We start from the raw sequence: 57,671 nt of genomic DNA on the forward strand, positions 1-57,671 counted from the left end.
CAGGCTTGCCGGTGTCAACGACATCCATGCCCCGCATCATGCCTTCGGTGCTTCCCAAGGCGATTGCACGCACGCGTCCACCACCGAGGTGTTGTTGGACTTCGCCGGTCAGATTGATCGTCACACCTTTGTGCTGCGAGTTGATCGTGACAGCGTTATAGATCGGCGGCAGTTTGCCTTCGGGGAATTCGATGTCGAACGTCGACCCAATGACCTGGGTAACGCGGCCGATAGCAGTTTCAGTTGCGGTGGACATGGGGATTAGGTTTTAAAGGGTTAGATATTGGGTGTAAGGTTGATCCGGCAGTTCGCTGGGATCGGCTCGGGAAAGCCGCTTTGGTGACTGGTTTGTGACCAGTCGGCGGCTCGCTTGCGATTAGCCTTCCAGGGCTTCCACGCCACCGATGATCTCCATGATCTCGCCGGTGATTTGGCTTTGACGGGCACGGTTGTAAGTCATCGACAGTTGTTTGATCATGTCGCCGGCACTTTCGGTGGCTCCCTTCATCGCGATCATTCGAGCCACTTGCTCGCTGACCGCTGAATCCAGGAAGCACTTGAACAGCTTGGCTTTGAAACTGGTCGGAACGACCTCTTCCAAAATGCTTTCAGCCGAGGGCAAGAATTCGTATTCCTTCGACGGGCCGCCGGTCAACGATTCGGCATCGGTGTCGTCGGATAGCGAACCGAGCGGCAACAGGGTTTGGACCGTTGCGATCTGCTTGCTGGTGCTAACAAATCGAGTGTAGACGACATCCAAGCGGTCCATTTCACCAGCGATGTACTTTTCCAAGTACATGTTGGCGATCTTTTCGACTTCGGCGTAGGCCGGTTGATCTTCGAACTGTTGGTAGGTGTTTTCAGGTTCGATGCCGCGGAACTTCAGGCCGTTGATTCCTCGCTTGCCGCTAACGTCGACACCAATGTTACCGATCGAACCTTGCAGTTCGCGGATCAAAGGCATCGAAGTCCGCAACACGCTGGCGTTGTAGCCACCGCACAGACCGCGGTTGCTGGCCAAGACCAGCACGCGAGCCGCTTTGGGGTTGTCACGTTTTTCCAACAGCGGGTGTTGGACCTCGGTACCGGCCGCAGCCAGGCTGGCCACGATTTGCGACAATCGATCGGTGTACGCCGTGACGGCGGCAGCCCGATCCATCGCTTTTTTGTAACGAGCCGTCGCGATCAGTTCCATCGTCCGCGTAATCTTGCGGATGTTCTTGATGGATTTGCGGCGTTTATCGAGGGCGCGAGCGTTGGCCATGAATCTTCAGAAGTTCGTTGTTGTTCTCGTGAGCCGGATCGTTCATACGATTCGATTCCGGCTAATGGGAGGAAGCACCTTTGGGGGCGCTGTGTCGTCGACTACTAAATCGCCGCTTCAACCGGCTTGTAGCCACTCTTGAAGTCCTTGATGCAGGCTTCGATCTTCTCGGTGATTTCGTCCGTCAGGTCCATCTTGTCTTCCAACAATGCGACGGTCGCGGAGTGCTTATCGCGAGCGAACTGCAGGAAGTCGACTTCCCATTGCGGCACAGCCTTGACTGGCACATCGTCCAAGAAACCGCGGGTACCGGCGTACAAGCTAAGCACTTGATCGGCGACGCCCATCGGGCGGTACTGTGGCTGTTTCAGCAATTCGACCATGCGGTAACCGCGATCGAGTTGCGATTGGGTGGCCGCATCCAGGTCAGTACCCAGTTGTGCGAAGGCTTCCAAAGCACGGAAGGCTGCCAAGTCCAAACGCAAACCACCCGCGACTTTCTTCATCGCTTTGACCTGAGCCGCACCACCGACGCGAGATACCGAAATACCAGCGTTCATGGCTGGACGAATCCCAGCGAAGAACAAGTCGGGTTGCAGATAGATTTGTCCGTCGGTGATCGAAATCACGTTGGTTGGAATGTAAGCCGAAACTTCGCCTTCCAGCGTTTCGATGATCGGCAAACTGGTCAACGATCCACCGCCCAACGCGTCGGATAGTTTGGCCGATCGTTCTAGCAGCCGACTGTGACAGTAGAACACGTCTCCAGGGTACGCTTCGCGGCCCGGTGGACGACGCATCAACAGGCTCATCTGACGATACGCGGTGGCTTGCTTGGACAAGTCATCATAAACGATCAACCCGTGCCCACCGTTGAACATGAACTGTTCGGCCATGGCGGTACCGGCATACGGTGCAACGTATTGCAGCGGAGCAGGAGCTGACGCACCAGCGACGATGACGGTCGTGTATTCCATCGCACCGTTGCGTTCTAGGACGTCAACGATCGAAGCGACCGCAGAATCCTTTTGGCCGATGGCGACGTAGAAACACTTCACGTCTTTGCCCTTCTGGTTCAGAATGGCATCGATCGCGATCGCGGTTTTACCGGTCTTACGGTCACCGATGATCAGTTCGCGTTGGCCGCGTCCGATCGGGGTCATCGCGTCGATCGCTTTGACACCGGTTTGCATCGGTTCGGTCACCGGTTGGCGTTCAGCAACGCCAGTTGCGATGATTTCGACGGGGCGAGTGATGTCGGTTTGGACAGGGCCTTTGCCGTCAAGCGGATTGCCCAGCGGGTCCAGCACGCGGCCGACGACTGCATCGCCGGCAGGAACCGACAACAGGGTCCCCAGTGCTTTGACTTCGTCGCCTTCTTTGATCGTTAGGTAGTCACCCAGGATGATGACACCGACCGAGTTTTCTTCCAAGTTAAACGCCAAGCCGATGGCGCCATTGGGGAACTCGACCATTTCGCCAGCCATCACGCCGGAGAGACCGTAGACGCGAGCGATCCCGTCACCGACTTCCAACACGGTGCCGACTTCGCGGACGTCAATCTTGCTATCGAATTGTTCGATTTCTTGCTGCAAGACCGAAGCAATTTCGTCGCTGCTAAATTTCATGATTGTTCAGGTGCGCTGAAAGGGAACGCTTGGATGTTGTGAAATAGTGTGAGGCCGAGATCACCCGCGGGGCACGATCATTCGGACGTAAACTGACTGAATCGGTCAAGCAATTTGCTTGAAAAACCATGGCGTGCTTTGACGGCCAACTTGCTGAGCCGGTTTTGAACACTGCTATCGAAAACTTTGTCGCCGATACGAATCACCATCCCGCCGATCAATTCAGGGTCGACCGATTCGTTGAGTTTGATTTGGGCGTTCATGACCGACCCAAGTCGGTCGACGATTTGCCCACGCGTTGCGTCATCCAGCGGCACTGCCGTGCGAACCGATGCCACGACACGGCCCATCATGTCATCAAAGATGTTGTCCGCTGCGGTGCGTACCGCATGGACGTATCCAAGCCGATCTCGCGAAACCATCACCTTCAAAAACTTGAGCAGCGTGGGGTGAAGTTCGTCACCAAAGACTCGGTCCAGCACGCGGATCTTTTCCGCCTGACTGACTTGAGGTGATTGGAACGCCGCACGCAGCTGTGGGCTTTGGGCTAGATAGTCGTCCACGACCATGGCGAGCTGATTGACGATGGTATCGGCAACCCCGTCACCCTGGTTCTTGGCGGCACCGATCAACGCCCGAGCGTAGGTTTTCCCTAGCTGTTCGGCGCCGGTGTCGAGCACCGTGTCGTGTTTGACGGATTGAGTCATTGGAAACGATTGATGTGTGGAGACCGGGGATTTAGTTGTTGCTAGGCATCCGCTCGAGCGATTGGCGGATCAATTCCGCGTGGTCGCCCGGGTTGAGTTCGCGTCCGACGATGGATTTGGCAACGTTGATCGCCATATCCGACGTTTGACCGGCCAATTCTGCGATCGCAACCTTCTTGGCGGTTTCGATATCGCTAACGGCCCGTTGACGTTGACGTTCGGCTTCCGCTTTGGCTTCGTCGACGATCCGTTGACCGGCCGCTTCGGAATCCTTGCGTGCTTCTGCCAACATGGTTTGAACCTTGGTCGAAGCTTCATCAATCTTGGACTGATAATTGTCCAACAGTGCTTTGGCTTCGGCATTGGCTTTGGCTGCTTGTTCCAGTTCGCCGTGGATCTTGTCTTCGCGAGCCTGGAGGCCCCCGAGAATCACGGGCCAAACGAACTTGGACAAGATCGCCAAGACGCCTAGGAAAATTGCCAAGTTGCAGACTGCCGAACCCATGTCGAATGTCAACAAAGGTGGCGTTCCGTCTGCTTCGGCATGTTCCCCATGTCCGCCATGGCCGCTTTCGCCATGACCGACGCCTTCAGCGTGTCCGTCATGTTCGGCAGCGGGATGGTCGTCATGCTGGTGATCAGCATCCGTCACATCGCCGGATTCAACTTCGGCCACGTCGGCTTTTTTGCCCGACGCTTCTTCATCGGCGCGAACCAACGAAGTGTCACCGGTGACGAACAACAGTAACGACAGCGCGACAAGCGGGCGTCCGATCGTGGACAACATCGAGTGGCCTCTCAGGATCATCGGGGTACTTTCAAAGCAGATCAACGCGGCAGATCGACCCGGTCGCAGATGCGAACCGGAGCCAGTGAACCGCGTGACAAAGCTGACTTAATTAGCGGATCAACAGTAGGATCAACGCGATAACGGTTGCACCTTCGATCAGTGCGGCCGAGATCAACATTTGGGTTGCGATCGTGCCACCAGCTTCTGGTTGACGCGAAATCGCTTCCACGGCCGAGCTACCGATGCGACCAATGCCCAGGCCAGCACCGATGATTGCCAAGCCCATGCCGATACCAACACCCAAGGTGCCAAAACCGGTATCAGCGACTTCTTGTGCCAGCAACATTGCCATTTCAAACATCTTCTAATTGCTCCTGAGAAAAAATCTCGTTCGATTCTCACCAGACACGGAAACAGGTTTGGTTTGGTGAGGGATTACTAAAGGGAAAGGGTCAACTGGTTTGATCTAAAACGACCGACTAACCGGCCGGATTGTGCATTGGTGTGATCCGTTCAGGCGACATGATCTTGTCCATGTCCATTTGATTTTCGTCACTGAAAGGATGTTCGTCTTCGTGGTGATCGTCGTGGCCATGATGGGTGGCGACTTGCGAAATGAACAGCACGGTCAAGAAGGTGAAAATGAACGCCTGCAAGAAACAGATGAACAATTCCAACAACGTCAAGACAATGCCGCCGCCGATCACAGCCAATTGGACGCCATAGCCGAGGCCGAGTGATACCTTCACCGCCATGAAAATCAAGCCGATAAATGCTGCGATCACCAAGTGACCGGCCATCATGGTTCCAAACAACCGCATGGCAAGCACGACGCACTTGATGAACAGGCCGACCCATTCCAAAACGTACAATGGAATGCCGATCGCCAGCATCTTTGGGTCGTCCCAACCAATCGGGTTGAAGTGCGAAAAGAATGCCTTGGCACCGGTTTCTTTGATGCCGATGTAGATGATCGCGATGAAACTGCCGACCGCCAAAATCACATTCAGCGACAGGTTGCCGGTGGCTGTACCGCCATAATGCAAATCGTGTGCGTTCCCGGTGATCAAATACATGATCGATCCGATCGGGATCAGCCCCAGCACATTTGCGAACAGGACGAAGAAGAAAATCGTCCAGATGTAGTAGATATATTTGTCAGTTTTTTCATGCAGGTTCGGCCGGACGACTTCGTCGCGGATGAAGGTGCACATTGTTTCGAACAATTGAGCCACTCGGCCGCGTGTCTGATACGCGGACAGGCCTTCGCCTTTGACGCGAACTCGGCGCGACACCAACCAGAACACCACGACCACACAGATGGCTGACACGGCGGTCATCATCAAGTGGTTCGTGATGAAGAAGCTGTAAGCCCCATCGTAAATATTCAATGCCGGAATATCACCGCCGCCAGTGGCAACGGAGAAAATCGGTTCCTCGTGCAGTGCGTGGGGCACTACGTGAGTTACGGGATTGTCGGCAGCGGCGATCAACAAATTCATCCGAGCGTGGAATCCGTCAAAGGTGTTTGCGAGAGGCCAAGGTTAGGTTCGTCCGAAACGCTTTCCAGACCGGACCGTTGCCGCGATGATTGATCGATGATCGAGTCAATCGTCGAAGCGTTGCGAGCGAGGAAAAAGATCTCGACCGATGTCAGCAGCATGTACCAGCTGCAAACTAAAATCGCGACCGTTTCCGTCGTTACGCCAAATTGATAGCGGCAGGCAACGAACAGTGCAACGGTGCCAGCGAAACGAATTGCCATCGCGGCGCTGGCGCCGACGAGGAATAGGTTGGCTGTCAGGCCGGTTCGTCGTCCCGATTCGAGCGATCCGTTGCCGCGTTGTTGTGTGTTGGGTTGTTGTGTGTTGGGTTGTTGTGTGTTGGGTTGTTGTGTGTTGGGTTGTTGCAGGAAACATCCGGGGATCAACGCCAACACGGAAATCAATCCACTGCCGATCGCGATCGCAATTCCTACCGAAACCGACTCCGGCGCAAACGCAGCCAAGCCGACCGTCGTCATTCCCATCACGGCACACCAAGCGACCACAACACCACGAAGCGTCGTGACGAACAGGTCACTGGCGGTCGCTAGGCGACGACGGTCATGGGTGTCAGTAGGAATCACAGGCAACGAAAAGGATGGATGCGTCGAATGGGGGCGTTGGGCGTCGGAATAAGGTCTGTCGTCAATCGGCACGCGGTTGGTTGAGCGGTTTCGCTCATTCGCTCGCTCGATTGATGGTTTTTAAAATCGTTCTCTGCGAAAGCGAATTGCGATTGCAGATCAAAGTTGGTATTTCGGACGGTTGATCGACAGTCCGGTCAGTGGTGTTTCGTGCTGTCCGTCGGGTTCCCGCCGGAGGCAATTTTGATGAAACGGAACATTGCGAAGCTGAATCCTATCAGGACCCCAGCCGCCGTGCCGAGCGGTCGCTGTGAGCCGAGTGCCCAGTCGACGGCATAGCCGATGGCTGCGAACCCGAGCGTTGTCCCCGCCAGTTCGATTCCCAGTCCCGCAAACTTCATCCACGCTTTGGATCCGTCTCGGTCGTTCGTCCCGTTGCTGCCACCTGCCTGCGAGGGTTGCTCGTTAGGGGGCGACTGGGATGTGCCGTCGTCGTCGGTCAAAGTCATGGGGATTTGCCGGTGCCCGGATTCTCCTGCGGTGGTGCCCGCTCGCATCATTTTTGACTTGTGTAGGCAAGAGTCTGACCGCAGATTCGCCGGCCACCAGTGGCAGCGACGGATCGCCGCACCCTAAATGCAAGAATTTGCACAACTGGTCCTGGCGAGGGAGCCTTGGAAACCCGCAGGTGATTCGCATGACGGACGGCTTTTCACGTTGTTTGCGGGATTCCCCCAAGCGTCGTGAGCGGGCGAAACAATGTCTGCAAAAAATTGCGGAAGATTCTACACCCGCGATGTAGTGGGCGCTTGGCCACTGGCTTGCCGGGTAGTCACCGATATCCAACGTGTAGGGCGTCACTTACGCGCCGCGAGACCAGCGAGGATGTCGACGGCCAGGGTGGATGGGTGGTTTGGGAGGTGTTGCAGTGGTGAATTTCCCGCCAATATCGTGTATTTCAGCGGACGACATCTAGAAGTTTGATTGGACCCTTGTCATAATGATTCAGGTGACGATTGTCCCATTAGTGGTGTTTGGGAGGGTGCCGGAACCGCCCTGTAGAGACGCTTTGATTGGCGTTTTGCAGGCGAAAGCAGGGATCGCCGGCAGGTCCGATCAACACCGGGATTGCGACTCTGGAAGGCCGTTAGCGGCTGGGTCAGTGTCGTCTTTCGGAGCCGAATGCTGGGACGCCGAATTGCAACGGGGACACGGCTGGCAGACAGGATGTTGCTGCAAGTCGCTTCATACATCATTGATCGATTCGGCCACTGGTCGAGTCTTTGAAATCCTGGGAGGTGCAGGTGATTACTACCGCAGATTTGAAGGCACAGACACGCCGCGAGCTTGCTGATTTGGCTCGAGATTATGGCGTGCCCGGGTGGCACGGAATGAAAAAAGACGAATTGGTCGATGAAATCAAGAAGGTCCAACGAAAGCTGCGTCGCAAGTCGTCCTCGCAGGCTGCTCCGGCGGTGAAGGGAGCTTCTGCAAAGAAAGCGTCCGCACCCGCGGCGGTGAAGACCGGCGCGTCGGCCACTGGGTCGTCCAAGCGTCGGACAGCGAAGACCGAGGTGACGGCCAGCGATCGTGATTCCGTGCGAGCGTCGTCTAGCAAGTCCTCTGCATCCTTGGGAGGCTCCGCGACGAAGTCGTCTCGTGGATCCGCCAGCAGTGCAAAGGCCGGCAGCGGCAAAGCCAGCAGTTCCAAGGTCAGTGCGCCGACGTCAGCCGCGCGTGTCGCTGCTCGCCCGCCCAAGTCGGGCTCGCACAAAACCGACCAAATGCGTTTGAACAAGCCTGTGCCGAAGTTGCCAGAGCCTCGTGTCGACGCCAAAACAGCTCGTATTCGTGCTCAGATGCGAAAGCGTCGCGAGACGATGATGAAGAACAAGGACCTGTCGACGGGGACCCTGGTGGGCGGTTCGGCCGTCAACAATGGGGCCCAACGCACACGTGGTGCTGGACCGCATTCGGACCGCGTTGTCCTGCTGGTTCGTGATTCGTTCTGGCTGCAAGCGACTTGGGAAATCACTCGTGCTAGCGTCCAGCGGGCTCAGTCCTCGCTGGCCGAACGTTGGCATACCGCGATGCCCGTGCTGCGTTTGTTGGCCGTCGGTGACGTGGATTCCAACGGTGCCGAGCGTACCGAACGTGACATCCCGATCCATGGTGGCGTCAACAACTGGTATATCGACGTCGACGAGCCGCCATCGCGTTTCCGCGTGCTGGTGGGTTACGTGACTTCGTCAGGCGACTTTTACACTCTATGCCGCAGCAACGTGGTCGAAACACCGCGCCCGAATGAATGCGAACGGCTGGACGAACACTGGCATGACATCGCCGAAGATTACGAGCGGATTTATTCGCTAAGCGGTGGTTACGACACGGACGCAGGCGACCTGAAGGAAGTCTTCGAGGAACGTTTGCGTCGGCCAATGCCACTGCGTGGCGACAAGGGGCAAACGGTCGGTGACCCTTCGCTGCTGCGTCAGTCGAAGCTGCCGTTCGAAGTCGATGCCGAGCTGATCATCTTCGGAAAGACGCTGTCGTCGGCGTCGGTTCTAGTGGCCGGTCGTCCCGTCAAACTTCAGGCGGATGGATCGTTTACGGTTCGAATGCAGTTGCCCGACAAACGTCAGGTGTTGCCCGTGACGGCGGAAAGCCGCGATGGGCTGCGTCAGCGAACAACCGTGGTGGCTGTCGAACGCAACACGAAGGTGATGGAACCTGTCGAATTAGAAGACCGATTCTAGATCGCCCGATCCTGACGCACCGGCCGGTCGTGGTCGGTGCCGTTTCAGGATGATCTGTTCAAGGCAAGGAGAGGACTCAGTGGTCAAGAATCACTGGATTGGCTCCTTGCCTTTTTTTCTTTCAAAGCTCTGTTTCGCGTCGCCTGATTCTGTTTCGACGCAGTCAGATTTTCTCGTTTTTCGGAATGCCTAAGCCCATGTTTCGCGTATTGATTGCTTCGTTTGTTCTTTGTCTCGGTCAGTGTGCTGCGTCGGCGCAGTCAGCGGAAGCGGATTCCACCAAGGCCAAGTCGCTGAAGATATTGCTGGTCACCGGTGGCTGTTGTCACGACTATGACTTTCAAACCAAAGCTTTGCAGCTTGCGTTTCAAAAACAAAATGTCGATGCGGTATGGACGGTGGTCAACGACGGTGGGAGCGGCACCGACGCGCAGATCGACCTCTATGACAAAGCGGATTGGGCGGCGGGTTTCGATGTGGTGATCCACAACGAGTGCTTTGCGGCCACCAAGGATCCTGAATACATTCGCCGCATCACCAAGGCGCACCATGATGGCGCAAACGCCGTGGTGATCCACTGTGCAATGCATACCTATCGAGATGCTGAAATCGACGACTGGCGAGAATTTCTAGGCGTCACAAGTCGCCGCCATGATCATCAAAGCAACTATAAAATCGACGTCGTGGCGAAAGGACATCCGATCATGAAGGGCTATCCGGCCGACCACGTTAGCGCGATGGACGAGCTGTACATCATTGAAAAGCTGTGGCCGAGGGCGAAGGCTCTGGCGACTTCGGTCAGCGAGCGTGACGGCAAAGCCTATCCAGTGCTATGGATCAATCGCTACGGCAAGGCTCGCGTGTTTGGGACCACCTACGGGCATTCCAACGAAACGTTCGAAGACGATGTCTTCTTGGGGTCAGTCGTTCGCGGCACCCAATGGGCAGCCGGGCATCTGAAACCAGCCGGCAAGAAGAAAGCTGCCGCAAAGTAACTGCATCAGCAACCGCGGTTACGGGATTCGACTGAATTCGCGTTACCGCACTGCCGTCCCTCTGTCTTCGGCTCGCTCGCAATGAATTCGCCAAAATTCATTGCGGGTGCGGGGCCTACTGCGAAGGGGGGGGCTACTTCTTGACCAGGGACCAGTCGCGTCTTTGGCGGCTGCTGGGGATTCCCATCTTCTTGCGATACTTGGTGACGGTTCTTCGGGCGACGGTCATGCCGGCCTTCTTGAGTTCGTCGACCAGTTTTTCATCGCTGTGTGGATCGCTTTTGTCTTCCTTGTCGATCAGTTCCTGAAGTTTCAGGCGGATCGTATCCCAGGCGACGTCTTCCCCGTCTTCAGTTTGCGTGCCGCCAACGAAGAATCGTTTCAGTGGCAGGATGCCGCGTGGGGTTTGGATCCATTTATCGTCGACCGCGCGGCTAACCGTCGTGACGTGCACGCCAACCTTGTCCGCGATCTGCTGCATCTTCAGCGGTTCAATCGCTTCGGGGCCTTCGTCCAAAAACCGCTTTTGGTGAGCGACGATCGCTTGCGCGACCTTCGTCAACGTGCTTCGTCGTTGTTCGATCGAATCGATCAGCCACTGAGCGCTGTTGATCTTGTTCTTGATGAACTCGCGTTCCTCCGCTGTGCTGGTCGGGTCCTGCAGCCGGCGTCGGTAGTATTCGCTGATGAATAGCGTCGGTACTCGGTCGTCGTCCAGGCGTACCACGTATTCGCCGGAATCGTCCTGTTCCAGGATGATGTCTGGCGTGACGTTGGGAACGTAGGTTTCCATGAACGCAGCGCCGGGCTTGGGGTTCAGCCCATGCAATTCATCGCGAACGGTTTGGATCAGATCGATCGAGTAATTGGTCTTCTTGGCGATTTGCGGCAGGCGATTTTCGGCCAAGTCAGCCAAGTGGTCCTTGATCAACGTTCGCATCTCTTCGAAATGCGGGAACGTCGACTTGATCTGCATCAGCAGACATTCGCTCAGGTCGCGTGCAGCGATCCCTGTCGGTTCCAGTGACTGGACAATGGCCAGTGATTTTTCAGCGACAGCCAGGTCTTCGGGCGTGTGCCCGGCTGGCAGCAGGTCCGCAAGCGGTGATCGCAGGTAGCCGCCATCGCGGGCGTCCAGGGTGCTGATGATCCGTTCGGCGACTTGTTCGACGTCATCGTCGATGTCCAGTTCAGCCAGTTGGTGCAACAGGAAATCATTCAATGATTCAGGCCGCGACACCGCGTTGGCCATCAGGTCGTGGCGGCGATCGGCGTCCTCGGACATCCGGTTGGCGGATCGCTTGAACGATTCGTCAAACGTGTTGGGAAGCTCCGACACCATGTTTTGAAGGCGTTCGAAATCTTCTTGGTTGGAATGGTCGTTGTCGACGACCAGTTCCTTTTCGTTCTCGCTGCGAGCGTCCTTGGACGGTGGATAGTCATCATCCATTTCGTCCGGCGCCAGCGGATCGTTTTCCTGTTGTTCCAGCAACGGATTCTCGTTCATCTCCTGTTCGACGCGTTCTTGTAACGCCATCGTGGGGAGCTGCAGAATCTCCATCGACTGGATCATCCGAGGAGCCAGTTTTTGGGTTTGCAATTGTCGGGCCTGAAGGCCCATCGACATCCGCATCAGAAATTCTCTTCGAGGAAAGCTTGCTGGATGGCCAGTCGCCTAGACAGTCAGACTCAACCGACCGGGAACAGGTCCCCGTCGTCTTTGGCGTGAGGCGTTTCCGCCGCCATGCCGAGTCTGGTGTCGTCAGCGTCACCGACAAAATGGCGACGTCACAAGCATGATACCGCACCATGAGGCCAGGCAGAGCGAATTTCGTTCCACCTTGGAGCAATTTTACCCGTCCGACCACCGGAGTCTACGGTTTATAGCTTTTGGCGGCCCGTCAACGCGTCCGCAATCATCTCGCGATTGGCGTACTCCAAAACGCTTCCGGCGGTGATTCCACGCGCCAAACGTGTGATTTCGACCGGAAACTCGCTCAATAAGTTGCTGATGTACAGTGACGTCCCGTCCCCTTCTACGGTCGGGTTGGTGGCCATGATAATTTCAACAAAATTTCCGACCCGGACTCTTTCAACAAGGTCATCGATCGTTAATTGATCAGGTCCGATACCATCCAGGGGGGCGATTCTGCCAAGCAGGACGTGGTAAACGCCTTTGAAGATGCCCGCCTGTTCCAGGCTCATCAGGTCGCGCGGCTGTTCCACGATGCAGAGCCGCGTCGCGTCGCGGTCGGGCAATGCGCAGATAGCGCAGGTTTCCGATTCGGCCAGGTTGAAGCAGGTGGCGCAGTAGCGGACATCTTGCCGGACGCGGCGAATCGATTCGGCCAGCGCCAACGCTTCGGTTTCGCTGACCCGCAATAGGTGAAACGCCAACCGTTCGGCGCTTTTGCGTCCCACGCCGGGCAATCGTCCCAGTTGTTCGACCAATTCGGCCACCGCGCCGGCGTGCTTGTTCATCGTCGCCTAATTCCCGCCGGTGAGGGTCGAAATCACGCTGTCCAAGCCAGGCAATTTCAGGTCCATGTCGTCGACCATGTTGGTGATCGATTCGGCGTACAGCTTTTTGGCTGCTGCGCCGGCGGCATTGGTGGCTTCTACGATGGCGGATTCCAGTTCGCTGCCCGCTAGTGATTCGTCCGAAATTCGGACGGACTGGACTTCACCGGTTCCATTCATCACCACTTCGACCGACCCGCCGGCCGACGACGCCGAAACCGATTCGTCCTTCATCCGGTCGTTCAGCTCTCGCATTCGATCAGGCAACTGTTGCAGCGACCCCATCATCGAAGCGATGTTGCCGAGATTCCCAAGTCCTTTGAACATATCGAATGGTTCCTTCATGACGTGGCCGTCATCGCTCGATCGCCGATCCACGTGCGCCGTTGATCGGCGCCATGAAAGCGGGGCATCGAAATGCGATGATGCCACGTGTCGGTAGTTGTGATTGAATTCGAGCCCGGATTGTATCCAGATATCGGACCTGCGGTATGACGTGGCTTATACCGCAGCCATCTCCTCGATCGACCACTGGGTATAGTCGTTCGGATCGCGTCGAACACGGTTGTACACGGTGTCGCGTTCGATGGGATCGCGTCCGGCTTCAACAATCAATTGCTTGATGTCATCCACCGACAAGCATTCCGGCGTTGTGGCGCCGGCATCGTGGTAGATCAATTCGTGTCGGACGGTCCCGTCGATATCGTCGGCGCCGTAGGCGAGCGCCGCCTGCGCCGTCTCGATGCCCAGCATGATCCAGTACGCTTTGATGTGTTGGATATTGTCCAGCATCAGTCGGCTGACCGCCATCGTGCGCAGGTCCATCAGCGCCGACGGTTTCTTCAGATCCGACAGCTTTGTATTCTCGGGGTGGAACGCTAGCGGGATGAAGACCTGGAATCCGCCCGTTTGGTCCTGCAGTTCACGCAGTCGTAGCAGGTGGTCGATGCGGTGATACGCGTTTTCCACGTGCCCGTACAACATGGTGCAGTTGGTGCGCAACCCAATTTCGTGGGCGTTTCGGTGGATGTCCAACCAAGCATGGGTGTTGGCTTTGTGTTCGCAAAGTTGGTCGCGAACTTCGGGGTGGAAAATTTCGGCACCGCCGCCCGGCATGCTGCCCAGACCTGCCGAACGCAGATCCTCCAGCACCCAGCGAACGGATTTTTTGGTTTGGAATTCAAACCAATTGATCTCTACCGCCGTCCAACCCTTCAGGTGGATTTGGGGGAAGTTCTCGTGCAGCAATTCGATCAGGTGCCGGTACCACTGGTACGGTTTCTGGTGATGAAGTCCACCCACGATGTGCATTTCGGTGCACCCGTTGTCGGTCGCTTCCTGCCCGCGGGCGATCACCTGTTCATCGCTCATCGTGTACCCCTTGGGGTCACGCAGATCGCTCCGGAACGCACAAAACCGACATCGGTAAACGCAGACGTTGGTCGGGTTCAGGTGGGTGTTGATGTTGAAATAGCCCGCATTGCCGTTTTTGCGTTCGCGAACCAGGTTGGCCAGTTCGCCGACGGCCTGCAGGGGGACCTGGGGATCGTACAGAAAAATCCCGTCGTCCAGCGACAGTCGCTGGTCGGCTTCGACCTTGTCGCGAATTTCTCGGAACCGGGCGGATCGTTCGGTGGCGTTCATCGCGCGTGCATCAGTGGAAGGAGCGTGGAAAATACGATTGACTGCGAGTTTAACAACCGCAAGCCTCGGTGATCAGGCAACATCTGTCAAAGCCAGATGCAGTCGATCGAACCGGCGGCCAGCAGTGCCAGGCTAATCGCCGCATTGGTGTCGAAAAATGCTTGGTTGACCCGGTCCAACTCGCCCGGGCGTACCAGAGAGTGTTGCCGGATCACCAGCAGAGCGACCAAGACCCAGACTCCGGCAAAGATCGGCCCCAAGCCGCTGGCCCGCCCCGCCCAGATCAGGGCAAGCAGCAATCCCAGCATCACCATATGGCTTATCCGGGCGATCCGAAGCGCCCCGGCTACTCCGAATCGTGCCGGAATGCTGTGCAGCCCGCTTTCAGCATCAAAATCGGCGTCTTGGCAGGCATAGATAATGTCGAAACCAGTGACCCAGGCGGCAACCACGGCAGCCAGAACCAACGGTGCGATCAAATCCGCCGGATTCGCAATCGATTGCGGGCCGCGAATCGCTAACCAGACGCAGATCGGTGACAGGCTAAGGGCTACCCCCAGCCACAAATGGGCGGCCGACGTGAACCGCTTCGCCAAGCTGTACCCGCATAGGAACATCAGAACGGGGACGGAAGCGATCAACGGAATCCGATTTGGCAAAAACAACAGTGTCGATGCGATGAATCCAACGCTGCACATCGCTGTGAACATCACGACTTCACCCCGACCCAAAATCCCCGCCGGCAGATGTCGCCCGGCGGTTCGCGGGTTCTTTGCATCGATCCGCTGGTCAACCAACCGGTTGAACGCCATCGCGGCGCTACGAGCGAAAATCATGCACAGCAGTATCCCTGCAAGATCGCGGAAACGCAGAGTCGGTGTTTCCCCCGATGGCAACCGAGCGGTGAATGCCATCACCGTCGCCAGCGCCGCAAAGGGTAAGGCGAAGATCGTATGACTGAATCGGATCAGCCCTAGCCAGTCCCCTAATCGACTGCCTGTGGTCTTCGTCGTTTGATTCATCGGTGGACGGTGCAGGCGCGGGGGAGAGAGAATAGGCGTGATGCGGTGGCGTCCCGGCGAGACGGCTGGTGCAATAACCGCAACCCGATCCGCGGTATCACTGGTCGGTTGCTTTGCCGCGACCAGGTTGCTGAGGCCTGATTTTGCCGTAATCCAGCGGATTGGTAAATCGCTGGGGCAGACGAAGACGCTGTTTGCACCATTTCAGATGGATTCGCCCTTCCAAGAGCCAACTTTCGTCAGCCGTTTCGGCCAACTGAGCAAAGCATTTCGTAGCGCAAATCGCCAAGACTTTCGATGGTCGCGTGATCCGCCGGGGGCCCCCCAAATGCCAGTGGCCTCACCATCGCCATTCAGGGTTCGACCAAATCGACAAACCGTAGACGGCATGTCGCTTCATGAGCCGCTAGGCGCTAGCCTCGGCTGCGTCACGCAAGAACCGGAGCTATCGCCCAAGCGGCTTATATTCCGATTCGAAAGACAACCCGTTGCCGAGTCCCTCTACCCAAAACTGCCCACGCTACCGAACGACTGCCTGCAGTACCTGCTTACTGTTGTTCCAGTTCCGCAAACGACGCATCGCCTGACATGTCTCGCAACTTGTCCATCGCACGGCGTTCCAATTGCCGCACTCGTTCTTTCGATATGCCGAGTCGATCAGCAAGCGATTGAAGCGTGTGGACCTTGCGATGCGAACCGAGCGAAAATCGAGCTCGGATGATTAGTTTTTCGCGGCGGTCTAGGGCGTCCAGCATGACGGCCAGACGGCTGCGCAGTTCATGCCAGCGTTTTTCGCTGATCGCGGACACGCGTGTTTCGTCGTCGAATTCGATGTCCATGTCCTGCAACCCGCCGATCACCTTTTGGCGATCCTGCTGATTGGTGACCACGGTTTGATACGAACCACGTCGAACCACTTGGGTGGCGTAGGTGCTAAATCGAAACCCGCGGTCGAAGTCGAACTTCTCTACCGCCCGAATCAAGCCCACGATTCCATCGCTGAGCAAGTCGTCAAACGTGTTGTTTGGATTGACGAACTTCTTGACGATCGAAAAGACCAGACGCAAGTTCGCTTCGACAATCCGGTCGCGGTGCCATTCAGCCAAGGCAACAAACCGTTCGACGAGTGCTAGCCGAGCGCGCGAAGGTCGGTCGACGTTCAACAGGCTGCGATGCACGCTGGCTTGATGCATCAGGAAGTTGAAACGCTGGAACAGGATCACTTCTTGTTCTGGGGTCAACAAAGATGCTTCGCACAACCGACACAGGTGAATGGGAAGGTCGACACCGCTCTTTCGAACCGCCGCGATGCCCTGTTCGCTCTTTCGCGGTTGCAGGTCAAGCGACGTCGCAAAGATGGTCTTTCCGGCGGTCGCTTTGGTAAAGCCAGGATTGGAAATGAAGGCGAGTTCGCGTTTCAGCCAGGTTTGCGTCAGTCGCCGCAGTTGTTCAGAGTCCAAGCCGGCCAAGTCTTTCAGCGTTTCAGCGACGTCCGAATTTGCACTTGCCAATTCCGACGACTTCAACCAGCCCGGCGTTCGCGCCGGAACGGCCGTCGCGGTCAACTGGATCCCCGCCTGACCATCGACGTCCTGTGATTCTGGACTTTGCAATTCAGTGTGGTCGGATTGCGAATCGACAGCTGATGAGGTCCCTGCGGACGATTCCGAAGTCCGATCGGTTCGCGACTTCTTGGCGCTGGTTCTCGCCTTAGTGGCTGCGGGCTGAGACATCTCGAAACTCCGTAGGGATCGTTGTGGGTCTTCGCTGCGCGGATGATGTGAACGTTTTGGGTTTGCAAAACGTTCACTTAGGTATATCCTGATGATTCACCTGCGGCAATGGCTGTGGTGATTGAAACCCCCAGAAAGGCAAAGGTTGCTCTAAAAATCAGCAATGTCGCTGATTTGTCATCAGGTTTGGGGGCAGAACCACCGGGTTGGATGTTATGATGCCAGCCTGATCAAAAAACGTTCAAAACGTCCAGGTTTAGCATTCTCTATGGTCGCTCGACAGCCGCAATATTCGCCCAAGCAGGTCGCCGAAGCATTGGGGGCCAGTGAATCGTCCGTCAAACGATGGTGTGATTCGGGGGCGATCCCGATCATCCGAACGTTGGGCGGTCATCGGCGGATCACTTTGGACGGGCTTCAGCAATACCTACGCACATCCGGCCGCGTGTTGGTGGACGCGGATGTTTTGGGGCTGCCGGATTTGCCGCTATCCAGGCCGGCGGTAATCCCCGGCCAGGATTGTGAGATTCGTCGCGCGTTTCGGCAGTCGTTGGCTGCATGCGACGAAGACGGTTGCCGCGCCCTGCTGCGGCGATACATCGAATCGGGGCGCAGTCGCAGCGAGGCCGCCGATGATCTGATCACCGACGCGATGCATGGCATCGGGCACGCTTGGCAATGCAACGATCTGGATCCGTATCAAGAACGGCGTGCCTGCGACGCGTGCATTCGGATGATCAACGAGTTGCGTGCCGAATTGCCAACCTGTCCGGTGGACGCTCCCATGGCGATCGGCGGTTCGCTTTCCGGCGATCCTTACCAGTTGCCCACGTCGCTGGTTGAGCTTTCCCTACGCGAAGCCGGTTGGAATGCGATCAGCTTGGGAAGCAACCTGCCGGTGGAAAGTTTTCGCCAGGCGGTCTTTGATATGAAACCCAAGATGGTTTGGCTAAGCGTTTCTGTTGTCGGCCAACCCAGCGAGTTTGTTTCCAACCAGAACCGATTGGCCGACCAATTGGGCGACGACGTGGCATTATTGGTTGGCGGCCGCGGCGTGACCGATGGCCTGCGTCCCAAGCTGCGATACACCGCGTACTGTGACGGACTGCGGCATCTGGTCGAACTGGCGTCGGTGTTGATCGACGCCTAATTCGATCTTCCCATACCGGTCACACCAATTGATCTAGCACGCCGCTGCTGTCACCGAATTGGTCGGCCTTGGCGCCCATTTGCTGCATCATCCAAACGTAAAGATTGCACAGCGGTGTGCCGTTTTTGTATTTCAGGTGTCGGCCCGTTTTGATCCGATTGCCGGCCGCACCGGCCATCAGGATCGGCAAGTCGTCATGGTTGTGGCGATCCCCATCACTGATCCCGCTGCCGTAGACCAACATGCAATTGTCGAGCAGCGAACCGTTACCTTCGGGAGTGCGTTTCATGCGATCCAGTAGGTAGGCGAACCGTTCAATGTGGTAGCGGTTGATCTTCGCGATGTGTTCCTGTTTGTGTTCGCTTTTGCCGTGGTGAGACAATTCGTGGTGTCCTTCGCTGACACCGATTTCGGGATAACTTCGGTTGCTGCCGGCGTTGGTGAACATGAACGACAAGATGCGGGTGCTGTCGGTCTGATAGGCCAGCGTCACCATGTCCATCATCAATTCCGCATGCTTGCTCAGTTCCTTGGGCACGCCACTGGGCCGCGGGTAATCGGGAACACCGTCTTCGTTCAAACGAAGTTTTTCGGCACCGCCCACGCGTTTTTCGACGTCGCGGACTGAATACAGATATTCGTCTAGTTTGCGTTGGTCGACCGCCGGCAGAGTCTTGTGCAGCTGGTTGGCGTCTTCCAGCACGAAGTCCAGAATGCTCTTGCGATACTTTTCACGAACGCTGCGGGCTTGCCGAGTTTCTTTCACGGCCTGGCCAGCGAACAACCGGTCAAACAGGGATCCCGGATCGACTTCTTTGGACATCGGATTCGTCGGGCCGCGCCACGACATGTTCGACGCATAGGCACAGCTATAACCGCTGTCGCAATTGCCTGCTTGGGCGCTGGCTTCCAGCCCCAGTTCAAGCGAGGCAAAGCGGGTTCGATCGCCCACGTATTTCGCCGTCATCTGGTCGATCGAAATGCCGTTTTGGATGTCGGCACCGTTGGTTTTCCGTGGGTGCGATCCGGTCAAAAAGGCAGCGACGCTCCGCGCATGATCGCCTCCGCCATCGCCGTGAGCCCGCGCGCCATCCAACGTCAGACCGGACAGAATGTTGATCGAATCCTGGTGGTCGGCCAGTTTGGCCAACGTCGGCGGTAGGTCGAATTTGAAACCATCTTTCTTGGGCGTCCAGTCAGGCATGTGCATGCCATTGGGAACGTAAAAGAATCCCATCCGCAGCGGTGCACTCTGGTTGGGGCTGGCTGCCGAAAGCAAACGCGATGGTGACATCACATCTAGCAGCGGCAGGGCAACGGCGGTTCCTAAACCTCGCAGGACCGTGCGACGAGAGAGCGAATGAGGCATGCGATCACTTCTGAAATGTTGGATGGGCGACGTGTCCATTGTACCTTCCGGCGCAATCGTATGACCGGCCGGCGCTAAGATGTTGGTCCATTTGACTTTGCCCCCCCCACGAAGTGGCGGTCACTGCCCGCGGAATCCCTGTAGCCGGCACCCCCCAACGCATACCGTGCCCGCCCAAGTGCCGCGCGTCGCAGTCTTTTCTAAGCGTCCTGGGATTGGCAAGAATTCCCTGAGCACGACGGATCGTAACGGCGTCCAGACATCTCCGGCGCCGTGAACACTTTCTCTTGAAACCTGGCCGGCGCACTAGAAGGCGGGGTCTGACCGATGGGTAAATGGGAAGCTTTGGACGATCGTCATGACGAGTGCCGAGAACTGGTCGTTATTCTTGGACATCGCATCCATCGCGTCGGCGATCACGCACGGATCGATTTCACGCGGGCCACGACCGAGCGCGTAAATCAAAAGCTGCTCGGCCAGCGTCTGTTTCAAATCATCCTTGCGAGCGATCAGCATATCTTTCAGGCCTTCCGGTCCAGCGATCATCCCGTACTGTTCCAGGTCGCTGGATGCGTCGATGGTTTGCCCGGCATCTTCGGTCCGCCAGCGCCCGATTGCGTCGTAGTTTTCTAGCGTGAATCCGATCGGATCCATCTTGGCATGGCAAGCGGCGCACTGCGGATCGGCCCGATGCTTTTCAAGCATCTGTCGCAGCGTCATCGTGTGCGTCGCATCCTTGGACGCGATCAGTTCAGGGACATCCGGCGGTGGAGGCGGTGGCGGGTCGCCTAGAAAGGTACCGGCGATGTAGTTGCCACGACGGGGAACATTGGTTCGACCCGGATCCGATTGCAGCGTCAGTAGGGCGGCCGAAACGACAACGCCCCCGCGGCGACGGTCCGGCAACTGGACTCGATGGAACCCCTTCTTTTCAATCGCGGGTAGTCCGTAGTGCTTGGCCAATGCTGTGTCGACAAACGTGTAATCCGCATCCACTAGGTCCGTCACCGGGCGATCGCTGCGAATGATTTCGTAAAGCACCCGTTCCACCTCGCGGCGCATCGATCGATTCAACGCGGGCGTCATTTCAGGAAAACGCTTGGCATCCACTGGGTGGCTGATCAGCGAACTGTACTGCAACCACTGGGCAAAGAAACCGCGGACCAATCCGTCGGCGACTTTGCGATGGCGAAGCATTCGGTGGACCTGACGTTGCAGTTCGTCGCCGCGCAGCAGGTCACCACTTTCGGCGGACTCGCGAAGCAATTGGTCCGGAGGTGCCGCCCATAAAAAGAAACTCAGCCGCGATGCCAAATCATACGCATCGACTTGATACGGTTCGTCGCTCGGTTCACCCTGCGGCGGCGATTCGATTCGCATGAAAAATCGAGGTGACATCAACACCGCGGACATCGCGTTTCGCATCGACGTCCGGTGATCCGCCCCTTGCTGGATCGAAATGGCATAGATTTGGTTCAGTCCAGCCAGGAAGTCCGGGGCGGCCGGCCGGCGAAAGGCGCGGTCCGCAAACTCGTTCAGCAGCTGGTGGGCTGTTTCCGGGGCCGGGTTTGGGTCGCTTCCGAAGAAGTGTTCAGCCAGCGCATGGTTCGTTTCTGCCGCGACCACCAATGCATCGCAAACGGTTTCGGCGGCGGCACGGTAATGACTGACCTCGACCGACGTCAGTCCCGACGCCCCGCCGATTCCAACAAAACCAAAGCTTGTCGGTTCGGGCGGAAAGTCGTTGGCAGGCCGGATGGGTAACCCGGTAAGGTCTTCGATCGCAAGGTTGTATTCGTGCCGGGTTAGCCGGCGGGCGGGTGGCGTGCCGGGGAGATGGACCGAATCGCAATCGATGTGCCCGAGGTGCGAATCCAGGTAGGTGATGATCTTGCTGCGATCGTCGTCCGACAGCTTTCGAGCATCGTCGGGAGGCATCTGTTCGGACCGAAGCACGTCCAGCACCGTTTCCCATTTGTTTCGGTTTCGCAGCACCAATCGTGGGTTTTCGTCCTGACGCAAGTTCACATTGCCAGCGGCATCATCATCGCGGTGACAGCGATAGCAGTGGCGTTGTAGCAGCGGTTCGATTTCACGATCCCAGGATACCGGCGGTTCATCGGCGCCCGCCGGCGTCGACAGCAACGAAAGGATCGCCGCTTGCATCATTGCAAACGCCCACGCGCCGCGCCGGATCGACAGTCGATGGTTCGCTTGCATATCAGGTCAGCCGCGAAAACCCATCGTTGCTGTCGCCGAATGATTCGCGATCGATCCCCGCCGCGCGAAGCATTTCCAAATAGACGTTGCAGATGGGAGTTGGTTTGGCCATCGCGATGTGTCTGCCGCCACGCAGTACGCCACCGCCACCGCCGGCTATCAGTACTGGCAGATCGTCGTGGTTGTGTCGGTTGCCATCGCTGATGCCGCTGCCGTACAGCAACGCGACATTGTCCAGCAACGTCGAATCGCCTTCTTGAATCTGCGACATTCGCTCCAGCATGCGAGCGAACAATTCCATGTGATGGGTATTGATGCGAGTCAGTTCCATCTGCATATCGACATTGCCTTGGTGATGCGATGTCGAATGGTGGGATCCTGGGGCCATGATTTCGGCGTACGAACGACCCGACTTTTCGTATGAAAACATGAACGACGAGACACGCGTCGTGTCGGTTTGGAACGCCAGTGTCAGGATGTCTAGCATCAGGTTGACGTGATCGGCGTATCGCGTGGGAATGCCGCGGCCGTCCGGGATAATCAATTCGGGAATCCAGTCTGCGGATTCGCCGTCGTGCAGTGCCCGCTGCGATGGATCTTCGTTGAAAGAATTCTGATGGTGCGATTGAGGGTCGATCGCGTGCTGGGCGATCCGCTGTTCCAGACTTCGCAACCCGTGCAGGTATTCTTCCAGTCGGCGTTGGTCGGCGAAACCGAGTTGGCGTTGAAGCGATCGAGTGTCCTCGCGAACCAAATCTAAAATGCTGCCTTGGATAGGATCGATCCGAGACAGGTCGGCAGTCGGCTTGGGCGCGTTCCAATCCGGGCGTCGGGGCCGCGAATCGTGGAACAGCCTTTCGAACAATTCACGCGGGTTCAGTTCCAACGTGGCTGGCATCGTCTTGCTTCGCCAAGAAATGTGCGATAGGTAGGTGCCGCTGAACCCGTGGTCGCCACGGTGCCCGGGATCGATGCCAAGGGCAAGAGAATCCACCGGAGTGCGAATGCCAATGTGCCGGGCTGCCAACTGATCGACGGAGATTCCGCCGACCTCCGGTTCTTCGGAATGTTTGCAGTGGGCGCCCACCAGGAATCCGCCGCCGGCCGGTTCGTGACCGGCACCTTTGGCAAAGCAATGCTTGGCCTCCAGATTACTGATGACGCAAACGCGATCGATGACGTTGGGGTTCTGCAGCGACTGCAAAATCGACGGCAGATCCGTCAGTCGGTGTTCGCTGTCACTGGTGACCGATGACGGCTTGTTGGTGTTGGGCTGCGTCTCTGTTGCCGGCCCGCCAGCCGGCGGTTGCGGACGCCACTGGGGCATGTGAACCCCGTTGGGAACATAGAAATATCCCAGCCGCACCGGAGGTTTGCCGGGCGTGGACGCCACCGCGGTGGTCCGGGTCATCGCTTCGAGCCAGGGCAAAGCAATGGCGGTACCCAGGCCGCGCAGGACGGTGCGTCGAGATAGAACCGATGACTTTGGACTGTTCACGGCAATCGATGGGTTGAGGAGAGCGGCGTGATCGACAAACCCGTGCAGCGCCGGTTCCCATAGGAACGAGGCAGCAGTTTTGGATCTTTTTCCTGTCGTGCGAAAATCAGGCAACGCTGGTGGCATTATAAGCCAAGCGCCAAGCACAACTCAAATCCACTCCGGATTTCGTCGCTCCGCGGAATCGGACGCCGCAAACTCAGCTGCCGGCGGCAAGCTTTAGCATTTGCCAGATCGAACGTGCGGCTTCCTTGGGCGTCAACTTGCTCTGCCCTCGCAGTCGGTCCGTGAAGGTGATCGGAACCTCTGCCATGGGCGACCCGTTCCGGTGCAGACGCACCAAAATCTCTTCCAAAACCGAATAGCCGTTGCTGCGCATCGTGCCGAGGCTAATCTTTTCGATCGCCGAAACCCGATAGCAACGCATCGATCCGCTGCAATCTTGGACGGGCAGCCTTAGACAGAGGGTGGCAAATCGGTTGACCATCCGGCTCATGATTCGGCGGTGCATCGGCCAACCCACGATCTTTCCTTGGTCGACGTAACGCGATCCGATGACGACGTCGACGGCCGGCAACGCCAAGGATCGTTCCAAAAGCTGCGGCAGCTGCTGCGGGTTGTGGCTAAGGTCGCCGTCAAGGTTGATGAAGAAATCGTAGCCGCGGTCGACCGCCGCTTGCATGGCATGCCGGATCGCACCGCCCAATCCACGCTCGTCACGAACATCCAAATGGATCTTGGGATCTTGCTTGGCGGCCGCCTCCACCAACTGGATGGTTCCGTCCGTCGAACGGTCGTCGATCACCAGGATGTCGGCATCGGGAACCGACCGACGAAGCAGCGGCAGCATCGTCACGATGTTGTCGGCTTCGTTCAGCGTGCAGACACCAATCAGGACTCGCGGCTTCGGTGCCAGGGGGGGCGGGGCCATCGGTGTCGGCTCCACTGCGTTGGGGGGCGCCTCAGTCGCCGTGATCGGATGCGCGTCCGTTGGATGGGTGGCCAGCGGTGGCGCCTCGTGGAGACTCGGGTCGTCGTCGTGATTCACAGCGAAGCGTCAAAAAAAGATGCGAATGACCGGTCTGGTCATGAAGGGGCAGAAAATGGTGCCACAGCGTCGGGGCGTGGACAGCAAAGATGGTTCGACCTGGTTCGGCGATTTCGTTGCCGAAGTCGCCATTCGTTGGACGCGGAACTTGGATCTTGGCGAAGTCTTCGGCAGGATCGGCTGCCCCGAAATGGAATAGCGATTACCAGCGGTCGATGGGACGATCCAGGATCTCTTTCAACAAGATCGCCTGCTGCACTCCACCGGGACTTTGCATGGCCGCGATCAGGTCTTGGACGGGGTTTCCCGTAAAGGTTGCCTTCGTCAGTTTTTGGCGAGACAGCATGCCGCGAGACTTTCTCATTTCGGCATCGTCATCTTGTTTCGAGTCGGCCGCCGCTCGTTTTGCGTCCTCGCGCCGGATCATCCGTGCGGCAATGGACGAACCATCGTCATCGGTGAATTCAACGATTTCCGCGGTCGGAATTTCGTCGCTTTCGTTGTAGTCGTAAGTCACCCGTTCGGATCGCGAATCCGAGTACTGGGGTGGCGGCCGACGCGATGGTGGCGGATTGGATTGCTCGGCCGCCGCTTTGGCTTGTCGCCGCTGGGCAGCGCGTCGCAGGAAGTCTTCGAGGTCACCGGACATCGGATCAGACTCTTTCGATGGGAGTGGTTGGTCGATCGGGCGAAAACACTAGCTGCCTTGAGGCTCGCGAGCTTCGGCGGCTTCGGTAGCGCTGATCGCAAGCGATCGACGCATCTCGGTGTCGGCGTTCACGTTTTGTAGCTTGTAATAATCCAAGATGGTCAGGTTGCCAGAGCGAAAGGCTTCGGCCATGGCGCGTGGCACAGCGGCTTGAGCTAGCACCACTTGAGCTTTGCTCTCTTGGATCTTGGCTTGGTTTTCTTGTTCGACGGCGACCGCTTTGGCGCGTTTGCCTTCGGCACGTGCGCGAGCGACTTGCGTGTCGGCTTCGGCTTGATCGGCCTGCAGGCGGGCGCCGATGTTGGCACCGACGTCGATGTCCGCGATGTCGATCGATACGATTTCGAATGCAGTTTGCGAATCCAGTCGTTTGGCCAGCACGGCTTTACTGATCACATCGGGATTTTCGAGCACCGCTTTGTGGCTGGCGGCACTACCGATCGCACTGACGATCCCTTCGCCGACGCGAGCGATGATGGTTTCCTCGGTCGCACCACCGATCAATTGTTGCAGGTTGGCGCGAACGGTGACTCGTGCCTTTACTTTCAACTGGATTCCGTCTTTGGCAACCGCGTCCAGCGACGGTTTCGCGGATCCTCGTGGCGGGCAGTCGATGACCTTCGGATAGACACTGGTTTTGACGGCTTCTAGGACGTCGCGGCCGGCCAAGTCGATCGCGGATGCCTCGCGGAACGTCAGCGAGATCGTCTTGGCTTTCTTGGCAGCGATCAGAGCGCGAATGACCTGTTGGACGTTGCCGCCCGCCAAGTAGTGAGCCTCCAACGCTTCGCTGGTCATCTCTGGATCCGAAAGACCAGCCTGCGTCGCCATGATCTTGCTGCGCACAATGGCTCGCGTGTTGACCTTTCGAAAGGTCATCCCCAGCAAATTAAAGAACGAGATGTCTGCCCGTGTCAGTTGGGATTGAATCCACAAACCGAAATAGCGGGCGAACACGAAAAAGAAGATCAGTAGCAACCCGAATGCTAAGGCGGCCAAGACCAAACCCAGCATCGCTGAGGTCTGTAGAGGCTGCTGAGCCAGGATTTCGATTCGAAGCATGGGGATTCGAAGCATGGTACCGATCACGTTGAGTTGGGCGCTGCGGCGACGATTGGCCAGCAAGCCTTGTTAATTTCGTGGCGCCCCATCGCTGTGTCAACCATGCCGCATCGACGGGGCAACCAAACCATAGGGGCGGATTGCCTGGGAATTCGTCCCCCGGCAATCCAGAATCCATCCGCGATCGACCCGGAATCGCTCGACCATGCTGCCCGGATGTCCCTGGGCCGTCGCGCTTTCCCCGCCGGCGTGTCGTCAGCGGTACGATGTTGTGTCATGGGGAGCACTGTATTTCACCGCGGACACTGTATTTCACCGCGGACACAGTGTTTCACCACGGACACAGTGTTTCCATGGGCCCGGCCGCGGAATCCGGCGGCGGCCTGCGGATTCCAGCTTTTATCGATCATGGCGACAAGGCAGATGATGTTACGACCGACTTTTGGCAGTTTTATCGGTATCTGGATCTTCATTTTGGGGGGGGCAATCCATTCGGGCTGGGCCCAGTCGTCTGCGCCGCCCAACTTTGTCGTCTTTGTCGCCGACGATATGGCGTGGGAAGACTGTGGGGCCAACGGAAACCCGGCCGTGCGGACGCCGAACATCGATCGCTTGGCCGCCCAGGGCATGCGGTTTACCCGCGCCGTGTTGACCTGTTCGTCGTGTAGCCCCAGTCGCTCGTCGATTTTGACCGGTCGATATCCCCACAATACGGGGGCCGGCGAACTGCACCTTCCCTTGCCTGGCGATAGCGTGTTGTTGACTTCGCCGCTTCGTCAGGTTGGATATTGGACGGCCGCGATTGGAAAGTGGCACGTGGGGGAGGCCGTTGGCGACCAGGTGGAGGATCGCCAAGGTTCGCCACCACCCAAAATGGGTGACGCTTGGGTGGCCGCTCTGCAGCGACGACCCAAGGATCAGCCCTTTTTCCTGTGGGCAGCGCATCTGGATCCGCATCGGGCCTATCAAAAGGGTGCCGTCGACCCACCGCACGATCCGGCCGATGTCATCGTACCCCCGATGTTCCCCGATACCCTTCCAGTGCGCCAGGACATCGCGTTGTATTACGACGAAATCACGCGATTCGACCAACACATTGGTCAGGTGCTGGACGAATTGGACGCCCAGGGCGTCGCCGACAACACGATGGTGCTGGTGATCAGCGACAATGGGCGACCCTTTCCCCACTGCAAGACACGCGTCGACCTTCCGGGAGTGGGCACTCCCTTTGTCGTTCGTTGGCCCGCCCGGGTGAAACCCGGAATCAGTGACGCATTGGTCAGCAGTTTGGACATCGCGCCGACGATCACCAAGCTGGCCGGCGCGTCCGTTTCGGACACCTTCCAAGGCCGTGACTTCAGTCCGCTGTTGTGGGACCCGACCGCGGAAATTCGCCAGTATGCGTTCGCCGAACACAATTGGCACGACTACCGCGCGTTTGAACGCGGCGTTCACAACCGACAATATTGTTACGTGCGGAATTGGTTGCCCGGCACTCCCGGCACACCGCCCGCCGACGCCGTCAACAGTCCCACGTTCGCCGAAATGAAGCGTTTGTTGGCATCCGGCGATCTGACGCAGGCCCAAGCGAGCTGTTTCGTCACGCCGCGTCCCACGGAAATGCTGTACGACGTCCACCAGGATCCGAACTGCCTGGACAACTTGGCAGCCGATCCCGAGATGCGATCCGTTCTGGATCAGATGCGGTCGGCCCTGTCCCAGTGGCAGGATCAAACGACCGATCGATTCCCGGGGGAGCACCGGTTGACCCCGGATGGGTTCGATCGCCAGACGGGAAAAAAACTGCCCAGCATGTCGGGAGCCCACCCCGGTCCGGGGAAATGATCGGCGACGTCGGACTAGGAATCTCGCAAGCTATTCTGTCCAGCACTGCGTAGATGTTCCAGCGCGGTCGAATGGCGTGGTCGCAGGACGGGAGCCTTCATCCAGCCGTTTTCGATGTACCAAGCCGTCGTTTGTGCCAACCGCGCGGCGAACGGCGCCGCTGGTTGAAACCCGGTGTCGGTTCTCAATTTGCGTGCCGAACAGGTCCACGATCCCGAGGTCGCTTCGCGAGCCTTGTCCCAGTTCAGGATGTTTGGGCGGCGGCGAATTCGGCCCGCCAAGTCGCTGATTCCCGCGACCGTCCACATCATTGCCGGTGGGATGCGAGCGATGAATACGTTGTTGCGGCCCATCGACCGTCCAATCATCCGCCCCAATTCGGCGTAGGTTGGCGTTTCATCGTTGGCCGCAAAATAGATCCCCGCGGTCGGATCGCTCGGGGAAACGCGGGTGCCCGAGTCGGCTGCGACGGCCAACGCGGCACACAGATCCTTGGCGTCGATCACGGACACTTGATCGTCCGTCCAATTGGGCACTGCGTGCACACCCCATCGGCCGATCGAATCGAACATCGCGAATCCGTCGTGGTCGCCTTCCCCCAGCACGATCGGCGGGCGAACGATCGTCAAGGGAACTTTGTCGGCATAGTGAATCGCGGCTTGTTCGCCGGCAAGTTTGCTGAACCCGTAAATCGATACCGGGGCGGCGGGGTCGGATTCCGTGCGAGGGTTTCCGACGGTCGTGGGGCCGGCGGCGGCCAATGACGACACCAAGACCATGACCGGCGGCTTGGATTGTTCGTGGCACACCGATGCCACATTGTCGGTCCCCTGCTCGTTGACCCGGTCGAAATCGCCGCGCCGAAACCCCTTGGTCATCCCGGCCAAGTGATAAACGACATCGACCTCTCGCATCGCGCTGCCAATGGATTCGCGGTCGGTGACGTCGCCGGTCGCAATTTCGGCTCCCATCTCCACCAGCGGCTGAGTGTTCGAATGGGGGCGAGCCAAGCAGGTCACTCGCTGGCCGCGGTCAATCAGTCGTTCCACAAGGTGCCGGCCGATGAAGCCTGTCGCGCCGGTGATCAATGCGTGATTCATGTTGTGGCCTTTCGGCTGCCCTGCTCAGACAGTCTGTGGCGGTGGGGTCAAGGTGGGAACTACATTTTCATCAAGGGCGGAATCGGCAACCTCGATCGTCGGGGTGGCCTCTGCAAGTCGTGTGCCGGCATCTGCCGGAAAATGGCCCTGCAGTCACCTTCTTCGGATTCCGCTTGCAAAGTCGGTCAATCGTTTAGGGACACAGTCACCGGAATACGGTCGCTGGGCCCCCCCTTCCAGAATGATCCGAAAAATATAAATCGCAAACCTTTCCCCGCATTATCCGGAAACTGAACAAACGAGCACTGGAAAGCGCGTGTAGCGCGCGGCTGTGATGGTGCGCGCCGCGCGCGCATCGTCCACTGCTGGTCGCCCATCAACCGCAAAGACAGACCAATCGGCATAGCTAGAGTTGATCTGCAGGCGAAGCTGTCCGTCACCCACAAATCTGGTCCCCGGCTCCGTTCGTCGTACCGGCTTCAGAGCGCGTCCAGCTTACGCAGCCTCGCAGCGGCGAAACCCGTTCGCCGCTCCGCGGTTAGCTGGACGCTCCCTTCAGCCAGGGTTTCACGGCAAGGTTCGCCCCCATTCGTCGGCCCTCAATCTGCACCAACGCGGTTCTGCCTCGCCCGATCGATGCGGTCAGTGTCGACACGTTGGGTGTCGTCACGTTGGGTGTCGTCACGTTGGGTGTCGTCACGTTGGGTGTCGTCACGTTGGGTGTCGACGCGATGGGTGTCGACACGATGGGTGTCGACGCGATGTGCCGAATGTTGTGCCGAAGGTTGTATTGAAAAACGGATCCCGGTTCGAAGAATCGGATTCGCCGCCGAGGCAGCGGTCCGCGATGGGATGGGGCGATGGAATGGGGCGATGGGATGGGGCGATGGGATGGGGCGATGGAATGGGTCGATGGAATGGGTCGATGGGGTGCTTTGCGGAACTCCGGTCCCTGTCTGTCTGCATGTCGCGCCGCAATCGCTCGATCGCCTGCGGTTGTTTGGCGTTTGTTGATTGCTGCAAAGTGTGGCGTTCCGACGCAGTTTGCGTTCGGTTTGCAATTTGGGCATCAAAGCGAGGCGCAATTATTGTCAAATAGGTGACTTAGCAGTCACTATCGGTTGGGGCTGCGTGGAACTCCGTCGAAGGCAACATACGATTTCCATGTCCACCGTCACAGATTCACTTTCGCCCGACGCACCTCGATCCACGGCGACTGATAATTCGATCGAGCACTTTAGCTATGACGACCAGATCGTCCGGATGTTCGTCACTGCGACGATCATCTGGGGTTTGGTAGCCACGACGGTGGGCTTGATCGCGGCAACGCTATTGGTGCTGCCTTGGTTGACCGATCTGTTGCCGTACTTCTCGTTTGGGCGTTTGCGTCCGGTACACACCAACGCCGCTATTTTTGCGTTCGCTGGGAACGGGATTTTCGCGGCCGTCTACTACAGCACCCAACGTCTGTGCAAGGCTCGGATGTGGAGCGACGCACTTAGCCGCATTCACTTTTGGGGCTGGCAGGCGATCATCGTTGCGGCCGCGATCACGTTGCCATTGGGTTTGACCCAGGGCCGTGAATACGCCGAATTGGAATGGCCGATCGACTTGTTCATTGCTGTGATCTGGTTGTTCGTCTTCGGCGGCAACTTTTTGATGACGCTGATCAACCGTCGCGAACGGCACATGTACGTGGCGCTTTGGTTTTACATCGCAACGATCGTGACCGTTGCTGTTTTGCACGTGTTCAACAACTTGGTCGTCCCGGCCGGTTGGTTCAAAGGGTATAGCGTTTACGCAGGCGTCCAAGACGCGTTCATGCAGTGGTGGTACGGGCACAACGCGGTGGCGTTCTTCCTGACGACCCCGTTCCTGGGGTTGATGTACTACTTCTTGCCCAAAGCGGCTCAGCGTCCGGTGTTCAGTTACCGGCTAAGCATCATTCACTTCTGGTCGTTGGTCTTCATTTACATCTGGGCCGGCCCGCACCACCTGCACTACACCGCGCTTCCCGAATGGGCCAATACGCTGGGCATGCTCTTCAGCCTGATGCTGTGGATGCCTTCGTGGGGCGGGATGATCAATGGTTTGCTGACGCTTCGCGGTGCCTGGCATAAGGTTGCCGCTGATCCAGTGCTGAAATTCTTTGTGGTCGGGATCACGTTCTACGGAATGGCGACCTTCGAAGGTCCCATGTTGTCCATCAAGTCGATCAATGCGTTAAGTCACTACACCGACTGGACGATCGCTCACGTGCACGCCGGTGCATTGGGTTGGAACGGGTTCATGATCTTCGGGATGCTGTATTGGATGATGCCTCGGATTTTCCAGACATCCAAGATGTGGAGTCCGAAACTGGTCAGTCTGCACTTCTGGACCGGCACCCTCGGGATCCTGCTGTACATCATCCCCATCTACGCCGCTGGGCTGATGCAGGGTTTGATGTGGCGTGCGATGGACGAAACTGGCCACTTGTCCTACCCCGACTTTATCGAAACGATCCAAGCGGTCGTTCCGTTGTGGTGGATTCGTGTTGGCGGTGGTGCGTTGTACGTCAGCGGCGTGGTGATGCTGTGCATCAACGCGTTGATGACCTGGATGGCTCGCCCGGCAACCTACGAAGTGCCGGTTCACTCGGCTCCGCGATTGTCGGCTAACTATCAAGACGACGAAAAGCCTCGTACCAGCCCATTGACCGATGTGCCGATGCTGGAAGTGGGCAAGAAGATCGATTCGATCGGTGCCATGGGTTGGCACCGTCGGTGGGAACGTTTGCCGGTGAAGTTCACCGTGTTGACGACTCTGGCTGTGGTGGTGGCGACACTGTTCGAATTGGTGCCAACGTTCCTGATTCGATCCAACGTGCCGACGATCGCAACCGTCACGCCATACACGCCGTTGGAATTGGCCGGACGTCACATTTTTGTTTCCGAAGGCTGTTACAACTGCCACTCGCAAATGATTCGACCGATCGTTTCGGAAACCAAACGGTACGGGGAATACAGCAAGCCGGGCGAATTCATTTACGATCGACCGTTCCAATGGGGCAGTCGCCGGATTGGGCCCGACTTGGCACGCGAAGGTGGCAAACAGAGCAGTTTCTGGCACTGGACGCACTTCGAAAATCCTTCGCTGGTGTCGCCCGGTTCGGTGATGCCTAGTTATCAGCATCTGTTGGAAGACGATCTGAAGTTCGATGCCATCGCTCCGCACGTCGAAGCTGCCGCGTTCTTGGGGGCTCCCTACAGTGAAGAGGACCTGAAGAACACCGAAGCAGTCGCTCGCCGACAGGCCGAAGAAATTGCGGCTCAGGTGGTTCAGCAAGGTGGCCCAGCCGCGATGCACGAAAAGCAAGCGATGGCGTTGATCGCCTTCTTGCAGCGTGTCGGTACCGACCTGTTCCGAACCGAGGAACCAGCCGCGGGTGCCGAACCAGTCGCGGGTGACGCAGATGCCGCCGTTACCGATGCCGCCGTCACTGATGGCGCCGTTACCGATGCCGCCGTTACCGATGGCGGCGAAGCGGCCGCCGGTGAAGAAGCGGATGCACCAACAGCCGACGATGACGCGGCTGAAGGTGGCAACGATCAAGCTGACGCAGCCGAAGGTGACGAATCGGCTTAGTCACCCAGGTTGCTCTCCCGCAGTGAAACGCTGTGTTCGCCCCCCCCCGCTGATAACGCATTCCCTTTTCAAATCCTAGCATCCTGACATGATCAAAGACCTCGTCTCTGCGCTGGACTACTCCTTGTTCGCCCAAGTGGCGCTCGGGTTGTTCGTCGCTACGTTTGTCGTGATTTTTTATGGGGCCTTTCGGCTTAGCAGCCAGGCCACGTCACGTTTCGCATCCATTCCGCTTTCCGATGACGTGGAGGACCCCCGAGGTGAGTAATCAAGAGAACGTGGACCACACACCCAAGACCGAACACGACTACGACGGTATCGAAGAGTACGACAATCCACTGCCCGGTTGGTGGAAATGGCTGTTCATCGCGTCGATCGTTTTCAGTCCGTTTTACTGGCTGTACTACCACGGTGGCGCCGCCGGACGCAGCGTCGAAGATCAGTACAACGTCGCGCTGGCAGCGAACACGCGGTTGCAGTTCGCCGAGATTGGTGAACTGTCGCCCGACGCCAACACGATCGTTACCTACATGAACAAGGCAAGTTGGGTGAAGGTCGGTGAATCGGTCTTCAAGGCGAACTGCATCTCCTGTCACGGCCGCGAAGGCGAAGGAAAAGTGGGCCCCAATTTGACGGACGAAATGTTCAAGAACGTCAACGTCGTCGAAGACATCGCACGGGTGATCAACGAAGGGGCCGGCGGTGGCGCGATGCCAAAATGGTCCAATCGTCTGCACCCCAACGAAGTGGTCCTGGTTTCGGCCTACGTCGCTAGTCTGCGTGGCAAGAACGTCGAAGGAAGGATCCCCGAAGGAAAGAAGATTCCGGCGTGGCCCGAGGCGGTGGAACCCGCAGAGGACACCGATAACAAGGACGCCGCTGAACAGGGTTCCGATGATGAAACGCCTAAGCCAGCCGCCGAGGCGGAAACCGATTCCGATCAGTGATCGGTGGGGCAATCGGAACGTGGATTCGGCGAACCACGTTTGCCGCGGTGCCGAAAAACCGTGACGAAAGTTTCGACGGATGATGGGTTCGCGATCCATGCGATGGATCGAACCTTTCCAGTCCAAGCGATGCTGTATCTGAAGGGACGCAATTTTGCTGCGGACGGATGTTTTTCAGACCCAATTGCGGAGTGAACGCGCCGATCAGGCGTGAAAGAACGAACCAATGAGTTTTTCGTTGCCGGTGAATTCGAGTTGTCAGTCTTGTCCCAGTCGGATGCAGTTCGAACGAGGTGGCAATGTGCTCCACTCGGTCGCCGGCGGGCCAGCCAGTGGGGCCGGCGCAGACGAACCGGTCACTCACGTGCTTAGCACCTTGGAATCCGATGGCAGTCGCCGGTGGCTTCGCCCGCGGCTTTCCAAAGGTGGTTGGTGGCACAAGCGGCGGATCGTGGCTTATCTGTTGATGGTCGTTTTCGTTGCGATTCCTCACCTGCGAATCGGTGGCAAGCCGTTCATCCTGTTGGACGTGGTCGCCCGGCAATTCACTGTCTTGGGACGAACGTTCTACCCGACGGATTCGATCCTGTTGGCGCTGTTGCTGTTAAGTGTCTTTATCTCCATCGTGCTGCTGACCGCAATCGCGGGTCGCGCATGGTGCGGTTGGGCCTGTCCGCAAACGGTGTACATGGAATTCATGTTCCGCCCCCTGGACCGGTTCTTTGATGGGACCGTTGGCAAGGGTGGACGACCGGCGCGTGATCGGCACTGGGGATGGCAAGTGGCCAAGTTCGGCACTTACCTGTTGCTATGCATGTTTTTGGCGCACACGTTCTTGGCCTATTTCGTGGGTACTGAAAAATTGGCCGACTGGATTCGCAGTTCGCCCATTCAGCACCCGGCCGCGTTTCTGGTGATGGCGGCCACGACCGGGTTGATGATGTTCGACTTCTTGTTCTTTCGTGAACAGATGTGTCTGATCGCTTGTCCCTATGGCCGTTTCCAATCGGTGATGCTGGACGAACAGTCGTTGATTGTGGCCTACGATCACATTCGCGGCGAACCTCGCAAAAAGGGCAAACGGAAAGCTGTCGTCCATTCGGAAATGCCCTTGGTCGGCGCTCCCGCCGACACCGATACCGTCGCGGTCGATGGTGGCGATGCGGTCCACAGCACTGGCGGCGCCGGGGACTGTGTCGATTGCAACCAATGCGTCGTGGTATGTCCGACCGGAATCGATATCCGTGACGGATTGCAGATGGAATGCATCAACTGCACTCAGTGCATCGATGCCTGTGATTCGGTCATGGACAAAGTCAAACTTCCACGCGGTCTGATTCGATACAGTTCGCAAGATGCCATCGATCGCAAACCTCGCAAAATGGTCCGTGCGCGGACCATCGTGTACCCCTTGATCCTGTCGGTCGTGCTGGGCGGGTTCGCATTTGCGATCGGGACGAAGTCCGGGTTCGACGCACGCATTTTGCGCGGCAAAGGGAATCCGTTCACCATCCAGCGGGGCGGGTTGGTTTCCAATTCGTTCCATTTGCGTTTGGTCAACCGAACGAACGAGCCGAAGACGTATCGGTTGCAAGTGGTCACGCCCGAGCAGACCACGCTGGAAGTGATCGACGATGAAACCACGACCTTGAATCCGGGCGACTCGAAGTTGGTGCCGTTCAGCATTCGTTTTCCGACTCGAGTCACTTTCGGCGACGGAAACGAGGCGGCGGAGCTTAAGATTGATGACGGTGGCGAGAACGAACGCACGTTGGATTTCCGACTGCTGGGTCCGCGAACTTAGCTTCCACCGATCCGCCATTGGTGCGGTTTTGGATGCCAGCCGATGGCATCGCGGGATCGGCCGTGCGACTTCCAGTCCGATTGTTTTGTTTTTTCTCTCAAGGCCCGGTGTTCCGGATTGACCATGAATTCAGTATCGCCCAACGACGAACGCCGCGCAAAGCGTTTTTGGGTCTCCCTGGTCGTTGGATTGCTTGGTCTGCAGCTAACCATTGGCGGTGTCGCGATCTATTTGGCGACAGGCGACCCGACGGCGGCTGTGATTCCCAACTACCACGAAACGGCATTGGATTGGGACACCGCCCGACGCGCCGGTACGGCGGCGGATCGGATGGGCTGGGAAATTCAGGTTTCGGCCTCGGACGTCGTCGATGATCGGGGCATGCGGGCAACGGATGTGCTTGTCCAAGATCAGAACGGGAACCCAGTCGACGCACTTGCGATGACGGCTCGCGTTTACCACCACGCACGGGCGTCGGACGTGGTCTCGTTTTCTTTGCCATCGGTTGGTGATGGACACTACATCGCGCTGGCACCCTTGAGCCGACCGGGACTGTGGCAGTTCGAGGTGTCCATTGATGGGGCGGATCAGTTGATTCGCCAGTCGATGGAAATCGATCTCGACAACCAACAGCCCCCAACCGGCGACATCAGCGATTCATCGCAGAAGGGGACCTAGCCGAAATGTTGATTTTGATTTCCGCCATTTTGACGGCAAGCCTTCTGGGCAGCATGCACTGCATCGGGATGTGTGGGCCGTTGGCGATGTGGGCTAGCGGAGTTGGCGATAAGGCTTCGCGAGGCACGGTGATCGTGTCGACATCGATGTACCATTTGGGCCGCATGATCACGTATGTGTTGGCCGGTTTCATCGCGGGCACACTCGGTGGTGCGATCGACATGGGCGGACAGTGGATCGGAATCCAAGTCGCGGCCGCTAGAGTGGTCGGTGTGTGTATGGTGCTGGTCGGCGGCTGGAAATTGTTCACGTTGGTTCGCGGACGTTCCGCCCCGGTCGGAGAACTGAAACCGTCGCGTGTCGGCGGCGTGCTGGTCAAGCTGCGTCCGTTTCTGTTTCGTTTGCCGTTGGTCGGACGCGCCTTTGCAACGGGATTGCTGACCACCCTGCTGCCCTGCGGATGGTTGTATCTTTTCGCCTTGATCGCCGCCGGCACAGGCAGTCCCAAACTGGGACCCGTCGTGATGTTTGCGTTTTGGGTGGGGACGGTGCCGGCATTGACGGCTCTGATTGCTGGTTCCCAGTTGCTCTCTCGTCGATTCACGATGGCCGTTCCTTCGTTAGCGGCCGGAATGTTGATTTTGACAGGCTGCTATACCGCATCGGGCCGAGGGTTTGCGAACTTGGATTCGATCTCGGCGTTGCGTGCATCGGTGGTGGTGGACCAGTCGGTGGACCCATCCGCCGCTCTGCTGCAACAAGTTCGCAAGTCCGCCGACGCGCCCCTGCCCTGTTGTCAGGGGGCAGCCATCGTCGACTCTGCAACCGATACACCTTAGCTACCCATGTCTTCTCCGCAGGTTCAGCCAACGCCTCGTTCCGAATCAAACCAGACGCACCGTCCGGTTCAGATTGATTGTGTGCATTGTGGGTTGGCGACGCCCTGCCAGGCTGGTACCGATCCGCAGACGGTCTTCTGCTGCAACGGATGTCGTGGCGCTTATGAATTGATCCATGGCTGGGGGCTGTCGGACTTTTACGCTCTGCGCGATCAATCGTCCAGTTCGGAACCGCATCCCGCGGCCGGCGCAAAGTCACGCTACGACGCATTCGAAAACCAAGAATTCCTTGGCTTGTCGACTCCTGTGCAAAACACCGATGGCACTTGCAGTACGGAATTGGCGGTTCATGGTTTGCACTGTGCCGCCTGTGCTTGGTTGATCGAAAATGCGGCAACGCGAACCGACGGATGGCATGTCGCACGGGTCCGCATGAGCGACCATACGTTGCGAGTTCAGTTTGATCCAGCGACTGTCCGGTTAGGCGAAATCGCTTGCCTGATGGATCGGCTTGGCTATCAGGTGGCACCGATTTCGAAAGATCGCACCGATCACTTCCGAATCGAAAATCAAAGGCTATTGATTCAGATTGCCATCGCTGGATTTTGCGCAGCCAACGCGATGTGGATCGCGATCGCGTTGTACGCGGGCGAAGCATCGGGAGTGGCGTCGGATCACCGGCTGTTCCTGCGAATCGTCGGAACCGTGTTGGGCGTCGTGGCGGTCTTGATTCCTGGGCAGACGTTTTTCCGCGGTGCTTTCGCGGCGCTTCGCACCGGGACGCCTCATATGGATTTGCCGGTCGCCTTGGGGTTGTCGGTCGGCACGGTTGCCGGTTTGGTGTCGGCCTTTGTCGGGACCGGGGATGTCTATTTCGACTCGTTGGCCGTGTTGGTGTTCCTGCTGTTGATCGGCCGATGGATTCAGTTCCATCAACAACACCGTGCTGCCAAAGCTGTCGACCTGTTGCTGCGGATCACTCCCGCCCACGCCCAGCGTTTGTCCGCCGCCGGGGAACCCGAATGGGTTTTGGTAGACACGCTTCAGCCGTCGGATGTGATTCGCGTGTCGCCGGGGGAGAGCGTCGCCGCGGATGGTCGAATCGTGGCTGGGGAATCGATGTTCGATCGTTCGTTGTTGACCGGTGAAAGTCGACCCATTCCAGCGTCGACGGGGGACGAGGTCGCTGCCGGTACATTGAACTTGGTTCGTCCGATCGATGTCGAGGTCATTGCAACGGGGCGTGATAGTCGGATTGGCAAAGTGATGCAGTCGGTGGAATCCGCGGCATCTGCGAAAACGCCTGTCGTTCAGTTGGCCGATCGAATCGGCGGCGTGTTCGTGGTCGTGGTAACCCTGTTGGCGATCGTCACATTGATCCTATGGTCGTCGAGCGACTGGGCGTTGGCCGCGTCGCATGCAACATCCCTGTTGATCGTCGCTTGTCCCTGTGCCCTGGCTCTTGCGACCCCGCTTGCGATCGCCGTGTCGCTTGGCCGAGCGGCGAAGCGGAAGATCCTGATTCGCGATGGATCGTCACTCCAGCAACTGGCGCGGCCCGGCATGGTGTGGTTCGACAAGACGGGAACGCTGACCGAGGGGCGACCGCGAGCCGAGTTGTGGATGGGGACCGCCGATGCGGTGCGTCTGGCTGCCCGATTGGAACAGGATTGTTGCCACCCCACGGCCGAAGCGATCGTGCGTTTTGCTGCGACGCTTTCCGACGATCCTGGCAGCGGCACGGGCATCGATCGCGGCGCCGGCGGTGAATCGCAATCGATCGTGGATGTCTCGGATCCCGTGGATCTCTGCATCGACCGTCGCGGCGTGTCGGGAATCGTGGACGGGCAGTCGGTGGTGGTTGGCAATTTGAACTTCATGAACGACCACTCGGTCTTGGTGGAACGTCAGGTGGCTGAGGCTGCGGAATCTTGTCTGCAAAGTGGTGCCAGTCCCACCGTGGTCGCCGTGGATGGACATGCATTGGCCGTTCTGGGGGTTTCCGATCCGCTGAAATCAGACGCCGCAGAAACGGTTGCCGACCTGCAGGGGCAGGGATTCCGGGTCGGAATTTTGTCAGGGGATCATCCGGCGATTGTGCAGATGGTGGCCCGCCAGGTCGGGATTGATCCGGCGTTGGCGATCGGCGGCCAATCGCCCGAGGAAAAGTTGGCACGCGTTGTGTCGGGCCAATCCGAATCGCAGTCTGTGGTGATGATCGGGGACGGCGCCAACGACGCTGCTGCTTTGGCCGCTGCGGACGTCGGGATCGCTGTTCGTGGCGGTGCCGAAGTCAGTTTGCAGGCCGCGCCCATCTTCATCGCGTCCGGACAACTGAAAAGTTTGGGGATGTTGATGCGTGGCGGACGCCGTACGTCTCGGCTGATCCAGACTGGATTTGCGGTATCCTTAAGCTACAACGTGGTGGCCGTTGGGTTGGCGGTCGCAGGACGGATCAGTCCCTTGCTGGCTGCCATCCTGATGCCGATCAGTTCGGTGTCCGTGCTGACGCTGGTGTTGGTTTGGCCAATCTTCGGTTCCGCAAGCGAGACTCAGGAAACGTCACCTAGGGAGCAGCCGTGAGTGTGATCTACATCGCATTGCCCATTGCGATCGCTTTAGGAGCGGCGGGCCTGATCGCGTGTGTGTATTGCATCCGTGGTGGACAGTACGACGACATGGACACACCGGCGATGCGGATGCTGATCGACGACCGGTCGCTGCCAGACGATGATCGGGACAAAGCCGATCGTTCCCCCGCCGATCATTCACCCGCCGATCATTCACCGGCCGATCATTCACCAGCCGATCATTCACCAGCCGACGATCAAGCAGCGTCCTGAAACGTTTCGCGGCAGGCTTGCCGAATCGTCGTCCGGGGCGTCCCGCTATTGTGATTCCCGATGGCCGGCGGCGGCACGCTGGATGCGATCTGCGATCGCCCGCCCCAAACCCGTGGGCTGGCAAACATCGATCACGATGCGGTCCAAGCCAGCCTGATCCAGACGGCGGATCGCAGCAAACAGGCCGCGGCTGATTTCATCCAGGTTGCCATCTTGGCTTAGCGTTTCGACCACCGCATATTGATCTGCGATGGGATCCGGCAGTTTGCGAAACGCGATTCGTCCAGTACGTGGCGGCACATCGGTGTGCGATGCATCGAACAGATGAAGCGGCGTTTGCGGCGAATAGTGTTCGCTCATCATCCCCGGTGCTTCGAAGCTGGGCTTTTCCGAGCCGTGATGATTGGATGGGCTGACGAATGCGGCCATCGGCACTTTCAAGCGACACGAAAGATCTTCGGCAGAAATGCTGCCGGGCCGAAGCAGGCGAGGACCATCGGGTCCCAGCGCAACGATCGTGGATTCAACACCCAGATCGCACGGTCCGCCGTCGATGATCATCGACAGGTGATCGCCCAGTCCAGATGCGCAGTGCATCGCCATGGTCGGGCTGACGTACTGGGAACGATTCGCGCTCGGTGCCGCGATCGGGAACGCACAGCGTTTCAGGATCGCCTGGGCAACGGGATGAGCAGGCACTCGGACCGCCACCGTGGCAAGCCCGGCTGTCACGATCGACGGGATCTGTTCGCCGGCGGGGAGCACCACCGTTAGCGGCCCTGGCCATAGATCGGCGACTGCGTCGAGTTGGCCCTGTGTGATGTCATCCAGCGGCAAACGGACTGCCATTTCGATCTGGTCGATCGACGAGATGTGGACGATCAGTGGGTTGGTCGACGGTCGTCCTTTGGCATCAAAGATGCGTTGGACTGCGGATGCGTCCCATGCGTTGGCAGCCAAACCGTACACCGTTTCGGTCGGAATCGCGACCAAACGGCCTTCGCCCAACAACCTGGCTGCTGCGTCCAGCGAAGCTTCGTTGGGGATTTCAATCGTGGCCATGGAATAGGACGCCAACAGGAAAGGTTCGATCGGATGGGTGCCAATTTACGTGATCGAAATCACACGCAGAAAGGGGGGCATCCTTGGTGGTCGCAACCCGACGATGGAGCGACCGTCGCCGATCGGCCTTGCCCGGAACATCTAGGTCGCCCCCCCATCGCGGCGAGTTCAACGCAGGAACATCTGGTAGACCGGGTTTTCCGTCTCTTCGGCAAACGGGTAACCCCGATCGCCCAAGAACGCCTGCAGCGCCGCATGGTCGTTCGGCGGCACCTGGATTCCCACCAGGATGCGTCCGTAGTCCGCACCATGGTTTCGGTAATGGAACAAGCTGATGTTCCAACCCGGTGCCATGCTGGATAGAAACCGCATCAATGCGCCGGGACGCTCGGGGAATTCAAATCGGAACAAACGCTCGTTCTCTGTCAGTGGGCTGCGGCCACCGACCATGTAACGGAGGTGCTGTTTCGACAGTTCGTCATCCACCAAGTTGACCGCCGCGAATCCAGCATCACTAAAGGTCTGACCGATCAATGCGGCTTCGCTTCGGTCTTCGGTCGTCAAGCCTACCAACACATGGGCATGGTCGTTGTCCGACAACCGATAACTGAATTCGGTCACGCTGCGTTGTCTAACCAACTCGCATAGCTTTTTGAAGCTGCCTCGTTCTTCCGGGATCGTGATCGCAAACAAGGCCTCGCGTTCTTCGCCCACCTCTGCCCGTTCGGCAACAAACCGCAGTCGGTCGAAATTGATGTTCGCGCCACAGGTGATGGCCACCAAGCTTTGGTCCTGGATCTTGTTCTTCGCGACGTACTGTTTCATGCCGGCGATACCGATCGCACCCGCCGGTTCCATGATGCTGCGAGTGTCTTCGAAAGCGTCCTTGATGGCTGCACACACCGAATCGGAATCGACCGTGATGAATTCGTCGACCAGATTCCGAGCGATTCGAAAGGTTTCTTCGCCGACGTACTTCACGGCGGTCCCGTCAGAAAACAATCCGACGTCGTCCAGCCGGACGCGTTGTTTGGCACGGACGGATCGCATCATGGCATCGGAATCGACCATTTGTACGCCGATGACTTTGATTTCCGGACGCACCGCTTTGATGTAGGCCGCGACTCCGGCGATCAGTCCACCGCCGCCGACGGCGACAAAGACCGCGTGAATCGGATGCTGATGCTGCCTTAGGATTTCCATTCCGATGGTCCCCTGCCCTGCGATCACGTCGGGATCGTCAAAGGGGTGAACAAACACAAAGCCATGTTGGTCGGCCAACCGAGTGGCGTGGGTGTGAGCGTCAGAATAGCTTTCGCCATGAAACACGACATCGGCACCCAGCGACGCGACCGCATCGGATTTCAGTTGAGGGGTGGTGACAGGCATCACGATCGTCGCACGGCAGCCCAGTTTGCGAGCGCTCAGTGCGACGCCCTGGGCATGGTTGCCCGCCGACGCACAGACCACACCACGGGATCGTTCGGCTTGCGACAGGCGAGCCATTTTGTTGTACGCGCCGCGAAGTTTGAAACTGAAAACCGGCTGCGTGTCCTCGCGTTTCAGCCAGACCCGATTGTCCAGCCGCTTGGACAATTTGGGGGCCGGGTCCAACGCCGTTTCGATGGCGACGTCATAGACTCGCGCGTTCAGAATCCGTTGCAGGTAATCCAGTAGTGTTTTGTCCATTCGGTCCATTCTTGTCATTGGCGGCCGTTTCGCAACTCCCGGCTGCGGCCATACGACGCGTTTCACCGCAGCCAAACCGCGCTGGGGCTGGGAAAGATCCCGGCCGAGCCCGAAATTCGAACGGGTGGTTTCCTGGCCGGTAATCCAGTTGCGAGGTGGATTGGTCCGGCCATCGGGCAGCCCGCCTTGATTTGTATCCACCATACATTGATAACTGCACCGTCTAACTAGTCCCACGGAACCTGTGATGCCAAACGAACCGAAAAACTCGGACCGATTACGTGACGAGATCGCCATGCTTGGCAATCTTTTAGGTGAAACGATCCGCGAAATTGCCGGGGACGATGCCCTGTACATCGTCGAAGACCTGCGGCGGTTGGCGTGGGACAATCGCGAGGGGCGGCCTGCGGCGGCCAGCCGGCTGAACGGTTCGATCGCGTCCTTAACGCCCAATCAGCTTCGCGTGGTGATTCGGTCCTTCAGTATTTTTCTGGATCTGTTGAATCTGTCCGAGGATCGTCAGCGGGTCCGTGTGCTGGAGCAGCGCGAACGTGACCAAACCGTTGATGGTCGCGGCGAATCGATTGCCAGCGCTGTGGTGCACTTGAAAGAGGCTGGGAAGTCGGCCGAAGATGTCCAAGGGCTGTTGGATCACCTGCATATCGAGCTGGTTTTTACCGCGCACCCGACCGAGGCCAAACGGCGCTCGGTACGCAGCAAGCTGCGCAAAATTCGCGAACTGATGTGCCAGTACGATATCGAATCGCGACCAGCCGGGAAGACGAAACTGGAACGGCTGATTCAAGCCGAATTGGCGAAACTGTGGCAGACAAACTTCATCCGGCCGTGGCGCCCCTCGGTGATGCAAGAAGTCCAACGTGCGCTTTCCATCAAGCCGGTGCTATGGGAGGTCGTGCCACAGAACCTCAGTGAACTTCGGCATGCGTTGGCAAACACCTATCCCCACAAAGAATTCAATCTGAAACCGTGCGTGACCTATGGGTCCTGGATCGGTGGCGACCGTGATGGGCACCCGGGCGTCACTCCCGAAGTTACCGAACAAACCTTTCAGTGGCTTCGTGAAGCCGCATTGGATTTCCACCTGACGTCCTGCGATCGGTTGTACGATTCGCTAAGCCTGTCGGAACGTCAACTGACCTGGGGCCACGATCTTGGCGTTCGAGTCAAAGAAGCGGTCGCTCAATGGCCGGATCTGGAATCGGACATCGCAGCCATTCCGCCCGACGAACTTTGCCGGCGATGGTTGGCCGTGATGAAGTGGCGGATCGAACGGACACGCCTGATCAATCTGGACGGGGATCCGATCGACGGCAGCTATTCGACGTCGCAACAAATGGGCGATGACGTCAATGCATTGCTGCAGTCGGTGACGAAGTTCCCCGGTGGTGATTTGCTGGCCGACGAAGTCTCGGTTTGGAAAGACCAAATATCCGCATTCGGGTTCCATTTGACCTGTCTAGACGTCCGGCAAGACGCGCGTGCATACCGGGATGTGATGAACGAGATCCTGGTCGCCGTGGGTTTGGCCGCCGACGTCGATACCGTCGATTCGCTGGATGAATCTCAGCGGCAAAGCATCCTGGTCGACTCGCTCGACGAAAATGTTCTTGGCGCAATCGATGGTGGTTCCCCCTTATCCAGCGACGCGTCGGATACCTTGGACCTGTTCAAACTGCTGCACCGTGTGATGGCCGCCTACGGACCGCAGGCAATCGGCGGGCACGTGATCAGCATGACTCAGGTGCCCAGCGACGTGCTGACGGTCCTGTGGTTGTGGCGTCAGACCGGACTGGCAATGGGCGACCTAGCCGCCGAACAGTTGACTCGGCTGCCCGTGATGCCACTGTTCGAAACGATCGAAGACCTGCAGAACGGTCCACAGATTTTGACGGACCTGTTCGCCGTTCCCGCCTATCGCCAACACGTGGACGCACAGGATGACCAGCAAGTGGTGATGCTGGGTTATTCCGATAGCACCAAGGACGGTGGATACCTTTCGGCGTGCTGGTCGCTCTATCGAGCCCAGTTGCAGTTGCAAGAGGTTGCGTCCGAGGCGGGGATCGAGTTGACCTTTTTCCACGGACGCGGCGGATCGCTTGGACGAGGCGGCGGACCGACGGCCCGCAGCATTCGATCGTTGCCCGTCGGGACCTTCCGCGGCGCCCTGCGGTTGACCGAACAAGGTGAAGTGCTGGCGGATCGATACGATGATCAACAGATCGCCCACCGCCACCTGGAACAGGTCGTGTGGTCCTCGCTGTTGGCTAGCGGCGACCCACCACCGGCCGATCCCGATCAGTGGACCGAGACGCTTGATACGATGGCCACCGATTCGTTCACGCACTATCGCCAATTGATTGAACAGCCTGACTTTGTTCCCTTTTTCCGATTGGGAACACCCGTCGACGAAGTCGAACAGTTGCAGATCGGTTCACGGCCGTCGCGTCGTCGCGGTGGCGCAAGTTTGTCGGACCTGCGAGCGATCCCCTGGGTGTTTTCCTGGACTCAGTGCCGCTGTCTGATCCCCGCCTGGTACGGGTTGGGGACGGCGACGGAAATGATCTTGGAACAGCAAGGCATGGCCCAGCAGTTGCAAACGATGTATCGTGATTGGCCCTTTTTTCAAGCGACAATCGATAATGCTGAACTTGCCATCGCCAAGTCCGACATGGACATCGCAGGCTATTACGCTCAGCTAGCCGATCAGAGCGAGAACCTGAAAACGATCAGCCAGATGATCCGTGACGAACATCGACGATCGCAAGCGGCGATCCTGAAGATCACGGGCCGGGATTCGTTGTTGGGAGGCACACCCTGGTTGAAGGAATCGATTCGTGTTCGGAATCGGTACATCGACCCGTTGAACCTGATTCAGGTCGAACTGCTAAGCCGGTTGCGTGCGTGTGCCGAGGAAACAGGCGAAGAGGCACAGCAGAGGCAAACCGAATTGCAGTACCTGGCTCGACTGTCGATCAACGGCCTAGCATCCGGGATGCGAACCAGCGGCTAAAGGAATGGATCAGCACAGGAAAAGCATTTCATCGAAGCGCTCTCCGCCTCTCACCAAAAACTCGAACTCGAACTCGAACTCGAACTCGAACTCGAACTCGAACTCGAACTCGAACTCGAACTCGAACTCGAACTCGAATTTAAACTTAAACTCGAACTTCCCCCGCCGCATCGCCCCAGCCAGCGGCAAGAAGCGAGTGCAAGTCAGGGCCGGACGATGCCCCCGCCCTCAGCACAATCCATCAATCAGCCGAGAGTCCGTTGCCGCTGCACCGCACTCGCTATGGCGGTCATGGACTGCCGGTCAGCATGGTGATCAATCGCACTAGCATCGGTGATACGACGGTCATCAGCACCAAAGCGACGGGATAGGCCGACACGTAGCTGGTCACTGGGACCGCGGAATCCGTTGCCTCGGTCAAGACCGCAAGGCCGGGCGTCGATGTCATGCCACCGCAGGTTGCCCCCAGCAATGACAGTCGTGGTAGTCGCAGCACTTTCCACGCGACCAAGGTGCCAACCAACAGCGGTACCACAACGATTACCGTTGCCACCAGCGCCAACCCCCAACCTCGCTCGGTAAGAACCTCGACGACATTTGCCCCCGCCCGGGTTCCTGAACCGGCTAGAAAGACTGCCAATCCGCCTTCCGTCATCAACATCATTGCCGCTGGTGGGTAGGAGCCGCGGATGGGGCCCAAGCGTCGAAAGTGTCCCAGCACTAGGCCGACCGCAAGTGGTCCGCCAGCCATCCCCAGCGACAGCGAGAAACCACCCAGCGATACCGAACAGGCTCCGATCGCCACGCCCATGGCCAATCCGAAGGTCAAGGACAACAGGTCGGTTTCGTTCATCGTTCTTGGCCGGTGGCCAACGATGGATGTGATCCGTGCCAAGTCATTGGATTCGCCGACAAGCGTTAGCACGTCACCGAATTCGACGTACGTTCGCGACGACGGCACAAATTCGAATTCATGACGCCGAATGCGGGCCACGGTGACTCCGAAGCGTGATCGGAAGCTCAGTTCGCTGAGACTTTTTCCGCAAATTTCGGACGATGTAACCACGACAAGTTTCCGCTCGTGATCCGCATCCAGCACGGGCAGTTCTGACTCGATCACTTCGCCCAGTGTTTCTGCGACCCGGCCCGTGTCGGCGTTTTGGCCCACCAGCACCACTCGGTCATCGAGCTTGAATCGATACTGCGACGGAACCGGTCGCCAACGCCCTTCGATTTCGACTCGTGATATCTGGCATTGATCGTCGCCAATGGCGGATACTTCGCTGGGGCGTCTGCCGACGACTCCGGGGTTCCCGATTCGCACGACCGCGTGTCCGATCGTCTGCTGTTGCGGACTGGAGGTATCGATTGGGGTGTTGCTACGGTTCAGCTTCAAGCCGATCTGAACGAACAGCACGACCGCAGTGATGCCGATCGGGTAGGCCACTCCGAATCCCACCGCGACCGCTCCAGGGTCGGTGGCCGTTTCTGAAATCGCACCCAAGGCTGGTGTGCTGGTCATCGCTCCCGCCATCAACCCGCCTGCTAGGTCGCCCGGCAAATTCATGAACCAAGCGGCCGCGGCCGTGGTAAACACACCCGCCACCACGACCAAAGCCCCCAGTCCCACCAAAGCTCGCGGACCCGCGCTGGATTGTCCGCGATCAGCAAAGGACCGAAAGAAGGTCGGCCCCGCCGCAATCCCCACGCAATAGACGAACAGTACCAGCCCCAGTGTGTCGATGCCTGCGGGGATCGTTAGCCCGAAATGACCGGCCACCAAGGCGACAAACAGAATCGACGAGGTCCCGAAACCGATTCCAGCCACCCGCACTCGTCCCATCAACAGGCCGAACACAAGGATAAAAAGTAGAGTGATAAGATCCGTCAATTTGCCATTCCTTGATCGTCGAATCGTGTGCCACGTCGAACGCGTTGACGTGCCCTGTCGTAGGGGCCCCAGATGGGGAGCCTTGGGTTCATTGCGAGATCACTTGAATCAATGCGCAAAGGTCTGGCAATGGTGTCGAATGATTGTGGCGTGCCCTTTCCTGGTATCCGGCGCGCAGTGGCAAACTGTCGTCCGAAAGCCAACTTCAGCAGAACTCGGTGCAGGTGTGCCGAACTCGGGTGCAGGGGATTTCGCTACAATGATGGAAGGGGCATCACGAATGCAAACGGATGTCCCATCACCCGATATCCTGTGTCGCGATGTCCGAAGCGGCATCACTGCGGCACTCTAACGGAGATGAGCGATCATGGCTGAGAACGATGGCGTTATTTTTGATCGACTGGGAGGCCCCGAGGGCGTCGCTGCGATCCTGCAAGACATGTACGAGCGAGTGTTGGCTGATCCCGATTTGGCGCCATTCTTCGAAAACACATCGATGGATCGACTGCGTCAGATGCAGTACCAATTCGTCGCATCTGCCTTTGATGGACCCGTGGCCTACACCGGTGCCGAGCTGAATGCCGTGCATGCGGGCCGTGGAATCACTCGCACCCATTTCTCGAAGTTCTGCGGTCACTTTTTAGAAGCGATGCGAGCTCGCAGCATCGACCCTACCGTGATCGACCAAGCCTTAGGTCGTCTAGCAACCTACGCCGACAAAGTTACCGGCGACGCCAACGTCGACGGCTGACATCCCCCACCTAGTAGGACGGCCTTTCCAGGCCGTCATGATTCCCCGTTCTAACATCGACGGCCTAGAAAGGCCGTCCTACATGACGATAGACGCTGCATCCACCTCGCAGCCTTCAATCCGCGTTCACCCAACCGCGCGACTCTCGCATTTTTTATCGCTTGAACCGTCGCCATCGCCCCCGGTGTGGCTACTTGTCGCTGGAATGACCTTCGACAGAACCTTCGATCTCGCGACCCGATTCAACGACAGTTCCCTTCGGGATTGAATGTGCGTCCAAGCGAATATCATTCGCAATCCAAATGTCCACGGTGACCGTTCGTCGGTCGCACTTGCAGCGACCAGCGATGATGTCGTCCGGGGGACAGGTCACCCATCGACTGCGCCGTCTGACAACATGAGTTCGCGAAGCGTTTGAAGTGCTTCGTCCGCACGAGAAGATGGAACAAAGACGTGGTCGTGGAAATATGCGGCAACGACGTTGGCGCTGATACCTCGTTTTGAAAGGGCGTCGGCAACCGCTGCGGTCAAACCGACTGCGTTCAGGTCCGAATGAACCTGTAGCGTGACCAAGCGAAACGATCCCTCGTAGGAATGGCCGGCATGATCAGCGGAATTTTTCGAGATCACAAGGGTCAATCCCTCGCTCTCTGCGAACGCTGCAATTGGCTGTAGTTCCGCGCCATCGCCATACGAGGCGTTTGGCAAAGTAACGAACACGTATTCACCGGAGCGAAGAGTGGGGCTCAAAGATGCGATCAGCTTTCGTAGATCGGTGGAACCGGCCATTTCTATTTTGTCGTCGAATAGAGTTGTTGAATGGTGGAGAAAATCCCCAGGACGAACAGAAAGTTTCAGCGGTCGGCGTAGTGTGATTCAGCCAAGCCCTCACTGCCTCGGTCGACGCCACTGTGCAACCGATCGGAATCCTCCGATTGGCGCCGCTTCAGAGCAAGCGAAACTGAAGCTGGCAACGCAAACGCTGCGTAAGTCAACGATAGGATCGTGATCGGGTAATTCCCTTGTGCAGGCGTCCAGGCGTTAAAGTTTATCAGGAACACGATGAACGATGCGAACACGATCGCAGAACCGCCAAACATCACCGCGGCATGATCGCGTTTTCGGAACGCGGTCACTACGATTGCCAATCCAACCATGGAAAATATCGCGCCCGATCCGATGATGGTTTCATGTTCGTAGGCTTCGGCGACAAGTGATACGACAATCACGATCGCTTGCAGCACAACGAGGCGACGCACCCCAAGGTTCCGAACGGGGGCGCCGTCAACTAGCGGCGTATCGGAAACCGTGGCAGGTGTTGCGTATGGGTTCAGATCGTGAGATTCAGCGGCCAACGTAATCCCCGTGACTCCATGCAGAATTGAAACCTCTCTAACGACAAACGCCAGCCGTCGCCAAGCACTGCGGTGTGATTTTGAATTTGCAAAACACGGACGGCGTCCTCTGTTTCCACGGGGCGTCACGTCGCAACCGATGGCATCACCACACCGTCCACCGAGTGTAACCGCCGACGGCTACGCATAGCAAACGGATCGCAGGAAGCGACGACTAATCCGGTCCACCAAGTCCTCCACCCCACGTAGGACGGTCCTTCCAGGCCGTCACCATCCCCACGTCCAACATCGACGGCCTACAACGGCCATGCTACTTGAAGCATCGAAGCTGCCTTTTTCGTTTTCAAACTTGTTCCCGATCGGTTTCGAAGTTGGTCGATCTTGCTTGGTTCTGCGACTCCAATCCAACGCGCGGCGAATCGGAGTTTGCGTCGCCGATGGCAGGTTCCGATTGCATCGCGGTGTGAAAATGATCGGCGTTGCGCAACACAAAATCGATCCTTCTTTCATTGCCGCCAGAGCATGAGCGCCATCGAACCGCACGTCCACAGGAACACTGCCATGAAGAGCAATACGAAGTTCTCGATTAGGATTTGTTCGAGTTGCTGATTCACTCTCGAGGCCACGCAGTGTTACCGGCGAATCGTGCCATGTGCACGTTATCCCGCGCTTTTGTTGGCCGGCGGACGAACGAAGAATAGGGAATCGGCAAGCGTCGCGGAAACTGCACCTGTCACGCAACAAATCACGTCACTCCAGATAAATTGGTTGCCCAGCAGGAATCCGATGATTGGTTGCTGGCGAAGCGATTGCAGCGTTGGTGGTTTCCAGAGTTGACCAAATTCCAAAGCGAGCGTGATGGAGAGTGTCGCTAGCAAACTTTCAATGGGTATCGCTCGGCGACTCGAGTGCATCGTCTCCCGATCTGGATAGGAGTTTTCCCATACTGATTCGATCCTCGCAATCAAACCCCATGGAATGGTAGAAGGCGACGACGGACGAATTCCGGGTGCGGACCTGAAGATTCACTTTGGGACAACCGAGTTCGCCTAGCATTCGTTCAACGTGCCGAACAAGCATGGATCCAATGCCTCGTCGTTGTTGGGTCGGGGCGACAGCTAGCGAATAGATCCATCCGCGGTGTCCGTCGTAACCCGCCATCACCATGCCGACTACCGTCCCGTCCTGTTCGGCAACAAAAAAGAGACCGTCGCCTTCCTTGCATTTTCGATCGATTGACTCGGCAGGGTCATTGTGGCCAGTGGAATCGGGAAACACGTCATCCCAAAGTGATATGACGGAATCGCGGTCGCCAGATTGATAGCGTCTATTTCCATTCTGGGTTGCGGAGTGGCAATCCAAGATCCAGAATCAGCTCGCCAATCGAAAGCAGATCCCAGTTCCGTGCGTATCCCGCGGGTTGGCTGCGGTAGCTCTGGCATAGAAAGCACACGTCGATGCTTCCAACCACCTTGCCCTCGCCATCAAAGAACAGAAACGCATGGTGCGGATAAAGGCACAAGCCAGCACCACGGTCTGGGTGTGTTCCAGTGACCGCAGCTTCAAGGCGCTCAACTTGACTGCGAGCCAACAGGATGCCCTCCGTCGGCATGCGAGTTGCATTTAGCTCGCCGCCAGAAATGATCGGCTCCCACGCATCTTCGTTGCGCCAATTGAGTCGGTATGCTCTTACCGTCGTAAAATCGAAGTGCCATTGGCCGCCCTCGTGGACTGAACCTCCTGCAGCGACGGATTCCCGCCCGTCGGCAAGATACTGCCCGTCACTATTTGCACTGTTCTGTCGATTGCATGACGCACCGAGCAGCACCGCGAAAACGGTAGTCCAAAGAACTTTATTCATTGTGTCGGCCAACGTTCTGCATCACCAAGGCGGGGCGTGTAGCTGCTCCATCGAGTGCGGCCGCCAGCCCGGCTCCGAAGCAGCCCTTGGGGGCTCGCACGATCGAATGGATCAATAGGATTGCAGAATCGCATAGGGCTTGAAGCAGGAATCACAGACGATGTCAAGAATAACTGCCGCGTCCATCACGTTGAACACGCCACCTACGCTTGAGTCGAATTGCCCGTAAAACGTCATCTCCCGCGCGCAGCAATTTGGAACCGTATGGCTTTGAACCCACGCGGGTCTTCCACCCAGTTTGTGATTCCCCTCATTGTGCAAAGTATCCGACTGCAGGGCGGCTTCCCAATCGGATGCGTCTGGATGACTTCGTGTCGAGAAAGCTTGCCCATGGAAAATTCGCCAGGAGCGATGCAAGAAAATACGGATGCCGTCCGAGGTCACCCGGCGCGAGCGGAATCGAGACCATGACGAGGAACAATTTTGAAATTGCTCCGGTGCACCGTCATTGTTCATCGCGCCGCTGCAGATGCGGCAAAGTCAACCAATGGTGTCTGCCGGGGCTCCGCCTCCTTCGGTGACAGCGTACCGCGCAGGACTTTGACCAGCAAATTCAGCACGGAAGCATTCGAGGTACTAGCGTGTTCGGTCATGGATCGAATGAGGCCAACCGCCGCGGCGAACGCGAGGCACCCGAGCTGTTGTTCAAAGTAAGGATTCATGGCATTTCTGCTCGACCAGCGGTCTGGATCACTTGGTCGCCCCGAACAACGGACCACCTCAATCAACTCAACTCGGCCAATCGCGTGCATTCGCCGGTTCGTCGGCGACTTTCATGGTCCCCAATTCTATCATTCCACGCCACCAGCCGGCGAGCTAAAGATTCATGGTCCAAGCAACGAAAATCGGGAACGGGACTAGGAAGAACCATCCAAATGCCGCGACCAGAGCAGGCGGCGACTTCTCGTCGATATACGGCCCGCTAATGTGGCCGGTGAATTTGCCCCAGTACTCTGGGAACCAAAAGAACGACAATGGCCACAGAAAGATTAGCAGGGGAATAAGCGTTCCGTAGTAAACGCAGTACGCAAACGCGATCAATAACCCGACAATCTTCGATCGAGTAACGCGAAGACGTTCGGTCTTGATGAACGGCAAAACGCACACGCCGTGAATGAGCAAAACGATGAATACCGCCACGACGATCGGATTTTCAATTCGAATCAATCTCTGCCTTTACAGTGAGAGCTTTCGGGGCCGATAAACGTCGGCGATCACGGAGACGGCGACTTGATTTTCCATTTGAAAACTCGCGGACCCGGTCGCCGGTGCACGGCGGGCGTTGCGGTGCGCTGCGACTTTGATTTCACAGGCTATAGCTTCGGGTGTGGGAGGTGCGATGTGAACAATCCCAGCAAAGCCTTTGCCTTGCTGTCGTCGGCAAATCCATACCACCCATGAGTGAAGCGATTCTCGTCGGCGTCAAAACGCGGGACATAGAAATTGCGGCATTGCCAACAAACCGTTGTTTCGAATAGCAACGCGTCGCTGCGATACAACCGAAACCCGTATACCGGGTAATGACAGAACGCACCGCCCTGACGATCAAACGCCAGCGATTGCCAGGCCGTCCGTAGTTCGTCGCAGTCTGCGCCGGTTAGCGTGACGTGAGCGTGGATGGTGGCCTGATTGCCGTAAGGGCGTATAGGAAACGTTTCGCCCGCTGGTTTACGTTCCGGTTTCTCGTCGCCGAACGGATCACGTTTCGGAAGGGAGACGGCGTAAAGTTCAACGCGATCGAAGCTTGGCAATGCGTCCGTGTGTGCGAGCGAAAGCATTCTTTCGTGTGGGGTGTCGCCGCCGGGATGCGTCGCGGTCCATTCCGCCTTAGCACTGGCCTCATTATCGGTAGGCTCAAACGGATTCGGGGCCTGAGCGAACGCAGATGACAGGAAAACCAATAGTAGCGGTGGGATCAGTAGATGACGGATCACGTGTTGATGATCGAACAATGCCGTCGGAAAACGCTTGCGATCACTGGTGGGATGCGACTGATCTTCCATTTGTTTTCTCTTTGACGGCCAATGCGTGTTCATCGTCCAGTTTTCCCGCCGTTTTGCTTGAATTAGCATCCAGCCAGGAATGGAAATTAGACCGCGCCAGTGGAACGGCTTCAACAGATTGGAATCCAAACCATCCAGACGGAAGTCTTGGATTCCCAAAGAAATGAGAGGTGAAAGTCCAGAGGATGCAAAACATTGCAACCAACGCCAGCCGATTCACCGTTGGCCCACCTGGACTGGAGCCGCACGCAAAAAAATGATCCGCGATCACCGGGCGGCAGCAAGCGATGTACAACCAAATGAAACAGGTAGCCATCGCAGCGCGGGGGCGCCCGTCCGGCGTCTTGAACACTGCATGAAAACGAACCAGGTCAAGCGTTCGGCACGACGAAGCTTAAGTGATGGGCGGCGTGCCATTGTTGCATCAAGAGCCATTGTTCACGACTGAGTCGTCCCAGCATCGGGTAGTGTGGGACGAACGCAGTGGACGGATCCATGAGGGTTTCCGAGAGCGCGTAAAATCGGTTCGCACAAGCGTCTTCGTCGAGATCGAGGGCGGGCTGAAGTTGCTTCGGAGCCTTGCCGCGAAGCTTCGATGGTTTGCCCTTTCGCATCGTCGGCATGAAAATCAGTTTCATCACCGGTCGCATCACGGCAGGAAAAGTGAATTCCGCACCATCGATCGTCATCTGCATCGACATGTTCAGGTGATCGAGGATTTGTGCAAGGCTCCAGGTGCCAACCAGTTCGTAGCCGCATTCACGCAACCCTGCTATGTCGGCGCAAGCGGCACCCAAATCAGGGTAACGCAATTCCATTCGTCGTTCTGCGATTGTCGATTTGCGTTCTGGTTTCTGGAGCATGATTGCTTGATCGCGATTGAAGCAAGTGAGAGTAAGTAAGGCACGAGAAATCTCTGTCGTGGTGGACCAGGCCACGAGTCCATTCTGACAAGGATCGAATCTGCGTCGTAGTGGGGTTTGCCAAAATCGCTGACCGTCGAGTTTCGGGGGCGGGATTCTGACGAATCCTGCGACTGCAGTCCCGACACCTATCGATCGTTCACTGCTTCGTCGGCAAATCGCGGTGCCCCGCGGGCCACAGCGAGCGGCTTCGACGCGGCGAAAACGCTGGCCACCGTCGCTCCGGTACACCGCAGGGCTGGTTGCTGGTTGGATTGGAAATGTTGGCACATCACGACGAAATCGGAAGTTCTCGTGTGCATTTCGCACAAACAACAGCATCCCGATCAATGCTCGATTGACAGAAGGGGCATAGCTTTTGCGGACGTCCGGCCAACGTCATCAGTAAAAAAATTGGGCCAAAGACAATCGCATGCACGAGTGAAAACAAAACGATGAATAGGGCACGTTCGGGACGTGCAGACTTGGTTAGGAGCAAAAGTGAGCCAACCAAGCCAAGTCCACTCCAGACGAAAAGGTAAGGTAGGAATGTCATCACCGGCCTCGGGGAATTTGCTGCGGATCGAATGAGTCATTCGATCATGTATCGGTGGGTATCGCCGAGTGTAGCGAGCATTGGACGAGTCCTGGGCCACGACAGTGGAAATCAACGACCGATCGTCGACACCTGTGATGGCTACCCGCGGTTTTTCCACGGTTTCGCGGCAGAGCCAGCCGGCGGAATGAACTTCGCCAAGTCATTCCAATCACCTTCAAATTCTAGCGTCAGGCATTCACCCGATTCGAAATGGAACTTGACGGCGTTCGAATGGGATTGTTCGTAGTCGCAGGAAAGCAATTCGGACAAAGGAAAGCGGCGTAAGACGTGCGTCCATTGCCCGGTCTTCTTGTGGGGGGAACTGAAGACAATGTGATCGCGATTCCGGGCGCAGTGGAGAGGGCCGGAGTAATTCAGCAACGTCTCCGTTTCCGTCCGCTTTGCAGGTCGAAGGCATCTGTAGGTGGCGGCTGCTGCCAGCAGGATGAACACCGGAACCGATCCCGGCCCAGCGTAACGCGCGTACCAAGGCAAGGGTTTTGTGCGTAACCAAATCCCAGCAGGCGTTGGCCGTCCAGCGAGATCGTTGTCGTCGATATTAGCTTTCGAGGTCATGGCGAGAATTGAGCGATCCTGATGCATTCCATGACCGGTTTTATCGCGAGCATCTGTTCGATGATAAGCGAAAGTTCTGTTTCGATCATAAATGCGTCTCGGATTTGGATTCACTCTGTTCTTGGATTCGCACGTCGTCGATGGGAATCGACCATGCTCTTGAGTTGTTGTTCGACGCGTTTGACGTCGGCGATTCCAAGAAATCCTACTTCTTCGGAATGGCTCGTGCCCTCCGAATCCTTCCATCGCTTGGCATTGAAGATTACATCACCCGAACCATCCGCAGCCTGTTTTCGATACACGACCGTCAACTCGCGAGGCAAGAAACTGCGTATCGTCATGCGCCAACCGCCGATAAAAGTAATCGCCCGACGATCGGTTAAGACGTAGACCGTTTTGAACGCATTGCGGTACGCCCAAAGCGGTGCGGACAGCATGGCAAAGCCGATGAGCAGAAAGGGGACACCAAAAAGCGGAAACAAGTCTTCGCCGCGATTGAACCGCGGAATCTCGAAGCCACTTGCACCCGCAATCCAGAACATTGAAAAAAGTGTCCACACCACTGCAAAGCCGAAAGTCGCTGTTGATCCGGGGGTGAAAAAGCGAGGTTTGGGAGTTTCGGACCAAAGGATGCTTTCGTTCACCTCAAGCTCGTCCTCGACGAGTTTCAGAAGTGACGGCGAGATTGTGTCAGGAATCATCTCACTCCATTCGGATCATATCGGCGGCAACCGAGGTACCGCAAAAGAGCATCCATTTCAATGGACGCGTCGTTGGCGGCTTCGGTTCACCGCTCGGTTCTGCCCGCGTCTTCCGACATTGTAGCCGACGTTTGACTGTCACTCGCTGCTTCCGCCAGCATGCCGCAAAAAGACGATCGGGGCAACGACTGCCGGTTGGATCAAGTAGCCTCGTGTCACAGAGCGGGATCCCTGCATCGCTTCACAATTTGGCAGCTAACGTTTTTACCATTCCCGCCATTGTTCAGTTATGGTTGTGCGATGAGTGCTGAAGTGGATGCGGGCCATCGAACGCAAGCGGACTGTGCGCGACGGCGTCGATATATTCTGCAAGTTCGGGCAGGCGTGAATGCGTGCATTGAAGAAGCTCCATGAGGCTGCAGTTGGCAGGTAGTGCGGGTCGCCAGCGGGGACGATCGATGTTTTTTAACTTCTAAAAGCCTGATGTCGTGTTCGTTTTTACGACGTGGTTCTGCACTAGTCGCCGCCGTAGACGTCCATCACTTTCCAGTCGCTCAGGCAGACCGAATAGCCCATGTCGGAGTGTTCCTCGATTGAAGAGTACTGAATCTCAAGCTCAGTCTCGTCACCCGGAAGAAGAACATGAGCTGTCATGCGACCGAAGTCGACGGTGTCGTACTCTTCCGGCGAGCCCATTTCGTCAAAGTATTGGCGCAACTTCTCGCGAATCTGCCATTCGATCTCTTCGTATTTTGGAGGAAGTTGGCGAACCAACTCCAGTTGCTTCTCCGTTGGCCCGTCCCATGGTGAATCGATCGTAATTGGTCGACTTTGAAAGTGGGAAGAAGGCGGAGGGGGGGCAAGTTGAACTTCCCAGCGGTCAGCAAATTGCCGCAGTTCACCAAGCCCTGAAACTATCGAAATTTGAATCGGGGTATTGGTGCGGCGGATGGACTCGTCCATGGCGCGATCCATCCGGCGAAGTGCAAAATGACCCGCGATAAGAAAAGCTGGGATCGTTACCCAAATGGAGCGAAAAATTGGCACGCTCGCAAATTCAAGCAAACAAACCGATGTGATAGCTGCGAACACAATCAGGGAGTACCAAATCGTTGCAGTGTCTTTATCAGGAAGTTTCATTCGCATGCAGCGCGTTGCCCGTCACGAGGTCGTCGCGAACGACGTACCACTTCAGAAAACTTAACTCGGCGACTCACGAGCATCGTCTGGTTCACCGATATTTTGAGTATCCAGCGCTTCAGCGA

56 protein-coding genes (2 of these 56 running past the window's edge) are annotated in these 57,671 nt (G+C 57.5%); 16 read left to right on the forward strand and 40 right to left on the reverse strand.

Annotated features, from left to right (window positions below; genetic code table 11):
- The 9 genes from atpD to K227x_RS10285 all read right to left on the reverse strand — a co-directional run.
- A protein-coding gene (gene atpD / locus K227x_RS10245) for a F0F1 ATP synthase subunit beta (RefSeq protein ID WP_145169404.1) crosses the window boundary here: on the reverse strand, window positions 1-256 show its beginning. Its footprint begins 1,202 nt before the window's first position; the window shows 256 of its 1,458 coding nt (coding positions 1-256); it begins with the start codon at window positions 254-256; its stop codon lies off the left edge, out of view.
- Window positions 257-376: 120 nt separating this feature from the next.
- Window positions 377-1,264, reverse strand: a complete 888-nt coding sequence (gene atpG / locus K227x_RS10250; RefSeq protein ID WP_145169405.1) for an ATP synthase F1 subunit gamma — start codon at window positions 1,262-1,264, stop codon at window positions 377-379.
- Window positions 1,265-1,368: 104 nt separating this feature from the next.
- A complete protein-coding gene (gene atpA / locus K227x_RS10255; RefSeq protein ID WP_145169406.1) occupies window positions 1,369-2,892 on the reverse strand; it encodes a F0F1 ATP synthase subunit alpha in 1,524 nt (507 codons plus the stop codon).
- Window positions 2,893-2,969: 77 nt separating this feature from the next.
- Window positions 2,970-3,599, reverse strand: coding sequence for an ATP synthase F1 subunit delta (gene atpH, locus K227x_RS10260; protein ID WP_145169407.1), 630 nt, complete (start codon window positions 3,597-3,599; stop codon window positions 2,970-2,972).
- Window positions 3,600-3,630: 31 nt separating this feature from the next.
- Window positions 3,631-4,386, reverse strand: a complete 756-nt coding sequence (atpF, locus tag K227x_RS10265; protein ID WP_145177654.1) for a F0F1 ATP synthase subunit B — start codon at window positions 4,384-4,386, stop codon at window positions 3,631-3,633.
- 112 nt (window positions 4,387-4,498) lie between these two features.
- Entirely contained in the window at window positions 4,499-4,750 is a 252-nt protein-coding gene (gene atpE / locus K227x_RS10270; RefSeq protein WP_145169408.1) for an ATP synthase F0 subunit C, read from the reverse strand.
- A gap of 118 nt (window positions 4,751-4,868) precedes the next feature.
- Window positions 4,869-5,891: a F0F1 ATP synthase subunit A gene (gene atpB / locus K227x_RS10275; RefSeq protein ID WP_145169409.1), complete on the reverse strand. Its 1,023-nt coding sequence runs from the start codon at window positions 5,889-5,891 to the stop codon at window positions 4,869-4,871.
- Window positions 5,888-6,517, reverse strand: a complete 630-nt coding sequence (locus tag K227x_RS10280; RefSeq protein ID WP_145169410.1) for a hypothetical protein — start codon at window positions 6,515-6,517, stop codon at window positions 5,888-5,890. Before K227x_RS10280 ends, atpB begins: the two co-directional genes overlap by 4 nt.
- Window positions 6,518-6,714: 197 nt before the next feature.
- Window positions 6,715-7,026: an AtpZ/AtpI family protein gene (locus tag K227x_RS10285; protein WP_218933904.1), complete on the reverse strand. Its 312-nt coding sequence runs from the start codon at window positions 7,024-7,026 to the stop codon at window positions 6,715-6,717.
- A gap of 795 nt (window positions 7,027-7,821) precedes the next feature.
- Here K227x_RS10285 and K227x_RS10290 point away from each other — a divergent pair.
- Complete coding sequence (locus K227x_RS10290; RefSeq protein ID WP_145169412.1) at window positions 7,822-9,273, forward strand: DUF4912 domain-containing protein; 1,452 nt, start codon at window positions 7,822-7,824, stop codon at window positions 9,271-9,273.
- A gap of 197 nt (window positions 9,274-9,470) precedes the next feature.
- Window positions 9,471-10,268, forward strand: coding sequence for a ThuA domain-containing protein (locus K227x_RS10295; protein ID WP_246146721.1), 798 nt, complete (start codon window positions 9,471-9,473; stop codon window positions 10,266-10,268).
- A gap of 133 nt (window positions 10,269-10,401) precedes the next feature.
- On the opposite strand, the gene rpoN is transcribed toward K227x_RS10295, so the two are convergent.
- From rpoN to K227x_RS10325, 6 genes are all read right to left on the reverse strand, one after another.
- Window positions 10,402-11,901: an RNA polymerase factor sigma-54 gene (gene rpoN / locus K227x_RS10300; RefSeq protein WP_145169414.1), complete on the reverse strand. Its 1,500-nt coding sequence runs from the start codon at window positions 11,899-11,901 to the stop codon at window positions 10,402-10,404.
- 248 nt (window positions 11,902-12,149) lie between these two features.
- Entirely contained in the window at window positions 12,150-12,749 is a 600-nt protein-coding gene (gene recR / locus K227x_RS10305; RefSeq protein ID WP_145169415.1) for a recombination mediator RecR, read from the reverse strand.
- A gap of 6 nt (window positions 12,750-12,755) precedes the next feature.
- A complete protein-coding gene (locus K227x_RS10310; protein ID WP_246146722.1) occupies window positions 12,756-13,133 on the reverse strand; it encodes a YbaB/EbfC family nucleoid-associated protein in 378 nt (125 codons plus the stop codon).
- Between the two features lie 156 nt (window positions 13,134-13,289).
- The gene (gene mqnE, locus K227x_RS10315) at window positions 13,290-14,432 is read right to left on the reverse strand and encodes an aminofutalosine synthase MqnE (RefSeq protein WP_145169416.1); all 1,143 of its coding nucleotides are present in this window, start codon (window positions 14,430-14,432) and stop codon (window positions 13,290-13,292) included.
- An 86-nt stretch (window positions 14,433-14,518) separates the two neighbouring features.
- Window positions 14,519-15,454: a UbiA-like polyprenyltransferase gene (locus K227x_RS10320; protein WP_145169417.1), complete on the reverse strand. Its 936-nt coding sequence runs from the start codon at window positions 15,452-15,454 to the stop codon at window positions 14,519-14,521.
- 548 nt (window positions 15,455-16,002) lie between these two features.
- Entirely contained in the window at window positions 16,003-17,187 is a 1,185-nt protein-coding gene (locus K227x_RS10325) for a sigma-70 family RNA polymerase sigma factor (RefSeq protein ID WP_145169418.1), read from the reverse strand.
- Window positions 17,188-17,455: 268 nt separating this feature from the next.
- Between K227x_RS10325 and K227x_RS10330 the strand changes: the two genes are divergently transcribed.
- Complete coding sequence (locus K227x_RS10330) at window positions 17,456-18,337, forward strand: helix-turn-helix domain-containing protein (RefSeq protein WP_145169419.1); 882 nt, start codon at window positions 17,456-17,458, stop codon at window positions 18,335-18,337.
- A 19-nt stretch (window positions 18,338-18,356) separates the two neighbouring features.
- Here the strand turns inward: K227x_RS10330 and K227x_RS10335 are convergent, their stop codons facing one another.
- From K227x_RS10335 to K227x_RS10350, 4 genes are all read right to left on the reverse strand, one after another.
- The gene (locus tag K227x_RS10335; protein WP_145169420.1) at window positions 18,357-19,706 is read right to left on the reverse strand and encodes a DUF1552 domain-containing protein; all 1,350 of its coding nucleotides are present in this window, start codon (window positions 19,704-19,706) and stop codon (window positions 18,357-18,359) included.
- A 306-nt stretch (window positions 19,707-20,012) separates the two neighbouring features.
- Window positions 20,013-21,926 (reverse strand): DUF1592 domain-containing protein, encoded by a 1,914-nt coding sequence (locus K227x_RS10340; protein WP_145169421.1) that lies wholly within the window; start codon window positions 21,924-21,926, stop codon window positions 20,013-20,015.
- Between the two features lies 1 nt (window position 21,927).
- Window positions 21,928-23,424 carry a DUF1552 domain-containing protein gene (locus tag K227x_RS10345; protein WP_218933905.1) on the reverse strand — a complete coding sequence of 499 codons (1,497 nt, stop codon included), beginning with the start codon at window positions 23,422-23,424 and terminating at the stop codon, window positions 21,928-21,930.
- Between the two features lie 199 nt (window positions 23,425-23,623).
- The gene (locus K227x_RS10350) at window positions 23,624-24,355 is read right to left on the reverse strand and encodes a polyprenol monophosphomannose synthase (protein ID WP_145169423.1); all 732 of its coding nucleotides are present in this window, start codon (window positions 24,353-24,355) and stop codon (window positions 23,624-23,626) included.
- Between the two features lie 142 nt (window positions 24,356-24,497).
- Here K227x_RS10350 and K227x_RS30415 point away from each other — a divergent pair, with 142 nt between their 5' ends.
- Window positions 24,498-24,671: a hypothetical protein gene (locus K227x_RS30415; RefSeq protein ID WP_218933906.1), complete on the forward strand. Its 174-nt coding sequence runs from the start codon at window positions 24,498-24,500 to the stop codon at window positions 24,669-24,671.
- Window positions 24,672-24,674: 3 nt separating this feature from the next.
- Here the strand turns inward: K227x_RS30415 and K227x_RS10355 are convergent, their stop codons facing one another.
- Together K227x_RS10355 and floA are read right to left on the reverse strand one after the other, a co-directional pair.
- A complete protein-coding gene (locus tag K227x_RS10355) occupies window positions 24,675-25,121 on the reverse strand; it encodes a hypothetical protein (RefSeq protein WP_145169424.1) in 447 nt (148 codons plus the stop codon).
- Between the two features lie 48 nt (window positions 25,122-25,169).
- Window positions 25,170-26,195, reverse strand: coding sequence for a flotillin-like protein FloA (floA, locus tag K227x_RS10360; protein ID WP_391540444.1), 1,026 nt, complete (start codon window positions 26,193-26,195; stop codon window positions 25,170-25,172).
- A 471-nt stretch (window positions 26,196-26,666) separates the two neighbouring features.
- On the opposite strand from floA, the gene K227x_RS10365 reads away from it, so the two are divergent.
- Window positions 26,667-28,088, forward strand: coding sequence for a sulfatase family protein (locus K227x_RS10365; protein WP_218933907.1), 1,422 nt, complete (start codon window positions 26,667-26,669; stop codon window positions 28,086-28,088).
- Between the two features lie 14 nt (window positions 28,089-28,102).
- Here K227x_RS10365 and K227x_RS10370 read toward each other — a convergent pair whose 3' ends face one another.
- Window positions 28,103-29,188, reverse strand: coding sequence for an NAD-dependent epimerase/dehydratase family protein (locus K227x_RS10370; RefSeq protein WP_145169427.1), 1,086 nt, complete (start codon window positions 29,186-29,188; stop codon window positions 28,103-28,105).
- Between the two features lie 538 nt (window positions 29,189-29,726).
- Entirely contained in the window at window positions 29,727-29,933 is a 207-nt protein-coding gene (locus K227x_RS31125; protein ID WP_246146724.1) for a hypothetical protein, read from the reverse strand.
- A gap of 419 nt (window positions 29,934-30,352) precedes the next feature.
- Between K227x_RS31125 and ccoN the strand changes: the two genes are divergently transcribed.
- The 8 genes from ccoN (at window position 30,353) to ccoS (ending at window position 39,926) form a co-directional block, all read left to right on the forward strand.
- Entirely contained in the window at window positions 30,353-32,815 is a 2,463-nt protein-coding gene (gene ccoN / locus K227x_RS10380; protein WP_145169428.1) for a cytochrome-c oxidase, cbb3-type subunit I, read from the forward strand.
- Between the two features lie 88 nt (window positions 32,816-32,903).
- Entirely contained in the window at window positions 32,904-33,083 is a 180-nt protein-coding gene (locus tag K227x_RS10385) for a hypothetical protein (RefSeq protein WP_145169429.1), read from the forward strand.
- Entirely contained in the window at window positions 33,076-33,762 is a 687-nt protein-coding gene (locus K227x_RS10390; protein ID WP_246146725.1) for a cbb3-type cytochrome c oxidase N-terminal domain-containing protein, read from the forward strand. The genes K227x_RS10385 and K227x_RS10390 overlap by 8 nt, the downstream gene beginning before the upstream one ends.
- 277 nt (window positions 33,763-34,039) lie before the next feature.
- On the forward strand, window positions 34,040-35,566 hold the full coding sequence (gene ccoG / locus K227x_RS10395; protein WP_145177662.1) for a cytochrome c oxidase accessory protein CcoG: 1,527 nt from the start codon (window positions 34,040-34,042) through the stop codon (window positions 35,564-35,566).
- A 123-nt stretch (window positions 35,567-35,689) separates the two neighbouring features.
- Window positions 35,690-36,244: a FixH family protein gene (locus K227x_RS10400; RefSeq protein ID WP_145169431.1), complete on the forward strand. Its 555-nt coding sequence runs from the start codon at window positions 35,690-35,692 to the stop codon at window positions 36,242-36,244.
- 5 nt (window positions 36,245-36,249) lie between these two features.
- On the forward strand, window positions 36,250-37,083 hold the full coding sequence (locus tag K227x_RS10405; protein ID WP_145169432.1) for a sulfite exporter TauE/SafE family protein: 834 nt from the start codon (window positions 36,250-36,252) through the stop codon (window positions 37,081-37,083).
- Between the two features lie 6 nt (window positions 37,084-37,089).
- Window positions 37,090-39,666 carry a heavy metal translocating P-type ATPase gene (locus K227x_RS10410; protein WP_145169433.1) on the forward strand — a complete coding sequence of 859 codons (2,577 nt, stop codon included), beginning with the start codon at window positions 37,090-37,092 and terminating at the stop codon, window positions 39,664-39,666.
- Window positions 39,663-39,926, forward strand: a complete 264-nt coding sequence (ccoS, locus tag K227x_RS10415) for a cbb3-type cytochrome oxidase assembly protein CcoS (protein WP_145169434.1) — start codon at window positions 39,663-39,665, stop codon at window positions 39,924-39,926. Before K227x_RS10410 ends, ccoS begins: the two co-directional genes overlap by 4 nt.
- Before the next feature lie 45 nt (window positions 39,927-39,971).
- On the opposite strand, the gene K227x_RS10420 is transcribed toward ccoS, so the two are convergent.
- Together K227x_RS10420 and ilvA are read right to left on the reverse strand one after the other, a co-directional pair.
- Complete coding sequence (locus tag K227x_RS10420) at window positions 39,972-40,988, reverse strand: L-threonylcarbamoyladenylate synthase (protein WP_218933909.1); 1,017 nt, start codon at window positions 40,986-40,988, stop codon at window positions 39,972-39,974.
- A gap of 168 nt (window positions 40,989-41,156) precedes the next feature.
- Complete coding sequence (gene ilvA, locus K227x_RS10425) at window positions 41,157-42,677, reverse strand: threonine ammonia-lyase, biosynthetic (RefSeq protein WP_145169436.1); 1,521 nt, start codon at window positions 42,675-42,677, stop codon at window positions 41,157-41,159.
- Window positions 42,678-42,924: 247 nt separating this feature from the next.
- Between ilvA and ppc the strand changes: the two genes are divergently transcribed.
- Window positions 42,925-45,708, forward strand: a complete 2,784-nt coding sequence (gene ppc / locus K227x_RS10430; protein ID WP_145169437.1) for a phosphoenolpyruvate carboxylase — start codon at window positions 42,925-42,927, stop codon at window positions 45,706-45,708.
- A 9-nt stretch (window positions 45,709-45,717) separates the two neighbouring features.
- On the opposite strand, the gene K227x_RS10435 is transcribed toward ppc, so the two are convergent.
- On the reverse strand, window positions 45,718-45,897 hold the full coding sequence (locus K227x_RS10435; protein ID WP_145169438.1) for a hypothetical protein: 180 nt from the start codon (window positions 45,895-45,897) through the stop codon (window positions 45,718-45,720).
- 100 nt (window positions 45,898-45,997) lie between these two features.
- On the reverse strand, window positions 45,998-47,599 hold the full coding sequence (locus tag K227x_RS10440) for an aspartate:alanine exchanger family transporter (RefSeq protein WP_145169439.1): 1,602 nt from the start codon (window positions 47,597-47,599) through the stop codon (window positions 45,998-46,000).
- Between the two features lie 367 nt (window positions 47,600-47,966).
- Between K227x_RS10440 and K227x_RS10445 the strand changes: the two genes are divergently transcribed.
- Window positions 47,967-48,350 (forward strand): group I truncated hemoglobin, encoded by a 384-nt coding sequence (locus K227x_RS10445; RefSeq protein WP_145169440.1) that lies wholly within the window; start codon window positions 47,967-47,969, stop codon window positions 48,348-48,350.
- Between the two features lie 369 nt (window positions 48,351-48,719).
- Here K227x_RS10445 and K227x_RS10450 read toward each other — a convergent pair whose 3' ends face one another.
- The 8 genes from K227x_RS10450 to K227x_RS10485 form a co-directional block, all read right to left on the reverse strand.
- Window positions 48,720-49,139 (reverse strand): ACT domain-containing protein, encoded by a 420-nt coding sequence (locus K227x_RS10450; protein WP_145169441.1) that lies wholly within the window; start codon window positions 49,137-49,139, stop codon window positions 48,720-48,722.
- A gap of 65 nt (window positions 49,140-49,204) precedes the next feature.
- Window positions 49,205-49,609 carry a hypothetical protein gene (locus tag K227x_RS10455; protein WP_145169442.1) on the reverse strand — a complete coding sequence of 135 codons (405 nt, stop codon included), beginning with the start codon at window positions 49,607-49,609 and terminating at the stop codon, window positions 49,205-49,207.
- A gap of 755 nt (window positions 49,610-50,364) precedes the next feature.
- Complete coding sequence (locus tag K227x_RS10460) at window positions 50,365-50,619, reverse strand: DUF2809 domain-containing protein (protein ID WP_145169443.1); 255 nt, start codon at window positions 50,617-50,619, stop codon at window positions 50,365-50,367.
- Window positions 50,588-51,067 (reverse strand): GNAT family acetyltransferase, encoded by a 480-nt coding sequence (locus K227x_RS10465; protein ID WP_145169444.1) that lies wholly within the window; start codon window positions 51,065-51,067, stop codon window positions 50,588-50,590. The genes K227x_RS10460 and K227x_RS10465 overlap by 32 nt, the downstream gene beginning before the upstream one ends.
- Entirely contained in the window at window positions 51,033-51,578 is a 546-nt protein-coding gene (locus K227x_RS10470; protein ID WP_145169445.1) for a hypothetical protein, read from the reverse strand. The genes K227x_RS10465 and K227x_RS10470 overlap by 35 nt, the downstream gene beginning before the upstream one ends.
- A gap of 500 nt (window positions 51,579-52,078) precedes the next feature.
- A complete protein-coding gene (locus tag K227x_RS10475) occupies window positions 52,079-52,288 on the reverse strand; it encodes a hypothetical protein (RefSeq protein ID WP_145169446.1) in 210 nt (69 codons plus the stop codon).
- A gap of 154 nt (window positions 52,289-52,442) precedes the next feature.
- The gene (locus K227x_RS10480; protein ID WP_145169447.1) at window positions 52,443-52,793 is read right to left on the reverse strand and encodes a hypothetical protein; all 351 of its coding nucleotides are present in this window, start codon (window positions 52,791-52,793) and stop codon (window positions 52,443-52,445) included.
- Window positions 52,794-52,939: 146 nt separating this feature from the next.
- Window positions 52,940-53,404, reverse strand: coding sequence for a hypothetical protein (locus K227x_RS10485; protein WP_218933910.1), 465 nt, complete (start codon window positions 53,402-53,404; stop codon window positions 52,940-52,942).
- A 107-nt stretch (window positions 53,405-53,511) separates the two neighbouring features.
- Between K227x_RS10485 and K227x_RS30425 the strand changes: the two genes are divergently transcribed.
- Window positions 53,512-53,796: a hypothetical protein gene (locus K227x_RS30425; RefSeq protein WP_218933911.1), complete on the forward strand. Its 285-nt coding sequence runs from the start codon at window positions 53,512-53,514 to the stop codon at window positions 53,794-53,796.
- A gap of 204 nt (window positions 53,797-54,000) precedes the next feature.
- Here K227x_RS30425 and K227x_RS10490 read toward each other — a convergent pair whose 3' ends face one another.
- The 5 genes from K227x_RS10490 to K227x_RS10510 form a co-directional block, all read right to left on the reverse strand.
- On the reverse strand, window positions 54,001-54,492 hold the full coding sequence (locus K227x_RS10490; protein ID WP_145169449.1) for a DUF1569 domain-containing protein: 492 nt from the start codon (window positions 54,490-54,492) through the stop codon (window positions 54,001-54,003).
- Between the two features lie 736 nt (window positions 54,493-55,228).
- Window positions 55,229-55,819, reverse strand: a complete 591-nt coding sequence (locus K227x_RS10495; RefSeq protein ID WP_145169450.1) for a hypothetical protein — start codon at window positions 55,817-55,819, stop codon at window positions 55,229-55,231.
- Window positions 55,816-56,247, reverse strand: coding sequence for a hypothetical protein (locus K227x_RS10500; RefSeq protein WP_246146727.1), 432 nt, complete (start codon window positions 56,245-56,247; stop codon window positions 55,816-55,818). Before K227x_RS10500 ends, K227x_RS10495 begins: the two co-directional genes overlap by 4 nt.
- 675 nt (window positions 56,248-56,922) lie before the next feature.
- Entirely contained in the window at window positions 56,923-57,546 is a 624-nt protein-coding gene (locus tag K227x_RS10505; RefSeq protein ID WP_145169452.1) for a hypothetical protein, read from the reverse strand.
- A 60-nt stretch (window positions 57,547-57,606) separates the two neighbouring features.
- Window positions 57,607-57,671: the 3' end of a hypothetical protein gene (locus K227x_RS10510; protein WP_145169453.1), read on the reverse strand. Its footprint extends 373 nt past the window's final position; the window shows 65 of its 438 coding nt (coding positions 374-438); the start codon falls outside the window, past its right edge — the gene reads right to left on this strand; its stop codon occupies window positions 57,607-57,609.

The organism is Rubripirellula lacrimiformis (genome assembly GCF_007741535.1).
Classification (GTDB): domain Bacteria; phylum Planctomycetota; class Planctomycetia; order Pirellulales; family Pirellulaceae; genus Rubripirellula; species Rubripirellula lacrimiformis.

What these genes read in the sequence shown, in the direction of transcription:
- atpG (WP_145169405.1), bottom strand. Translation starts at nt 1,264, where the DNA reads ATGGCCAACGCTCGCGCCCTCGATAAACGCCGCAAATCCATCAAGAAC.
- atpA (WP_145169406.1), bottom strand. Translation starts at nt 2,892, where the DNA reads ATGAAATTTAGCAGCGACGAAATTGCTTCGGTCTTGCAGCAAGAAATC.
- atpH (WP_145169407.1), bottom strand. Translation starts at nt 3,599, where the DNA reads ATGACTCAATCCGTCAAACACGACACGGTGCTCGACACCGGCGCCGAA.
- atpF (WP_145177654.1), bottom strand. Translation starts at nt 4,386, where the DNA reads ATGTTGTCCACGATCGGACGCCCGCTTGTCGCGCTGTCGTTACTGTTG.
- atpE (WP_145169408.1), bottom strand. Translation starts at nt 4,750, where the DNA reads ATGTTTGAAATGGCAATGTTGCTGGCACAAGAAGTCGCTGATACCGGT.
- atpB (WP_145169409.1), bottom strand. Translation starts at nt 5,891, where the DNA reads ATGAATTTGTTGATCGCCGCTGCCGACAATCCCGTAACTCACGTAGTG.
- K227x_RS10285 (WP_218933904.1), bottom strand. Translation starts at nt 7,026, where the DNA reads ATGACTTTGACCGACGACGACGGCACATCCCAGTCGCCCCCTAACGAG.
- K227x_RS10295 (WP_246146721.1), top strand. Translation starts at nt 9,471, where the DNA reads ATGTTTCGCGTATTGATTGCTTCGTTTGTTCTTTGTCTCGGTCAGTGT.
- rpoN (WP_145169414.1), bottom strand. Translation starts at nt 11,901, where the DNA reads ATGCGGATGTCGATGGGCCTTCAGGCCCGACAATTGCAAACCCAAAAA.
- recR (WP_145169415.1), bottom strand. Translation starts at nt 12,749, where the DNA reads ATGAACAAGCACGCCGGCGCGGTGGCCGAATTGGTCGAACAACTGGGA.
- K227x_RS10310 (WP_246146722.1), bottom strand. Translation starts at nt 13,133, where the DNA reads ATGAAGGAACCATTCGATATGTTCAAAGGACTTGGGAATCTCGGCAAC.
- mqnE (WP_145169416.1), bottom strand. Translation starts at nt 14,432, where the DNA reads ATGAACGCCACCGAACGATCCGCCCGGTTCCGAGAAATTCGCGACAAG.
- K227x_RS10320 (WP_145169417.1), bottom strand. Translation starts at nt 15,454, where the DNA reads ATGAATCAAACGACGAAGACCACAGGCAGTCGATTAGGGGACTGGCTA.
- K227x_RS10325 (WP_145169418.1), bottom strand. Translation starts at nt 17,187, where the DNA reads ATGTCTCAGCCCGCAGCCACTAAGGCGAGAACCAGCGCCAAGAAGTCG.
- K227x_RS10330 (WP_145169419.1), top strand. Translation starts at nt 17,456, where the DNA reads ATGGTCGCTCGACAGCCGCAATATTCGCCCAAGCAGGTCGCCGAAGCA.
- K227x_RS10335 (WP_145169420.1), bottom strand. Translation starts at nt 19,706, where the DNA reads ATGCCTCATTCGCTCTCTCGTCGCACGGTCCTGCGAGGTTTAGGAACC.
- K227x_RS10340 (WP_145169421.1), bottom strand. Translation starts at nt 21,926, where the DNA reads ATGCAAGCGAACCATCGACTGTCGATCCGGCGCGGCGCGTGGGCGTTT.
- K227x_RS10350 (WP_145169423.1), bottom strand. Translation starts at nt 24,355, where the DNA reads ATGGCCCCGCCCCCCCTGGCACCGAAGCCGCGAGTCCTGATTGGTGTC.
- K227x_RS30415 (WP_218933906.1), top strand. Translation starts at nt 24,498, where the DNA reads ATGACCGGTCTGGTCATGAAGGGGCAGAAAATGGTGCCACAGCGTCGG.
- K227x_RS10355 (WP_145169424.1), bottom strand. Translation starts at nt 25,121, where the DNA reads ATGTCCGGTGACCTCGAAGACTTCCTGCGACGCGCTGCCCAGCGGCGA.
- floA (WP_391540444.1), bottom strand. Translation starts at nt 26,195, where the DNA reads ATGCTGGGTTTGGTCTTGGCCGCCTTAGCATTCGGGTTGCTACTGATC.
- K227x_RS10365 (WP_218933907.1), top strand. Translation starts at nt 26,667, where the DNA reads ATGATGTTACGACCGACTTTTGGCAGTTTTATCGGTATCTGGATCTTC.
- K227x_RS10370 (WP_145169427.1), bottom strand. Translation starts at nt 29,188, where the DNA reads ATGAATCACGCATTGATCACCGGCGCGACAGGCTTCATCGGCCGGCAC.
- ccoN (WP_145169428.1), top strand. Translation starts at nt 30,353, where the DNA reads ATGTCCACCGTCACAGATTCACTTTCGCCCGACGCACCTCGATCCACG.
- K227x_RS10385 (WP_145169429.1), top strand. Translation starts at nt 32,904, where the DNA reads ATGATCAAAGACCTCGTCTCTGCGCTGGACTACTCCTTGTTCGCCCAA.
- ccoG (WP_145177662.1), top strand. Translation starts at nt 34,040, where the DNA reads ATGCAGTTCGAACGAGGTGGCAATGTGCTCCACTCGGTCGCCGGCGGG.
- K227x_RS10400 (WP_145169431.1), top strand. Translation starts at nt 35,690, where the DNA reads ATGAATTCAGTATCGCCCAACGACGAACGCCGCGCAAAGCGTTTTTGG.
- K227x_RS10405 (WP_145169432.1), top strand. Translation starts at nt 36,250, where the DNA reads ATGTTGATTTTGATTTCCGCCATTTTGACGGCAAGCCTTCTGGGCAGC.
- K227x_RS10410 (WP_145169433.1), top strand. Translation starts at nt 37,090, where the DNA reads ATGTCTTCTCCGCAGGTTCAGCCAACGCCTCGTTCCGAATCAAACCAG.
- K227x_RS10420 (WP_218933909.1), bottom strand. Translation starts at nt 40,988, where the DNA reads ATGGCCACGATTGAAATCCCCAACGAAGCTTCGCTGGACGCAGCAGCC.
- ilvA (WP_145169436.1), bottom strand. Translation starts at nt 42,677, where the DNA reads ATGGACAAAACACTACTGGATTACCTGCAACGGATTCTGAACGCGCGA.
- ppc (WP_145169437.1), top strand. Translation starts at nt 42,925, where the DNA reads ATGCCAAACGAACCGAAAAACTCGGACCGATTACGTGACGAGATCGCC.
- K227x_RS10445 (WP_145169440.1), top strand. Translation starts at nt 47,967, where the DNA reads ATGGCTGAGAACGATGGCGTTATTTTTGATCGACTGGGAGGCCCCGAG.
- K227x_RS10450 (WP_145169441.1), bottom strand. Translation starts at nt 49,139, where the DNA reads ATGGCCGGTTCCACCGATCTACGAAAGCTGATCGCATCTTTGAGCCCC.
- K227x_RS10460 (WP_145169443.1), bottom strand. Translation starts at nt 50,619, where the DNA reads ATGCACTCGAGTCGCCGAGCGATACCCATTGAAAGTTTGCTAGCGACA.
- K227x_RS10475 (WP_145169446.1), bottom strand. Translation starts at nt 52,288, where the DNA reads ATGAATCCTTACTTTGAACAACAGCTCGGGTGCCTCGCGTTCGCCGCG.
- K227x_RS10485 (WP_218933910.1), bottom strand. Translation starts at nt 53,404, where the DNA reads ATGCTTTCGCTCGCACACACGGACGCATTGCCAAGCTTCGATCGCGTT.
- K227x_RS30425 (WP_218933911.1), top strand. Translation starts at nt 53,512, where the DNA reads ATGACAGGAAAACCAATAGTAGCGGTGGGATCAGTAGATGACGGATCA.
- K227x_RS10490 (WP_145169449.1), bottom strand. Translation starts at nt 54,492, where the DNA reads ATGCTCCAGAAACCAGAACGCAAATCGACAATCGCAGAACGACGAATG.
- K227x_RS10500 (WP_246146727.1), bottom strand. Translation starts at nt 56,247, where the DNA reads ATGTTCTGGATTGCGGGTGCAAGTGGCTTCGAGATTCCGCGGTTCAAT.
- K227x_RS10505 (WP_145169452.1), bottom strand. Translation starts at nt 57,546, where the DNA reads ATGAAACTTCCTGATAAAGACACTGCAACGATTTGGTACTCCCTGATT.